Genomic DNA, 56,843 nt, shown 5'->3' with positions numbered 1-56,843 from the left:
AGTCGAGGCGCAGACACTGGCCAACGTGTACCAGGCCATCGATGCCAACCATGAAATCGTACCGGTCCTTAACAAGGTCGACCTGCCCGCCGCCGACTGCGCACGGGTGAAGGAACAGATTGAGGAAGTGGTCGGCATCCCGGCGGATGACGCGGTGGAGGTGTCGGCCAAGACCGGTCTGAACATCGAGGCCGTTCTGGAAGCGCTGGTCAAGCGCCTGCCGCCGCCCACCGGCGATGCCGAAGCCCCGCTGAAGGCACTGCTGGTCGATAGCTGGTACGACCCGTACCTGGGCGTCATCACGCTGGTGCGCGTGAAGGAAGGGCGCCTGAAACGCGGCATGCGCATCCGCATGATGTCTACCGGCGTGGTGCATCAGGTCGATCAGGTAGGCGTATTCGCCCCGCGCATGACCAACGTGGACGAACTGGGTCCGGGTGAAATCGGCTACATCAACGCCGCCATCAAGACCGTGGCCGATACCAACGTGGGCGACACCATTACCGATGACCGCCGCCCGGCCAGTGAACCGCTGGCGGGCTTCAAGCCCTCCATCCCCGTGGTGTGGTGCGGCCTGTACCCGGTCGTGGCCGATGATTTTGAAAAGCTGCGCGACAGCCTGTCCAAGCTGCGGCTGAACGATGCATCCTTCCACTACGAGGCCGAAACCTCCGCCGCCCTTGGCTTCGGTTTCCGGTGCGGGTTCCTTGGGCTGCTGCATCTTGAGATCATTCAGGAACGCCTGAGCCGCGAGTTCAACCTCGACCTGATCGCCACCGCTCCCTCCGTCGTCTACAAGATGCTGCTGACGAATGGCGAGACGGAGGAGCTGCACAACCCCGCCGACATGCCTGACCTGTCCCTGATCGAGAAGATCGAGGAGCCATGGATCAAGGCCACCATCATGGTGCCGGACGAATACCTTGGCGCGGTACTGACCCTGTGCAGTGAACGCCGTGGCATACAGGCGGACCTGACCTATGTCGGCAACCGGGCCATGGCGGTCTACCGCCTGCCGCTGAACGAGGTCGTGTTCGACTTCTACGATCGCCTGAAATCGGTCACGCGCGGCTACGCCAGCTTCGACTACCAGATGGACGGGTATGAAGAGAGCGATCTCGTGCGCATCTCCATCCTCGTCAATCAGGAACCGGTGGATGCGCTGTCGTTTATCGCCCACCGCTCCGCCGCGGAAACGCGCGGGCGGTCCATCTGCGCCAAGCTGAAGGAGCTGATCCCCCGCCAGTTGTTCAAGATTGCGGTGCAGGCGGCCATTGGCAGCCGGATCATCGCGCGTGAGACCATTGGCGCCATGTCCAAGGACGTGACGGCAAAATGTTATGGCGGTGACATTTCACGTAAGCGCAAACTTCTGGAAAAGCAGAAGGAAGGCAAGAAGCGTATGCGTCAGTTCGGCAAGGTCGAAATCCCGCAGAGCGCGTTCCTCGCCGCACTGAAGATGGACCAGTAACCTCCTGCCCGGCCTGCCCGCGCTACAATAGCGACAGGCCGGGCGGGCATGGCGTTTTCTACTTGCGCCAATGAAAATTGGTGATATGTTCCGCCGCATCGGACACCGCCACCAGACATGGGGGCATACAGTCCGGTACCGGCTGGAGAGATGGCCGAGCGGCTTAAGGCGCACGCTTGGAAAGCGTGTGTACGTTAATAGCGTACCGTGGGTTCGAATCCCACTCTCTCCGCCATGTTCCTTTTTTCCTATAAAATCAGTCAGTTAGATACTGCCGACGTTGCAGTTGTGCATGGTATCGTGACATGTGCATCGTTATATATCGTAAGATATGAACGATATGCACACCATCTTCCAACGCCCCGGTGCCCGGACATGGAGCATGCGCTTTCATGTGCCGCGTAAGTGCTGCCAGGACATAGGCAGGGCTTTCGGTGCCAGGAGCGGGCACAAGGCGGAAGCAATCAAAACTGCTGGGCACGACCGACTGCAAGGAAGCGATGGGCCGTCGCACATTGGTGCCTGAAAAGATACGCAATGAGATAGACACACCCCCTGTCCGGTCCGGGAATTGTTCGCATTATGAATTAATGTCATCGAGACCGTGGATCAGACGAGAGCGATCCGGTTCTCGACGTATCATTTTATGACAGATACCATGGACATGATCAGGCAGGGGGTAGACATTCCCCTTCATCGCAGGGAAAAGCCCTTGCGGAATGCCGGGTCGGACGCGTATCAGGCGCTACGACAGGGCATTGCGGTCAGGGAAGTAAGTAGTTCGTTGGAAAATAGTAATTTAAAGGACAGGACCGGTACGCCAGCAACAGGCAGGATCGCCGTCGTAACAGGGGCTACCGGCGGTATTGGACAGGCACTGGTGCGCCGCATGCTCGGGTGTGGCTACCGCGTTGTCATATTATCCCGACAGGTACAGGCGGACATGCCCGGCGTCACATCGATTGCCTGTGACCTGACCGATATGGACAGCATACGCACGGCTGCCGAAACAATCCTCACCCATGCCCCGCAGCTGGATGTGATCGTACATTGCGCGGGAATCATCACGCCCCGGGCAGTTGGCGAAATGGGCACGCAGGAAATTGCCGACCAAATCGCGGTTGACCTGGCCGCGCCGATTGAACTGACCAATACCCTGTTGCCCGCCATGCGGCGCGGGGGGCATATCGTATTCGTCAATTCCATGGCGGCAGTTTTCCCGCTGGCAGGCAGCAGTGTCTATACGGCCGCCAAATTCGGCCTGCGCGGTTTCGCCCGTGCGCTGGAACAGGAACTGCGGCCCCGGCGCATACAGGTGTCATCCATCTATCCCGCCAGCGTCAATACGCCGATGCTGCGCCGTGAAATGGATGCTGGCGGGTCGATATACAATTTCATCGACCAGCCGCAGGAACCCGATGTCACGGCGCAGCGGATACTGGAATGCTGCGAACGCAACAGCCGGGAAATTTTCAGTTCCGTCTTTGACAAACTGTTCACACATGCCTGCCTGGCGTCGCAGGGGCTGCTCAACCTCAGCCTGCCGGTCATGAAGATTCTGGGCCGGATGGGCTACCGCACCTATAAACGACGCACCTCACGCATGTGACGGATCAGGGATTGCTTCAACCTGCCGGTTCATGAAGCGTCGTACAGATTAAACAGACGTTTCGAATGAAGCTGTTTTCAAAAAGCTTCGAAGAACACCGCCTTTTTGAAAAAAGGCGGTATATGGAAACCTTTGTTCATTTCCGGTCAGCGACGTATCAGGATTTCTCCAGCAGTTCGCGGGCCAGCGCATTATGCTGGCGCGCCAGTGCGGCCGGGTCATGCGCCGTGAACTGGCCATCGCGGATCAGCACCCGGCCATTGACAATGCTGCATGACACCCTGCCCGGCGTACAGAACACCAGTGCCGCCACCGGGTCGGACTGCGCGCCCGCATGGTCGATTCCGCGCATGTCGAACGCCACGATATCGGCGGCCATGCCGGGGGCCAGATAGCCGACATCATGACGCCCCAGCACGGCGGCGCCACCACGGGTTGCCAGTTCCAGCACCTCACGCGCCTGCATCATGGGCCGGTTGTCAGCCGTGGGCAGCAGACGCCCCAGCAGCATGGCCTGACGGGCCTCCCCCAGCATATGGCTGCCATCGTTGGAGGCCGAACCATCCACCCCCAGCCCGACCCGCATGCCCGCCGCCACCATACGGCGCACGGGGGCGATGCCTGAGCCCAGCCGCATGTTGGAACACGGACAATGCGCCATGCCGGTATGGGTCGCGCCAAAACGGTGAATGCCCGCATCATCCAGCTGCACGCAATGCGCATGCCAGACATCGCTGCCGATCCAGCCGGTGTCCTCGGCATATTCGGCGGGGGTCATGTTGAATTTCTCGCGGCTGTAGGCAATGTCGCTGGCGTTTTCCGCCAGATGGGTATGCAGCATCGTCCCCGTTGCACGCGCAAGGGCGGCGGCATTGCGCATAAGGTCGCGACTGACGGAAAAAGGCGAACAGGGGGCCACCGCCACCCGCAGCATCGCAAGCGGTGCCGGGTCATGGTAGGTTTCGATCACGCGCTGCATGTCCGACAGGATGGCGTCCTCATCTTCCACAACCCGGTCTGGTGGCAGGCCGCCCTTGCTTTCCCCGACACTCATCGCGCCACGGGCGGCATGGAACCGTATGCCCATCTGCCCTGCCGCCTCAATTTCATCATCCAGGCGCGCGCCATTGGGAAACAGGTACAGGTGATCGCTGGTGGTGGTGCATCCCGACCACAGCAGTTCCGTCATGGCGGTACAGGCGGACACACGGATCATCTCCGGCGTCAGGCCCGCCCATATGGGATAGAGCGCCTGCAGCCACCCGAACAGGGACGCATCCTGTGCTGCAGGAATGACACGCGTCAGGGTCTGGTACATATGGTGGTGGGTATTGACCATGCCCGGCATCACCACATGCCCCGTCATGTCCATGACATCATCCGCGACGGGCAACGGGTCCGCTGGCGTGCCAATAGCTGCGACCTGCCGGTCCCGCACCAGTACCCATCCCCCTTCGATTTCGCGCCTTGCGGCATCCATCGTGACCAGACGCAGCGCATTCTTGAGCAAAAGGGTGCGGACCATGCAATACCACCATACGGGAAGGGAAAACGTTCCGTATATGCCGGTTTTTACGCATACTGACCATATGGAAGAACATGTCCACCTGGCGGAATCAGGCGCTGCCTGCATGATGGATGCATCCGGTCCACAGGGTAGAAAGACAGTGGATGAACCGGCAGGCTTCCCCCATGTTCCATTAATCGGGACAATCCTGTCGCCACCACAGCATGAAGGAACCAGCACCATGCCAGCAACCCCTGCTCCCCTGCATGTCGATCCACTTGTATGGGGACATGGCCCGCGTAATTTTGAAGCCTTCCTTGAACCGACCTGCCCGTTCTCGTGCCGGGCCTTCAGCAAACTGCCCGACCTGCTGGAAAAGGCTGGCGCGGACCGGATCACCATCAGGATCCGCCTGCAGTCCCAGCCATGGCACATGTTTTCGGGCGTCATCGTAAGGTGCATCCTTGCGGCCTCCACGCTGGAAGGGGGCAAGGAAGCCGCCCGCACCGTCATGGGGGCGGTGGCTGCGCACCGCGAGGAATTCGAATTTACCGATCACTGCGCCGGTCCCAACATGGATGCGACGCCAAACGACATCATCAAACGGATCGAGCGCTACAGCGGCCTGCAACTGGCGAAGGCCTTTGCCGTGCCGGAATTGCAGAAAGCCATCAAATGGCAGTGCAAATACAGCCGTCAGAACGGTATCCACGTCTCCCCGACCTTCATGGTGGACGGACTGATCGATCCCGCCATCAGCAGTGGTGATACGGTCGAGGCCTGGATGGACCGTATTTTCGCGTGAGGGACTGTCGCCAGCCTGAATATCAAAATTTCCGGTGAAGCCTTTTTCAGAGCACGCCAGCACCACCGCCTTTCCGGACAGAGGCGGCACCGCCAGGTCTGGCTGATCTGACAGCCTGGCCTATGCCGTCTTTTTTGCCGGGGTCGTGTGCGAAACATGCGTCGCATGCGCCCCGTACGCTTTTTCTAAATCACTGTTTTATATGGAAAGATGGTGCCGGGTGAGGGATTTGAACCCCCGGCCTTCGGTTTACAAAACCGCTGCACTACCACTGTGCTAACCCGGCATGGCAGCGGAACCCGTCAGGCATGCCGACGGTTCACTGCACCTGTTTCCCCTTTTTGCCGAAATGCCCCATATGGTCAAGCAGGGATTCCGCCCTTTAATGCGCGGCCATCCGGTGCGCCCACACGGCACGGATCCGCTCGCGCTCCGCACGGCTCAGCCCACCGGATGCCGCTGTGTCCGCCGGTCGTGCCGCCGCCGCAGCCCTGTGCGCGCGCGCAGCGCGACGCATGGGGCGGGAGGCATGAGGCGCGATGCCTGCTGCGGGGTTTTCGTTTACCTCCCTGATCGCCTCGGCGCAGGACGACTGCTTGCCCACGCCTGCCTCGATCGTGGGCAAAAGCCCCACGGGGGAGAAGACGAAGCCTGTCAGCACGGATGCCACGGCGCGGCCGATCACCTCCGCCCCGGGCATGATGCTGGGATGCTTCAGCGGACCGGTAATGTGCAGCGGACCGGGGAAGGACGCGATGGCGAAATGGCGCGAGCGTGTCAGCAGGGCATATTTGATGGTGTTGTCACTGAAGTTGATGTCCCCCTTGCCCACCGTGGACGTATCGCCAGTTTCCATCAGCATGGTCTTGGTATGGAACACCCCGTCACGCAGCGGCATGTCCGCGATCAGGCATTTCAGGTCGGTCTTCGCCGGCAGGCCAAGGGCGGACAGCAGCGCCTTGCCCAGTTCCAGCCCCAGCAGGTCAGGCAGGATGGCGGAAATATCCCCGCCTTCATCCAGCGCCATGGTCACGCCGCCATTGCCATCGCCCACGATCTGGGCCAGCGACTGCCCATGGCCATGGACCATGATATGGCCGCCGATCGTTCCCTGCCCCTGATAATTGCCCAATGCCTGCATGAGGCGGGAAAGGTCGATCTGCTCCATGTCGATACGGATGCGCGCGTCAACGCCATTACCCTGCGGCACGAAGGTGCCGCTGCTGGCAAGCCGGCCCTTGCCCACGCCAAAGCTCAGATGGTGGACATCGATCGTCCCGTCCTGGATATCGACCAGCGCATCAATGTTATCCAGCGGCACATGCCGGTTTTCGATATGGTCCCCATGATAGGCCAGATGCACGTTGGTGGCCTTCAGCTTGGGCATATTGATGGGCGTGGTGGGCAGGACGGCACCACTGGCCTCATGCGCCTTCTGTTCCGCCGCCTGCTGCGCGGTGGAGGGACGGTCCCCCGGCGTGGCCCCGAAAAAACCGCCAAGGTCCGCCAGGTCCACATGACGCGAATGCAGTTCGGCATCCACGAATGTCACGACCTGATGGGGATCGACGCTCAACGTGCCGCCAAGGTCGCTAGAACCGACCATGCCCTCGAAATCATGAAAACGCACGCGCCGGTCATGGTAATCAAGGCTGCCCGCCACATGGTAGGCAGGCGTCTGCGGGATCACCACGCCGGTCAGCGGATACAGCAGCGACATGTCCGGCCCCGCCAGTGTCAGCCGCAGGCGCGCGCCCCGGAACGACATCGGGTCATCCACCGATCCCACCAGCGTCAGGCGCGTGGGACCGTGATGCACCTCGACATCCACGGGATAGGGTTTCGTCCTGTCCGCCAGTGATACCAGCGCCCCACCGGAAAAACGCCCCGTAATGGCCTGCCCGGTATAGGTACCGCGCACATCCGCCACGATACGCGCCTGCGCATCCCCCTTCGCGGGAGTGGTGTGCACCTGCGCACGCATGTCGCTGCGCAGACCCGCATGCACGAAATGCAACTGCCCGTCGGCAATGTTCAGTTCGCCAATCCGCGGCATGGCGGTAGACCCGCCATCACCGCTGCCGGGAAAATGGTAATTGGCCGTGCCGTCACGCCTTTCATCCAGTTCCACAACCGGCCTGTCCAGCGCGATGACCGGCAGGTCGACCATTCCCCCCAGCAGGTGCCACAGGTTGATCCCCACCATCAGATGGTCCGCCGTGGCGAAGGGTGGCAGGGTGGCGAACCCGTCGGGTTCGTCGATACGCACGTCATCCGCGGTGATGCGGATCACGCGGCCCGGATGGACATGCAGATGCGCAATCGTGACCCTGCGGCCCAGCGCCGCCTCCGCCCGGCGTTCCACCAGCGGGATGAACCAGTCCCATGACCAGAAGATGACCAGCGCCAGGACAGCCACAGCCAGAACCCCCAGCACCGGAAAGCGTATCTGCGCCAGCACGCCACGCCGCTGCGTTCTGGATGATCCATCCTGACGGTCCGGTTCTGGCATGCCGCGTGCGCTCCTTGTGCAATGACGGGTACGATATCAGATGAACGACTGGCCGTATGTGGAGTTGCGGCCCCTGCCCGCACCCTTAACCACCCACGGTTAACGGCAGGTTTGGACTGGCGCACGGCGCGCGTGTCCTGTATGCGGTCAGGCAATATCGTTCCCCTATGCTAACCCGATTGTCGCGAGAGGTCACTGTCATGCCCGCCTATCGTTCCCGCACTACGACCCATGGCCGCAACATGGCCGGTGCGCGCAGCCTGTGGCGTGCAACCGGCATGAAGGACGGCGACTTCGGCAAGCCGATCATCGCCATCGCCAATTCGTTCACGCAGTTCGTGCCCGGTCATGTCCACCTCAAGGACCTGGGCCAGCTTGTGGCGGGCGCCGTGGCCGAAGCCGGCGGCATTGGCCGGGAGTTCAACACCATCGCCGTGGATGACGGCATCGCCATGGGCCATGGCGGCATGCTGTACAGCCTGCCGTCGCGCGAACTGATCGCGGATGCGGTGGAATACATGGTCAACGCCCACTGCGCCGACGCGCTGGTGTGCATAAGCAACTGCGACAAGATCACGCCGGGCATGCTGATGGCGGCGATGCGGCTGAACATCCCGACCATCTTCGTCTCTGGCGGGCCGATGGAAGCGGGCAAGATCATCAATAACGGCACCGAACAGCAGGTTGACCTCATCACGTCGATGGTGGCCGCGGCCAATTCCGATGTCAGCGATGAACAGTCGGCCACGATCGAACGCTCCGCCTGTCCCACCTGCGGGTCATGCTCGGGTATGTTCACCGCCAATTCCATGAACTGCCTGACCGAGGCGCTGGGCCTTGCACTGCCGGGCAATGGCAGTCTTGTCGCGACCCATGCCGACCGCCGCGAACTGTTCGAGCGCGCGGGCCGCGAGATCGTGGGCCTTGCCCGTCGCTGGTACGAACATGACGATGCCACCGCCCTGCCGCGCAGCATCGCCACCAAGGCCGCGTTTGAAAACGCCATGTCGGTCGATATCGCCATGGGCGGGTCCACCAATACCGTGCTGCACCTGCTGGCGGCGGCGCATGAGGGCAAGGTGCATTTCACTATGTCCGACATCGACCGCCTGTCCCACAAGGTGCCCAACCTGTGCAAGGTCTCGCCATCGCGCATGGATATCCATATGGAAGACGTGCACCGCGCTGGCGGCATTCCCGCCATCATGGGTGAACTGGCCCGCATGGGGCTGCTGAACATGGAAGCCCCCAGCGTGCATGCCCCCGATCTGGGTGCAGCCCTGGCCAGATGGGATATCAGCACCAGCACGGCCGATGAGGACGCACGTACCTTCTTCCGCGCGGCTCCCGGCGGCGTACGCACCACGGAAGCATTTTCGCAGGCCAGCCGATACAGGGCGCTGGATACCGACCGCGCGAATGGCGCGATCCGTGACGCGGAACATGCCTACAGTCAGGATGGCGGTCTTGCGGTCCTGTTCGGCAACCTTGCGGAAGATGGCGCCATCGTCAAAACGGCGGGCGTGGCCGACAACCTGCTGACCTTCACCGGGCCTGCCCGTATTTTTGAAAGTCAGGATGCCGCCGTGTCCGCCATCCTCGGCAACGAAATCGTGGCAGGCGATGTGGTGGTCATCCGCTACGAAGGGCCGAAGGGCGGACCGGGCATGCAGGAAATGCTGTATCCGACCAGCTACCTGAAGTCCAAGGGGCTGGCCGAAAAATGCGCCCTGATCACCGATGGCCGCTTCTCCGGCGGCAGTTCGGGGCTGTCGATCGGCCATATCTCGCCCGAGGCGGCGGAAGGCGGCATCATCGGCCTTCTGCATGAAGGCGACACCATCGAGATCGACATTCCCAACCGCATCCTGCGCACTACCGTCACGGATGCAGAACTGGCCGCCCGCCGCGACGAAATGGAAGAGCGCGGCGACCGGGCATGGCAGCCGGACCGCACGCGCGAGGTTTCGGTCGCCCTGCAGGCCTACAGCGCCCTGACCACCAGCGCCGCGCGCGGGGCGGTGCGTGATGTCAGCCAGCTTGGACGCCGCACCAGCCGCTGACGCCTCCGGCGCACTGCGACAGACAACGCCCCGGCGGGACAGACTCCCGCCGGGGCGTTGTGCGTTCTGCGGCTATGCCTCGCGGAAGGCGATGGCCTTGTGCCCCATGCGGCGGAAAGTCGCCGTCACCCGCTGCTTCAGCGCCACCAGATCGGGAAGGATGGCGTTATGCATTGAGCGGACGCTGTCATGAGTTGCGTAAAAACGCAGCGAGGAGGCAATGCCCGTTATGATGGCCGCCCCCACGAACACGCCATCCACTTCTATGATCTTTGACTCAAACATGGTTTCCTGACCCATACCATCGGTCTGCCAGCCCGCGTGGTTCCCCATGGGGCGAACCGTCCCGCATGCTGCCGCCGACAGTATTCTTCTGATTTCCGTTACCCGCCGCAAACGCGGCAGGCAAGTGGAAGTTCCCCCGTCGCAAACCCGCAAAAACCTGTTTCTACAGGGGGTTGCCGGATACGGCCTGCGGCATGCGACAGGACATCCCGACACCTTACGGTAGCGGGAATGCAGGCCTGAAAAAGACGATTATTATGGCATTTCCATGACTTCTGGAAATATGGCAGACAGATATCAAAGAAATACATGATGTACATGACGGAACTGAAATATTTATCTTTCAGTGATAAAGTATATGAACCTTCCGGTCTGTCTCCGGCCCCTTCATGCACATGATGGTATCTGGCTTCAGGTCTTGCACGACAGGCACTGGACTGCCCATATTGCGTAAGGCTGATATGCCGCCGCCACCCCGTGACAGTCGGGGAAGAAAGCGGTTCCCTGCCACCATGACAGTCAATCCAGACCCTACACAGACCGGTGCACTCTCTTGCCTAGCCTGACACGTCCGACCTTTCCCGCATTTCCCGCCCTGTTCCATGGCGCATTGTATGGCGCGGCCCTGTGCCTTGCCCTGTCGGGTGGGACAGGCGTGGCGCATGCCGCATCCACGACCTATCCCGCACCCATCATGGGCACGGAAACGACCGCGCATGCATGGGGCATCGACACGCGCTTTGCCCAGACAGTGCCTTGCCAGGTCGAGATGACCATAAACCAGTCGGTTTTCATGGCGCATATGCCCGAGATGATTCGGGCTGGCCTGTTCAATACACAGGTCACGCCCGCCCTGCAGAAGCAGGCGCCACGTTATCTTATGAACACATTGCAGATGGACGTGACGCCGGGGTTCGTCCACACGCTGTTTACCCAGCACGGCGCGCCCGCACGCTGCCATTTCGCATGGTTCTACACAGCCCCGGACGGGACGCGCCATCCCATGGTGAGCTTTGACATGACCCGTCAGGCGCATGATCGCATCGACTGGGCGCATCTGCGTTTTGGCGACATGTTGACGGCAGCGCAGAACCCGGTGGTGGACCGGGAATTTGACGTGCAGGTCAATCAGGAAACGATCGATGTGACGATTGCGCTGTCCAGGAATGGCGAGATACCGGATCTGCCCAGCCCCACCAGTGCGACAGGGTCACGCGCGCCCTAGGAACTGTCTGAAAAGTCCGGAAATGCCGCCTTTTTGAAAAAAGGCGACATCCCCAAGATTTTTCTGTTTTCTTATCAGTAGGTTATTTCAAAATACTCTTTTAGTGGCCATGCCCATTGACCATCTGGATGACACGATCGGCCACCGCCACGATCACCAGTAAGATCGTTACTATACGCAGGCCAAGGCGAAGCACGCGCTTGCGCCCCGTAAGCGGCAGGTCCCGACGATGCAGGATAAAAGGCCCCGACTGGTCAGGGTTTCCCGAATCAGGTTGGTCGGCCATTGCCCTGCCCCATCAGATGTTTCATGGATAGGCCCCGTTTTAACAGAACATATGGATAACGCCAGACCGTGTCCCGACGCTGCCCTGCCCTATGCATGACACGGTATGTCCTGCCTTTCCTGATCGGCCTCATGGCCCTGGTCCTGCCCCATGCCGCACGCGCCGAAGGGTGCGCGGAACTGGGCGCGGGACAGCAGCTGCCCACGCTGGACAATGCGAAGCTGTCGCCCCGGACGCAGCTTCTGTGCAATGCCCGGTACGCCGTGCTGTATTCCGGCCTTGCGCGCGAACCCCTGTGGTCGGCGGAACATCTGGATGCCGCCATGGTCCGCGCGGCCATGTCCACCCCACGACGGGGCGAATTCCATACCGACCCGCGCATTGCACCAGGTGAACAGTCGGAACTGGAGGATTATGTCCGGTCCGGCTTTGACCGGGGGCATATGACCCCGTCGGGCGATATGCCAGATGAACAGACACAGGAAGAAACGTTCCTGCTGTCCAACATCGTGCCACAACGCGCCGCGCTGAACCGGAGCCGATGGGCGGAAATCGAATCGGGGGTGCGCAGACTGACCCTGCGCGAAGGCGAACTGTATGTGGTGACCGGCCCCGCCTTCCATGCCCGCACCCTGTCTGCCATTGGAAGGGATCGCGTGCTGGTACCCACCTCGACATGGAAAGCCGTATATGATCCCCGCCGTGAACAGACGGGGGTATATGTCTGCCATAATGTGTCGCGCGCGCCCGGCTGCAGTCATGTCAGCGTGGCGGAACTGACCCATATCACCGGGATCGACCCCTTTCCCGCCCTGCCCGCACGTATGAAGCAGGTCTGCATGACGCTCCCCTTTGGTACGACGCGCGCACGGAGCACAACCCGTCACCGCCGTAGCACCCGCCATACCTATTACCGGTGGTGGTAGGTCCATTTTTCGCAGGAGACATGATCATGACCACCCATCGCCCGACACCACAACACGACACGCCCCTTGTCCCCTTCGCCAATAACAGCGACAGCCGCACCATTGGCGGCATGACGGTGGAAAACGGCACCGACAGCATCGCCTTTTACGGCCAGACGGATCTGAGCCGCGATAAGGCCGGGCTGGAACGCGCGCAGGCGCTGCTGGCCTTCATGCAGCAGGTCGTGAGTACACTCGAAGCCCAGAAGAACCTGCCTGACGCATTGCCGCCGCGCACACCGACCAGGGTCGCCAATCCCTTTGCCTGATCCGGCATGCTGACCGTATGGGCCTGATGCACAACGGGGCCGGTCCATTGCTGGACCGACCCCGTTGAAAAACCCGTATCCCGTGGCATGCCACGGGAAAAGCAGGATCAGCGCTTGCTGAACTGGAAGGAACGACGTGCCTTGGCGCGACCGTACTTCTTACGTTCAACAACACGCGAATCGCGCGTCAGGAAGCCGGCAGCCTTAAGGATGCTGCGCAGCGCGGGTTCGTAATGGGTCAGCGCGCGGCTGATGCCATGACGGACCGCACCGGCCTGACCGGACAGACCGCCACCAACGACCGTGCAGTACACGTCGAACTGGTTGTAGCGATCGGCAACCAGAAACGGCTGGGTGATCAGCATGCGCAGGACCGGGCGGGCGAAGTAGGTGCCGACCGGACGGCCATTGACGATGATGTCGCCCTTGCCCGGCTTGATCCACACGCGGGCGACGGCGTCCTTACGACGGCCCGTGGCATAGGAACGGCCCTGCGCGTCGCGCTTGGCTTCATAGACGGGTGCGGCTTCCTGCGAGGAGGTTACCTGACCGGAAGCAACGGCTTCCTTGAGGTCGGCCAGCGTGCCTGTACGTTCTTGGGTTTCAGACATGGAGTTTAGCCCCCGACCTTCTGGGTGTTGACGGCGTTCTTGCGGTTCATTGACGCAACATCGAGAACCTGCGGCTTCTGCCCTTCGTGCGGATGTTCGCTACCGGCATAGACATACAGGTGCTTCATCTGCGCGCGCTGCAGCGGGCCACGGGTGATCATGCGCTCGACCGCCTTGCGCACGACATCGCCGGGGTTCTTGCCGGTCAGGCGCTGGGTGATGGTGCGTTCCTTGATCCCGCCGGGGTAGCCGGTGTGGTAGTGGAACAGCTTCTGGTCCACCTTGTTGCCGGTCAGGCGGACCTTCTCGGCGTTGATGACGACAATGTTGTCGCCGCAATCAACATGCGGGGTGAACTGGGGCTTGTGCTTGCCGCGCAGGCGCTGGGCGATGATTGCCGCCAGGCGACCCAGGACGAGGCCTTCGGCATCGATCAGGGTCCAGCCACGCGTCACCTCTGCGGGTTTCAGCGAAAGTGTGGTCTTCATGGATTCAGTGTTCCGTCCAGTAATGTAGCGGTAACAGGTGGCGCGTTATCATCCGTACGCGACGCAAACGTCAAGCACATAATCCCGTACAGGCGGCATTTTTCCGGTAAAAAAACGTATGTGGTATCATGATACCGCACATCTTTCCGCAGTCCCTGCCCCACTGGCGATTGCCCAAGGGGGCTGGAATGCGATAGCACTCAGTTCAAGGTCATTACGGATATCAGGCTCGTGAAGAAACTCTATCCCGCCATTCCCCTGCTTATACTGGTGCTGCTGGTCGGCAGCTGGGGGGTGCATCACTTTGCCCAACGCAGGCTTGAGGCCGGCATTGCCGACTTCAGGGCCTCGATCGGGCCTGACGCCTCCTTCAGCTACGCCACGGCCCGGCCGCGCACGCTGGCGCGCGGCGCGCACTTCACCGCCGTGACCTACCACAACCCCGCCATGACGCTGATCGCAGCGGACGTGCGGCTGGGTGGCCTGACCGGCAACAACGTGCAGGGCGAAAAGATCGGCAGCCTGGTGCTACGCGATGTGAAGGTCATGACCGCCAGCAACACCATATCGCTGGACCAGGTGGAACTGGGCAACCTTGTCCTGCCCAATACCGCACGGGTGACGGGTGACATGGCCCGCCCGCTGGGGTTCGATTCCCTTGTGCTGGACCGGGGGGCGTTCACCAACCTGCATGTGGCGATTCCCGCCAGCCAGACGGATGTGACCATCGGGCGCATGGCCGTCAGCCAGTACGGGACGGGGCGGTCGTCGCACCTTGATCTTGACCGGCTGGCGACCCAGATCAACCTGACGCCGACGCGCCGCATCTCCGTCGAGCATATCGTGGTGGATGGCCCGGATTTCGCCAGCGAGGTCGCAAGCCTAATCCAGTCGGGGCACCTGGTTCATGAACGCCATCCGCAGACCATGGACCTGAAGAAGGTCGAAATCGACAGCACCCACCCCATGCTGCAGATCGACCATGTCACCACGTCGCGCTTCTCCACCGAAACCGAAGACAAGATGGATACGAAGCTGGACCACCTGACCCTGTGGGCCACCGGCACGGACAACCCCTCCATCCTCAACGCCTTCGGCTATGACCATTTCAGCGGCAACCTGCACGCCAACAGCACCAGCGACCGCAGCGCGGGCCGCGTGCATCTGGAACCGCTGACCATCGAATCCCCCGATATGGGCAACCTGACCATGGTGGCCGAACTGGACCAGATCCCGTTTGACGACATGGCCATCATTCCCGAAACCGCCCGCATCGTCTCCGCCGCGATGACGTGGGACGACCTGTCGCTGGCCAACCATGTGGTGGCGGGACTGGCCAAAAGCCGGAACATGGATGTGGATACCTACCGACAGAACCTGCTGGCCGCGCTGGCCACGTCCGATGATGCGTCGATGCGCGCAATGGGCCGCTTCCTGCAGTCGCCGCAGGACCATCCGCTGCAGATCGCCCTGCGCCCGATGAAGCCAGTCAACCTCATGATGCTGGGCGTTGCCCTGTCCATGGCGGGGGACCCCTCGGTCGCAGCACCCCTGGGCCTGACCATTTCCACACCCTGATGCCCGATGGCGGGCCGGTCCATGTCATTGGCGCGACCGGCCGTTCGGGACTGGCGCTGTGCCATGCGCTGAACGCGCGCGGACGGGCCATCATTCCCATCGTACGCAGCCTGCCCCGATGGCAGGCAACGGGCATGGCCTGTCCTGCCCGCATGGCCGACCTGCTGGCTGATCCCGCTGCGTTGCGGGCGGCACTGGCAGATGCCACATCCATCGTGCTGACCGCCCATGCCCGTCATCTGCCCGCCGTACTGGCGACGGCCCCTGACACGGCCCGGATCGTGGCACTGGGCAGTACGCGCATCTTCACCCGCTGGCCCGACGCGCATGCAAGTGGCGTGCTGCACGGCGCGCAGGCTCTTTCCCGGTCGGGGCGGAACGGCGTTCTTCTGCACCCCACCATGATCTATGGCGCGACAGGGGAAGACAATGTGCAGCGTCTGGCCGCCCTCATGCACCGGCTGCCCATCCTGCCGCTGCCCGGCGGCGGGACATCACGCATCCAGCCCATATGGCAGGACGACGTGACACGCGCCATCCTTGCGGCACTCGACCGCCAGTGGGACGGCCCCCACAGCCTGATCATTGCAGGTGGCGACCAGGTCACCTATCGCGATTTCACGCGCCACGTCGCCTGCGCTGCAGGCATGCGGCCCCGCCCCGTTATGCCCGTGCCCGGATGGCTGCTGATCGCGGCGGCCCGGCTCCATCCGCCCGGCCTGCCACGCATCATGCCCGCCGAGGTGCGGCGCCTGCTGGAAGACAAGATTTTCGACATTACCCCCATGCGCACGCAGCTGGGGCTTGTGCCCACACCGCTGGCAGTGGGGCTGGAACGCACGTTCAGACGACCCGGTTAACGCAACCTGCCGCCAGACGTCGTATTCATCATTTTATCAGGAAAAAGGGTTGGGGCGAACGACGGGGCTTCGCACCACTTCATCATAAGTCATTATAAATCAATAACTTAGCATCAAAAACTATGACGTTTTGGCCTGTAGCGTTACGTCAATGACGCTACACCCAGACACATACGCTGGTGCCATATGCAAGCGGTCATAGGCAAGAGACACGACAAAAAAGGGCAGCATTATACGAGAAGCTGCACACTGCCGCCTTCCATAAGATGCTGCCCAAAGAAGCCTGTATTTTAGCTTCTGGCGTTCCTGTCTGTTCAGGCCGGTGTTAGCGACTCAGGGAATACAAACGCAGCCTGTGCGGTATCCTGAGCAGCTGTAGTGGTCTGACGCCGCTGTAGGAACTTGCGGATACCGCTACGACTCCGGCCTTTGTCTTTGGCTATTTGCCGGATTGGCACGCCTTCACCATGTCGCCTGAGAATGTCGCACGCTTCCGCATGAGTAATGCGAGGCATGGCTTTTCCTGCCCTGCTTCTGCCCTTCGCGGCCATATCAGCCATATTTTCGGCCTGTGTTCCGACTCGAAGATTACTAAGGCGAACGTTGAGCGGGTTATCATCTCTGTGCATGACAACCTTCCCTTCAATCGACCACCCTGCAAGCTCGGCTTGAGCACGGTGGACAAGAATCATCTTTCCTTGATGCCGAATCTGCGGGTAGCCATCACTATCGCATGGACCGCGCCAAAGTCCGGTATCAGGGTCGGTATGGTATGTAATGGCTTCAGCCAAACCTAGTCCGCGGGGGCGCTGTTTCCTTTTCTGCTTTGTCTCTGATGGTTTACTGGTCTTGTCGTGGCTGTTTTTGTCAGCCGGGTATGCAGTGAAGCTGTTTCTGGTCAATGTCCTTTAGGCGGTTGGCACCACAGAAAGGCATCGGCAGAAGCCCGCTCAATGAAAGCAGGCCGTCAGCTATAAACAACGGTATCGTGGTCTCCTTATTCTGCGGCGTGTTGTTTTTCGTGGATCAATATGTGTCAATGTGCTGCGCTTTACATTCAGAGCGGTGACACAGTTAGGCTCATGTCAGACAGGCTCACCCATGCGGGTCTGTCTCACATAAACCTAACCTGATTACGCAGGGCGGGATGGTCAGGATTTCCCTGAGCCACTCCCTTTGGGCTGCTTATCTTCTAGGGCTGTTATTTCGGGTCTGTGCGGCCAAATAGGTCCGCATTCCCCATGTTTTCGGTCACATCCAACAAGGCAGTGCCCAGCGTTTCGACCAGTGCAGCCATGTAGGCGGCTCGTGCGGGCGTCCATGTGACGGAGGTCGTGGTATGCCTTGGCAGCGTCGTGCCCAGCACCTCCGCCAATTCAACGCAGCGTAGAATGTCCTCCCGGTGATCGGTGCCGGGGAAAAGTGCTGCACGTTACAGGGTAGAGCGGTGACACGACCGCGCTCTCATCGGCCACACATGATATGAGAATATGCGTGTGGTCGGTGACAGGCGGGCTTGCCCCTTATTCTTCACTTTCGAGGGGCGCTTCTCTTATACGAGTGCTATTTCGTATATATCTTGCTAACTAAATGATACCATTAAGCTTTTCGGCGATTTCAACCACTGGTTTTCTTGCTCTCTTTGTAGCCGTAGGCCGTCAGCGGGCTGAGCCTCACAAGGGTCTTTCCACATCGGTATCTGCCGGGTCAGTATTAACCCGATCAGCAATAGTGTTGACTGTTGGCTCAATAGCCAATGATCATCATCCTTATATCTATGCTCCTATGAATATGGTTAATCGTGGTAGGATGAATATTGAGGTATGATCCTCATGATTGTGACCTACCGACCACCCTCATACCTATACATACCTTAGGGGTGTGTCTCTAATACGAGTGCTATTTACCCAATATCGGCGTAACACTTTCTAACTATTAAGGAAATTAGACTTATCCACAGATAACCCATCTGGCGAGCCAAGGTATCCAAAAGCTCCGTAGGATTTCCGCTGGGTAACTTCTCTCGGCGTTACGCTGAACAACAACAACGGCTTAAGGGCCTGCTTTGGAAGTGAGTCCGGTCGGGCTTTCTGGCCGTCTAGTGGACCGTTTTGAGTCCCGAAAAGGTATCCAACCATATCCGCGTATTTCGCAGCCATGCATTTTCGGAATCGTCGTGATTCCAGATTATGCGTGGTCTGTCCGTCTGTTCTGCCTGTATCAAATCAGACAACGAACGATGACAGGAATGCAACGCCATGCAGAAAGCAGTCGCATACGTCCGGGTGAGCACGGCCAAACAGGGCAAGAGCGGTCTGGGCATGGATGCGCAGCTTGCGGCCATACAGCATTTTGCCCAGGCAGAAGGCTTCAGCGTGGTGGAAGTGTTCACGGAGGTCGAGACCGGCAAGGGCAGCGATGCGCTGTCAAAGCGGCCACAGCTCCGCAACGCGCTGGACAAGGCCCGGGTCATGCAGTGCCCGGTGATCGTGGCAAAACTCGACCGTCTCAGCCGTGACGTGGCGTTCATCGCTGGCCTGATGGTGGAGCGTGTCCCGTTCATCGTGGCCGAGCTTGGCAAGGATGCCGACCCGTTCATGCTGCATATCTGGGCTGCCATGGCTGAGAAGGAGCGCCGCATGATATCCGAACGGACCAAGGTGGCCCTCGCTGCTGCAAAGGCCCGTGGCGTCGTTCTGGGTGGAAATCGTGGCGGCCCGGCACCGGACCATGCGAAGGGCACAGCGGCCATTCAGGCGAAAGCTGCGGCGTTCAAGGGCCATGTAGGGCCGATCATAGCCGACCTTCACGCCAAAGGGCTTTCCCTGCGGGCCATTGCTACCGAGTTAATGGACATGGGCATCAAGACCAGCCGTGGCCGTGAGACATGGACCGCAGCGGCAGTAAAGCGGTGTCTTGATCCCGACCAGAATGCAGCCTGCGCATAAGCATCGTCATCATTTCATGCTTGTTATGAATAAGTGTATAGACATTAATTGAGATCGGGTTGGGTGTGGGCGTATGACGGCATGGAAATAGGATTAAGCAGGTAAATCCATACCATCATCACCTTACATCCAGAATGCAGCCCTGATACATTACATATGATGGTGGATCATCTTCACCCACACACCCAGCACATACGGTATGGATGTATGATGCGGGTTGGATGATGATGATAATGATGATTATCCATTTTCCCCCTTTCCTACGTCGATCTTCTAGAGGATACCCTTAGGAGGATAAGTGGAAAGGTTTCGGACCATAATGGATGCACCACAGGCCACATTCCAGAAGCGAACACCATCACATCCTCACGACACTGAGGAATTGCAGGAAGCCCGCACGCTGTCCCTTGGTCGCCGCCCGCACGGTGAAGCAGCGGAAAAGCTCGTGGCCGAAGTAGCCGAGGTTATCCGTCCGCTGATTGCACGGGCAGGAATGCCGACGACAGCAGCTCCCAAAAGAGACCGTGACAAGGGCCAGGAGCGCCGCATAACGGAGACCGGCATCATTCTTGCAGGGCTGATGCGCAGCGGATTCCGTGGAGATTGGCAGGCTGTGCATGAAGGCTCCGCCCGCTGGTTCTGGGATAAAGGCCGCGCTCTACCGATGGGCCATAATGCCTTCTGGAAGAAAGCTCACGCCATGATTGAGCTTGGCTTATTGGATTATGTGCAGGGTAAAGGCTGGAAGAACGCTTGGGGGGACATGCAAGGCGAGGAAGCCCGTATAAGGCCCTCAGCAGCCCTCTTGCAGCTTGCGGAGTCGCGCGGGTGCAATCGGACCACAGCCGTTACAGACTGGCCTTTACGGCATCCTGCGCCCGTCTTATCGGACTGTCAGCCTGTTAGCATCAAGCCGTTTCCCGGCGCAGCGCAACCACATGACATGGTGCCTCAATCGCTTACGGATTTCATGGCGCGTCTATCCGCTGCCGTGGGTTGCCATAGCATAGCAGGATGCGCCGCCCCGGTATTCCAGATGCGATTTACCGGCTCTCTAGATTTCGGAGGGCGGATATATGCCAAGGGCGCAGATAACTACCAAAACAGTCTACATAAGGCGGACAGGCAGTTCATCACGATAGACGGTGAACCTGTGGCCGAGGTCGATATCTCCGCCTCTTTCCTGTCCATTGCCTTGATCCTGTCAGGCGGGACAGTGCCGGATGGTGATCTGTATGACCTACCTTGGGTGGCACCGTCACACCGCACCGCCGTTAAACAATGGTTTGTGGGCACGTTCGGAATTGGCAAACCGTGCGCCCGTTGGCCCAAGAGCACACCGCCCGATATTCGGGATAGCATCGCCGCATCCGCTATAAACAAGGCCGCTATACGGCGGTATCCGTTCCTGTCTGACCTGAGCAGGCTTGTGCCAGCCGAGATAATGGCAACCGTGCCAGAGGACTACCGCCCGAGAGCTGTAGGGCAATTCCTAACGTGCGTAGAAGCCCAGATCATGCGTAGGGCGATGGGCTGGATTATGGACCAAGGCGGCATTGCCCTGCCCATGCATGACGCATTGATCGTGCCCCGGTCATGGGCTGACAGGGCGCGTGAGGCAATCGTGCGGGCCAGTAAGGAACGGCTGGGGCAGAGAATGGCTGTCACGCAAAAGCAGTCATAGAAATACGTTTCGATTGCTTTAATCTGCGAATGAACTGTGGAGTTATGCGCTATGTCTTTTTCTCTCAATGCCCCATGGACCAATGTGGACGTTAGCACGCTTCTGGCATCTGTCCCTGACACCTACAATTCACGTCTTGTGGTCTACAAAACGGGTTTAGTGGACATCATAAATACGGAGATCGCGTCTACCCCTTATGATTTACTGCACGCATATTTTGAGACCTATCAAGCCGGAAACGGCTATGCAGGACCGGCGGGCGCGGCGGATGATGAGCATGTGTCAGACATAGCGGACAAACTGAGAAAAAACTGGCCCAACCTACAAGGCGACGCTTACCTAGATCACTGACGAAGCGCCCACCTCCAAATCCCCCGAAGTGACCATTGAGACCTTCACGAAGCTGGACGGCACCTTGCAGAAAGTCCGTGTGGTGGAGATTGAAGGCAAGCCTTGGTTCGGATTACGCGATGTGTGTAAGTGCCTTGGCATTTCGCACCATAGATCGGCCCAGGGCCTTTCAGAAGGTGAAATGGTTGTATCGGATACAACCTTTGGCCGAGGGTCGGCTCCCCGCGTCATTTCCGAAGGTGGCCTCTATCGCCTTATCATGCGCTCAGACAAGAAAGCTGCAAAGCCGTTCCAAACTTGGGTGACACAGACCGTCCTCCCTACGCTCCGCAGGGAAGGTGTTTATGTCCGTGATGAGGAAAAGGTGGCGGATGCATCGAGTGTGGAGGACCTGGACAGCCTGAACGATATGATCGTGGGGCTTATGAAGCGCAAGACGGAGCTGCTTGAGGTCCGTTTGGCCGAGAAAGAGGCCATTATTTTTCGCAGGAATAACGGAAGCTAAGGGCATCCAGCATTTCCAGCATCGGGTTGGAATACTGTTTAGCTAGGTCTGGGTGTGCATCACCCCACAGAGCGACGGCTTTGGCCATATCAACAGGAGTAATTTTTGGAAAACCAGACAATATGCACAATGAAATTGTAATGCTCTTGGAGATAAATATAGAATTTGTGTTGTCGAAATCTTTTTTTGTAGATGATCCAATTCCATATTTACCCATAGAATCACTATGATCATCATACCATTTTGCTAAGTCTATTTGTAATTTCATGTATTCTTGTATGGACATAGCTGTCCCCAAGCACATCCCCAAAAAGAGCGCATCCTCTTGCGTTTTCGGGGCAAAAGTTGGGAGAACGCGGCAGCCTATGACCAGTTCCTCTCCTACGCTCCGTGCATAAGCCGTGGGCGGCATAAACACAGCGGCAGATAGTGCGAGGGCAAGACAGCTATATATCAGCGCAACCGATCTAGTTTTCATAATCGTTCAATGTCTCTTAAATCGCCGGAGCTACGTCCGCATCGCCTGCAACACCACATCGGCAATGCCTCTATCGCCCATTTCCATGATTGCCCGGTTATACACGGACCAGTCAAACCGCTTGGCCGCATACGTGTTGGTCGCCAACGTCACGGGCTTATGCCCAAGCAGGTGATCCAGCACCAGGTCGGAACAGCTATCCGCCCCGTTGGCCTCCGCCTGCTTGATGAACGTGGCGAAGCACCGGCGGAAGCTGTGGAAGTCCACCGCGTTATTCTCACCCAGCACGGACTTTAGGAAAGTGGCGTAGCGTTTGGACAGGTAGTGTCCCGGCTTATTGTCACGTCCGCCCGGTTTGCACTCTGGGAAGATCATAGCATCCGCTGCGGGCTGCGCTGGAAGGTCCGCAAGCCGCTGCTCAATGACTGCCTGGGCAATCGGATGTAAGGGCACTTCCCGAACGGATGAGCGTGTCTTGCTCACGTTCTCAGTGACGGATATGCGCCAAAGCTGCCCCGGATGCTGCGGACGGATAACGCGGCCCACGGTGAGACTCGCAAGCTCATTCTGGCGGCAACCTGTGAGTGGTGCCAGCCGGAGCATGTCGTAAATCACCCGTGCCCACGGTCCACGATTGGGCTGCGTCATGCGCTCCCTTGCCTGCGTGAGCAACCGGACAAGCTCATCATCTGTGTATGGCCGTTTCTCGCCACGGGCACGGGTCGAAAGGCTAATCTTCCGCTTGAGGCCCCGCGTTGAGCCTGTCCACGGATTGACCTCCGCGTATCCTACGTCTTGCGCCCATTTCCAGAACGTATTCATGGTGGACAGGTGAAAGCCGACCACACGCGGGCCGAGTCCGGGCAGCTTTTCCAGCCACTCCCGAAAATGCCCCGCTGTTTTCCTGTTTATGCGCTCTATCGGAATGCTCCGAGCGTATCCCTCCGGGTCGCCCGTCTCGATCCCTGCGGCTTGCGCGAGGTGCTGTCCTAAGCGCGAGAGTGCCAGATGATGGCGGTCTATCAATTGCTTAGTTACTACGCCGTCAATCTGAGGAAACCAGCGGTCTAGCAGAATACCCAGCGGTGTAGCGGTCCCGGAAGCAATAGCCTGCGCCTGCTGACAGGCTTCACGGGCCGCTTTATCTCCTGCTGGCCCGCCTATGCGCTGTGCAATCCGCTGGGCAGATTCGTGCAGCGACTCCCGGACCACATCGGCCCCGAAGTCACGATCTGATATGCTTTCGCTGACAATGACACCTGTGGCCGGGTCGTCATTCCGGTAGTAGGGCGCTCTGTAGTCGTCCGCTTCCTCAAGTGCTTGCCGTGCCTGTAGGGCTTGGTCCGTTAGCTGCTGCTGTAAATCACCACAGGCGGGCGACCAATCACCATGCAGCGGAGGGAGACCATGGGCGACAAGGGCCGCGTCAACATCCGTGCGGATAGTCGCCAGCTTCGCATCACGCCTCAACAGGGCTTGCCGGTAATCCTTGGTGTAGAGGGATTTGACTATATCCCTGCGTATCCCGGCGCGGGCCGCTGTCGCCCTGCCCACATCCTGCCAGCGATCCTGCGGAACAATGAAGCGCACATAGTAAGTGCTGCCCCGCTTGGTCATGTTGTGCATGTCCTGCTCACCCTTCACGTTGCGTGTGGGTGTGACGCTAGACATATGACGCACAGCTACAGACCAATGACACAGAATTGTCTAAGCTACTGATTTTTAAGGGAAAATGAGAGTTGGGGCGAACGACGGGGATTGAACCCGCGACAACCGGTACCACAAACCGGCGCTCTACCAACTGAGCTACGTCCGCCACAACTGCGCAGTCATTTAGAGAAACTGAGCGCGTGCGTCAACTACCGTTTTTGAATTTCTGCAAGATTTCCCGCACACAGCCGTTCCCGCACGGATTGCAGGCGCGCAACGGCCCCTGCGATCACCTCCGCCTTCTTACAGAATGCAAAACGGACATAACGGGCGGGAATATCCGTCCCCCGGCTGTCATAGAAGGCCGAAACCGGAATCGCGGCCACCCCCACATCACGGATCATCTGCTCACAGAACGCGACATCATCACCCGCAAAGCCAAGCGGCGCGATGTCGGCAATCAGGAAATAGCTGCCATCCGACGGCAGCACCGACAGGCCCGCGCGCACAAGCCCGTCCGCCAGCGTGTCGCGCGCGCCCCGCATGCCGTCCGCCAGCTGGTGGAAATAGGCCGTATCCTTGTCCAGCCCCATCGCCACCGCGCGCTGCAGGTTGGGTGCCACGGTAAAGGTCAGCAGCTGGTGCGCCTTCGTCACCAGGTCCGCCAGTGGCGCGGGCGCCGTGACATACCCGACCTTCCACCCGGTCATGGAAAAGCTCTTGCCCGCGCTGCCAATGCGGATCGTCCGTTCCTGCATGCCCGGCAATGTCATGAGCGGCAGATGACGGGCGGCACCAAAGGTCAGGTGCTCATACACTTCGTCACACACTGCATAGGCATCATGCTGTACCAGCAGGCCCGCAATGAATTCCAGTTCGTCGCGCGTAAACACCTTGCCGGTCGGGTTCATGGGCGTGTTCAGCAGGATCGCCTTGGTGCGCGGGCCGAACGCCGCCGCCAGTTCCGCGCGCGGCAGGTCCCAGTGCGGCGGGGCCAGCCGCACCTTGCGCACGACGGCACCCAGCATTTCCAGCACCGGCACGTAGGTGTCGTATAACGGTTCGAACACCACCACTTCGTCGCCACGGTTGACCAGCGCCATGAGGGAGGCGGTAATCGCCTCGGTCGCGCCGCAGGTCACCACCACCTCACGCGCGGGATCGACCGTAATTCCATAAAACCGGGCATTGGACCGCGCCACCGCGCCCCGCAGTTCCGGCAGCCCCGCCAGGGGGGGATACTGGTTGCGGCCGTCACGCAGGGCATCGGCCGCGGCGTCCACCATGTCCGCCGGGCCTTCGGTATCGGGAAAACCCTGACCCAGGTTGATGGCGCGATGTTCCACCGCCAGCGCCGAAATGACGGAAAAAATGGTGGTCGGCAGCCCCGAAAGCAGCGAATTGGCGGGTTTCATCGTATCATCCTGTCCCTGCGGGCGTATGGCGGCCCGCATGCGCACATGTATTTTTGCCTTCGCATCCGATTGCCTGAAATCCAAAGCCATGCAACCCTGCCTGCGCCAGACAGACGGCACGAGACGGAAGACAGACGAAGCAGCATGAAAAAGATCGAGGCCATCATCAAGCCCTTCAAGCTCGACGAGGTGAAGGAGGCCCTGCATGAAATCGGTCTGATGGGCATTACCGTCACGGAAGCCAAGGGCTTCGGCCGGCAGAAGGGCCATACGGAACTGTATCGTGGCGCGGAATACATCATCGACTTCCTGCCCAAGGTAAAGCTGGAAATCGTGTGCCCGGACGACATGGTCGAGCGCGCGATAGAGGCCATCATGGCCGCCGCCCGCACGGGACGCATCGGGGATGGCAAGATATTCGTCACCCCCGTCAGCGAGGTCATCCGCATCCGCACGGGCGAACGCGGCGACGATGCGGTCTGAGGCCCGGACTGCAAACATGGGTCCCATGGCAGCAGCCCTATCGACAGCCGCCTTCCGTTTCCGTAACCATAGCCGCCGCGCCGCATGGAACGGCACACCCAAGTCAGGACAGGTAAATTAACATGGCAAAAAAAGCACAGGCCCCGGCCGCGGCCTCCACGCCGTCACATTCAGCCAAAGCCATTGCGAAGGTCTTTGAGATCATCAAGGAAAACGCGGTCGAGATGGTTGACCTGCGTTTCACCGATCCGCGTGGCAAGTGGCACCACACCACCCAGTACGTCACCACGATCGAGGAAGACACCTTCCGCGAAGGCTTCATGTTTGACGGTTCCTCCATCGCCGGATGGAAAGCCATCAACGAAAGCGACATGATCCTGCTGCCTGACCCGACCACCGCGGTTATGGACCCGTTCTCCGCCAAGCCGCAGCTGATCCTGATCTGTGATATTGTCGAGCCGTCCACCGGGCAGTTCTACAACCGCGACCCGCGCGCGACCGCCAAGCTGGCCGAGCAGTACCTGCAGTCCACCGGCCTGGGCGACACCGCGTTCTTCGGCCCCGAAGCCGAATTCTTCATCTTTGACAGCGTGCGTTTCGGCACCGGCCCGAACTTCGGCATCTACGAGCTGGAAAGCATCGAAGGCCCCGGCGCGTCGCTGAAAGACTATCCCGAAGGCAACATGGGCCATCGCCCGGGTGTCAAGGGCGGCTACTTCCCCGTGGCCCCGGTTGACAGCGAAGGCGACCTGCGCGCCGAAATGCTGACCACCATGGGCGAGATGGGCCTGCCCATCGAAAAGCACCACCACGAAGTCGCGCAGTCGCAGCATGAGCTGGGCACGAAGTTCGACACCCTGGTCCGCTCCGCCGACTTCATGCAGATCTACAAGTACTGCGTGCACAACGTCGCCCATTCCTATGGCAAGACGGCAACCTTCATGCCGAAGCCGATCTATGGCGATAACGGTTCGGGCATGCACGTGCACCAGTCCATCTGGCGCGATGGCAAGCCCACCTTTGGCGGCAACGGCTATGCCGACCTGTCGGATGAGGCGCTGTACTACATTGGCGGCATCATCAAGCACGCCAAGGCGCTGAACGCCTTCACCAACCCGTCCACCAATTCCTACAAGCGCCTGATCCCCGGGTTCGAAGCGCCCGTGCTGCTGGCCTATTCCGCCCGCAACCGTTCCGCTTCGTGCCGTATCCCGTATGCGACCAGCCCCAAGGCGAAGCGCGTCGAGGTGCGTTTCCCCGATCCGACCGCGAACCCCTACCTCGCCTTCGCCGCCATGCTGATGGCGGGCCTGGACGGGATCAAGAACAAGATCCACCCGGGCGATGCAATGGACAAGGATCTGTACGACCTGCCGCCGGAAGAGCTGAAGCAGATCCCGACGGTTGCGGGTTCCCTGCGTGAAGCCCTGACGGCGCTGGAAGCCGACCACGAATTCCTGCTGGCCGGTGGCGTGTTCACCAAGGACCAGATCGACAGCTACTGTGAAGTGAAGTGGCAGGAAGTCTACAAGTTCGAACACACGCCGCACCCGGCTGAATTCGAAATGTACTACTCCGTCTGATCCCGGTTTTCCCACGGGGAACCTGACAGACAGAAGCGCCGGGACCGACAGGGTTCCGGCGCTTTTTTCATATCCATCCCCCTCCGCCGAGGTGGGCAACCGGGATGGGGGTGCACACGTTTGCTCGATTCCCGACCATGCACACTGGTCCTGCCCACCATATCGCCTACACCTGAGTCCTGCATGCCGCACGTACACGCCTTACGAGGACAGACATGACCCAGCACATACCCGATACCATGCAGGCCATTACCTTCAGCCAGCCCGGCGGCCCTGATTCCCTGTGCATTTCCACCCTGCCGGTGCCCCGGCCCACCGGGGGGAACGTGCTGGTTCGCGTCATGGCGGCGGGGGTCAACCGGCCCGACATCATGCAGCGCCAGGGACTGTATCCCCCACCGCCGGGGGCCAGTCCCCTGCTGGGACTGGAAGTGGCGGGCGAAGTCGTGGCCACTGGGCCGGATGTCCCCACCGACAGCTTTCCCACCGTCGGCGCGCGGGTGTGCGCGCTGGTCAATGGCGGGGGCTATGCCCAGTACTGCACCGTACCCGCGGGCCAGTGCCTGCCGTGGCCCACGGGCTTTGACGCCATCCATGCCGCGGCCCTGCCCGAAACCTTTTTCACCGTCTGGTCCAACCTGTTCATGACGGCCGGCGTGAAAGCGGGAGAAAGCGTACTGGTGCATGGCGGCACCAGCGGCATCGGCACCACGGCCATTCAGCTGGTACGCGCCATGGGGGGCACGGTCTATGCCACGGCAGGGACGCAGGACAAATGCACGCTGTGTACCGCCCTTGGCGCCACCGCCGCCATCAACTACCGGACCGAGGATTTTCCCCAGCGCATAAAGGACCTGACGGACAGCAGGGGCGTGGACGCCATACTGGACATGATCGGCGGCGCGTATCTGGATGGCAACCTGCGTTCACTGGCGACGGCGGGACGGCTGGTCATAATTGCCCTGCAGGGCGGGGCGAAAGCCGACGGCGTCAGCCTGGCGCGCATCATGACCCGCAGGCTGGTGGTCACCGGCAGTACGCTGCGCCCGCGTGACGCCGCGTACAAGGCAGCCATCGCCCGCCAGCTGGAAGAACGGGTGTGGCCGCTGCTCGCCCGGCGCAGCATCCGTCCGATCATCCATGCCACCTTCCCCTTTGCGCGGGTTGCCGATGCCCATAAACTCATGGAAAACGGAACGCATATGGGCAAGATCATGCTGGACCTGCAGCACCTACCCACGGATACGACACGACGATAGGGACATAGCCGGTGCTACTGAACGTCATTGAGCGCGGACCTGAAGACGTTACCCCCGATACGGCCGGACGCCCGCCCATTGTCCTGCTGCACGGTCTGTTCGGGCGGGCACGCAACCTTGGCTTTTTCCAGCGCCGCCTTGCCACCACCCGCCGCACGCTGGCCATCGACCTGCGCAACCATGGCGACAGCCCGCACGGGCTGATGGACTATTACACCATGGCCGCCGACCTGCTGGAAACGCTGGCCCACCACAACGCGCTGCCCGCGACCCTGGTGGGCCATTCCATGGGGGGCAAGGTGGCCATGACGCTGGCGCTGACCCGGCCGGGTATGGTGCACAGCCTGCTGGTGGCCGACATCCCGCCCGCACGCACGGGGCACGGTCAGTTCGCGCTGGGTGAACAGATGCTGCGCGTGCCGTTCCCGCCCTTCCTCAACCGTGCGGGCGCGGACAGGCTGCTGCAGCACTACATTCCCAATACCGATGTCCGGGCGCTGATGCTGCAGAACATCCGGGTGGGGGAAAGTCCCGGCTGGAGCATCGGCCTGCGCGAAATCGTGGAATCGCTGCCCAATGTGGAAAACTGGCCTTACATACCCGAAGGCTACACCTATCCCGGGCCCACGCTATTTCTGGCGGGCGGCAATTCCCCCTATATCCGCCCGGAGCATTATGCCATCATGCGGCGGCTGTTTCCGTGCTACCGTCTGGAACTGATAGAACAGGCAGGGCACTGGCTGCATGTCGAAAACCCGGAAAGATTTGCGGAACTGCTGGAAAATTTCACAGAAAAGTACTGAACCGCCTTCCGTTACACATCCGGTCCTTGACAGACCCCCCGCCTGCGTCAGTTATGCTGACGATATAACAGGGCAGGCAGGCGCGCGGCCCCGACAACAGACCAACATGGCGGAGACCCGTAGCCTTTCATGACGGTGACACTCAGTCCCTCCTCCCGGCGGCGCAATGCCGTGGAGCCCGTACTGATCCCGCGCCGCACACAGTCCGGCGCCAGCCTGCCACCCGATACGGCAGGGGAGCAGTACCAGCCGCCCGAGCGTGAACGCCTGCTGACTGGCGCTGTCGTGCCGCAGCCACCGGGTTACCGCAAGTTACGCCCCACCATGTCGGGCCTGATCCGCCCCGATACGGAAGAAACGCCCGGTCCCGGCCGGGCCATCGCCATATCGGGGCTGCTGCACGCGGCCCTTCTGGCGGCCATCCTGATTGAATCCAGCCACCACAGCCAGCATGGTTCTCCCGACGCCACGCAGTCGGAACCACAGGTGGAAATGGTCTTCTCTCCCCCGACCTCCAGCGGGTTGCAGGGGCAGTCCTCGCCCGACATGGCGGGCGGGCAGAACGCGCCGCGCCAGCAGCAGGACCAGCAGCAGCCCACGGCACAGGAAAAGACCCCCAATCCGCAGCAGAGCGAGGAGGATTCCTCCCCCTCCCCCAATATGCCGACGCCCGAAGTCCCCTCTGCTCCGCCGCTGAGCGACGCACCATCCGACCTGTCGGTGCCGCAGTCCGAACGGCACGACACGTTCAATCCGTCCATGCAGAGTTCGGGCCATGGCAACCATCCGGCCCAGCAGGCGCATAACCAGTCCTCGGCCACGGATTACCGGGCGCTGGAACATCCCCGCAACTGGTCATTGTCGTCATCGCCGCTGCCACGGCGCAACCAGCGCGGGCGCGCGGGCGGCACGGGCGGACCGATCGACCTGTCGCTCGGCCCGCTGGTCAAGAATGGCAAGATCAACGCCCCCTATTCCTCCAGCACGCAGATCAAGGGGGTCAGTGATGATTACGGCAGCGAACTCGACCGCTGGATCCGCAGCCATATGTACTACCCCGAGGAAGCAGCCCGCGCGGGTGAGGAAGGCCCCTCCTCGGTGCATGTGGAACTGGACCGTGACGGGCATGTAACCAAGGTGCGCCTGACGGGACAGTCAGGGTCGTACTACCTTGATGCCGCGACGGTGGGCATGTTCCGCAATGCGCAGCTGCCGCCGGTGCCACCGGACATGCAGGGGGACACGTTCCCCATCGACCTGACCATCAACTACATCCTGATCCGCCGCTAGGCGCGTCAGGCAGACAGAGGACCGCCGCCATGGATACAGCACACCTCCTGCAGCAGGTCGGACGTGATTTCCAGCCGTTCGACACGGCAGATGCCGCCGTGGCCCGCATTACCGAATTGTATGATCATGCGGCAGAGCTGATCCGCCACGCTTTCTCCACCCGTGACACAACGGGGCTTGCGGACGCGGTCTATCCCTACCTGGCCTTCATGCCGCAGAGCGCCCTGCCATCCGATGGACCACGACCGCCCTTTGATGTCGTTCTGGAGCCGGGATTTTATGGCACCACGCTGACCCGGCCCGCACTGTTCGCCGATTACTGGCGTGAACAGATCGAAAGCCTGCTGCGCCATTACAGGACGCCAGTCATGGTCGGACTGTCGAAACAGCCGATCCCGCTGTCATATGTAATGGAAGAAGCGGTCACGTCCCTGACCGAATCGGACCTTGCATGGATCCAGTCGCATTTCGCGCTGCCGGACCTGCATGTTACCGATGATTCGATCGCCAACTGCGACTATATCCCCCGCCCCGGTGTGCCGCGGCCACTGGCGCTGTTCACGGCGGCGCGCACCGATTATTCGCTGGCCCGGCTGCACCATTACACCGGCACGGCGCCGCGTCATTTCCAGCGTTTCATCCTGCTGACCAACTACCAGCGTTACGTGGATGCGTTCCGCGACTACGGTCATGCGCAGGTGGATACGGGATCCGAATACACGACCTTTGTCGAACCAGGCGAGATCATCCACACCCGCGACACCCCGCACGTCCCCACCCATGCGGGTCAGAGCCTGCCGCAGATGCCCGCCTATCACCTGTGTCGCCCCGATGGTGACGGCATCACGCTGATCAACATTGGTGTCGGCCCTGCCAATGCCAAGACGATCACCGACCATCTGGCGGTGCTTCGCCCGCACTGCTGGCTGATGGTGGGTCACTGCGCGGGACTGCGCCGCAGCCAGAAGCTGGGGGATTACGTGCTGGCCCATGGTTACCTGCGCGATGACCATGTGCTGGATGATGACCTGCCGCCATGGGTGCCCGTTCCCCCCATTGCGGAAGTGCAGATGGCGTTGCAGGACGTGACCGCACGCGTCACCGGCCTGCATGATGCCGAAGTGAAGACACGGCTGCGCACCGGCACCGTCATGACAACAGACAACCGCAACTGGGAACTGCGGCTTGGCGCGCTGTTCACCCGCATCAATACCTCCCGCGCCATTGCGGTGGATATGGAATCGGCCACCATCGCGGCCAACGGGTTCCGCTTCCGCGTGCCCTATGGCACGCTGTTATGCGTATCGGACAAACCGCTACATGGGGAACTGAAGCTGCGCGGCATGGCCAACGCCTTTTACCGCGAACGCGTGCGCCAGCACCTGGTGGTGGGGATCGAGACCATGCAGCAGTTGCGTGCCCAGGGTGTGGACCGCCTGCATTCACGCAAGCTGCGCGGGTTTGATGAGCCGGCTTTCCGCTAGATGCCTGCCTGAAAGGTCTGCTTTTGAAAGTTTCTGGCGAAGCTTTGTGCAAAAAGCTTCGGGAAATATCGTCTTTATAAAACAAGGCGACACCCAGAAACTTTCCTTATCAATGGGTGGTTTTCAAACAGCGTCTAAGGAGCATTCCTCTGGTTCGTTGATAAGGAATGACGCCTGTATGCAGGTTGCATTCCCTATCTGATCCTGCTGCAGGACAACGCCCTCAGACATCCAGGCACCATTCACTACGACCACATCTCGATGTGATTGCGTTCGCATACTTTCTGAGGAATGCATCTCAATCTGTTCAGGATGCATATCATCCCCAGAGACGAACTAGTGGATTGCTACTGTTTTCTACCTTCAATAAATATACGCCTAGTTTGTAATGAGTTTTGCCGCCCTGTTAACATAATTTATGTATCTGGATTCAAAACATGACATGATGTATGCAATATATATAGTTATCAATACACACATTATGGCTGACAGTATCAATGGATATTCATAAGGTCCGATTTCATTAACGGAATAAGAAAACAGAAATTTCAATGTCACATAATGTATTCCATACAAAGAAAAAGAAATTTTCCCAAGAAATATGAAAAATTTTCTTGAAATGAAATCCTGTATCATTTTTGACTGGCATATAATCAGCAAAATCAATGGGTAGGAAATAAACTTCAATATATTATAACCGGGATCGACTTTTTTCGTAATACTTGGAATGAAATTTGGAATATATATAAGAAGTATCAAAAATAATACCAGAAGAAGGTTCTTGGTAATATCGCCTTCTCCATCAAAAAATCCTTCTGCCCTCATCATTGATAGAAATAAACCAAACATGAATAGTCCTACATAGGATTGGAAAAGGATAAGACATATGGATGTTGCAAGTATATAGGCTTTCGGTTCTTTCATATATTTCGTAGAAATACATAAAAGCATCACCAAAAAAGATCCGAGTATTTCGTACTGCATCGTCCATAAAAATATATTGTATTTATTTTGGGCGTCTCCAAAAAATACTTTGCCAAATGAATACTGTAGAAAATCGTAAAATTTTGGACGAAAATCCAGACCTTCACCCACCCACGAATTGTTATCAAGAATGTATTGGGCTTTCCTGTATGGATCGATATGCAACTTCATCAATACATAAACAGAGAAAGACGAGACAAACACAACAAATAAAAGTCTGAAATACCTTTTTATAAAAGAGTAAACGATTGTTTTTTCTATTTTCTTTCTTAAATATGATATGCTCAGAGCATCCCCCGACAATATGAAGAATATCATGACGTCTTCATGCCCATCAAATATGGTGTAGAAAATCCTACTTCTAAAAACAGGTACAAAACTTCCAAGCGCTTCATGAAAGAAATGGAATATAACAACACTTAATGATGCAATGCCCCTAATTCCATCAAGATACTTTATATGCCCTTTCATAACTTCTCAATCCATATTCAAATTCCAATCGCATCGTCTATTAGAAACTGAAATAGATAATTGCAATACGTCAAAATTTAAAATGAAAAAACTCAATGTAAATCACATGGTCGTATCAGGTATAAGTATATTCACTATTGACATGACTTATGTTTTTCAATTCCATGATAACCTGCCTGTCAAAATTCATAACCTGATGAACTTCTGAAGTGTATTTCTACATGATAAAAATTATCAATGTGTTCGTATTTTATTCAAAATAATACATATATTTATTATATATTTTTATAGAAATTTCGTAAGGTATGGAATGAAAACAAATAAGAAATTTCAATCAATCCGCATTATTCAATGATTCCCAAATGCAGATTCATCCGGCTGTTTTTGAATTTCAAAGGGTAGTATATTAGTAGACATAACGATAAAGACCGAATGATAGGAGAAAACTGAGACATATCTGGATATATGCACAAATAAGAAAATCCAGATTTATCAATATTCCATATGAATTTCTTAAGAAAGGTAATCCGCGAACCAGGCAGGCACGGTCAGGCAAGCGTATGAAATTTATAAAAATGTTGTCTGGTTTTCAAAATCTTATTCAATCAGATATACATAACCATAATAAAATACAGATTAATATAAAAGATTGGCATTCTCGTGATCTATGCTGTTACAGGCGCACATGGCTTTATTGGTCATTATGTCTGCAGATACCTGACCGAAAACGGCTCTACAGTGCTTGCTCCTAATTCGACAGAATGGCGCCTGGGGCACCCCCTCCCCGCAGCCTGCGATCAGGCTGATGTGATCATCCATCTTGCCTGCAGCGTGCTGAAAGCCGGTTCTGACCGCGATGCAATGGCCGATCTCGATTACACCGGCACGGCATGCCTTCTGGAACAGCATCGTCAACTCAGGCAGCAGGGCAAACGCGGTCGCTTCATTTTCATCTCCAGCCAGTCCGCCGGACCGGGCGCCGTAAACGATTACGGGCGCAGCAAATGGGCGATCGAGGGGCTTGTGACGGGTAAGGATGAAATTATCGTCCGACCCGGCCTCGTTTATTCAGGTACTGGTGGAAGCGTGTTCGGGGTGCTGGAAAAACTAGCCCGCCAGCCTGTCATCCCGACACCGAATGCTCCACCCAACATTCAACCGATCGATGTCGAAGAACTGGCCGAGGCCCTGGCCCGGATCGCACGGCACACAACGCCGGACCACAAATACAATCTGGGACGGACCGAGCCACTGACATTCACGCAAACGGTACGCGCAATTGCCGCCAGATCGGCCCGGCGCGCACCTGTATGCATCCCCGTGCCAGAGCAGATCATTCGTCTGGCAGGAAAAGGTGTGGACATGCTCCTCCACCCGACCCCTTCCATACTGGAACGGATTGATGGCCTCCTTGCGCTCCGCGCGATGGAGACGGGTCCATCACTCGATCACCTTGGGATGACACTCAGGGATTTTACAGGGATGATGGCATGACAACGTGCTTTGATGTGATTGTCGTCGGCGCGGGTCCATGCGCTCTTGCGACATTATCGGCGCTGCCTGCCAACCTGTCGGTCGCCATCATTACCGGTTCGGAACCCGCCCTGCCGTCACCCAGCGATGTTCACCCCAAGATCCGCGTAGTCTCCCTTGAAAGCGGCCAGCATCCGGGCGTAGCAGATCGTATCGAACCGACAGAAGGCAAACACAGGACCCTGTATGCAACTGCAATAACAGGGGGGCTGGCAAATTACTGGGGGCAGCAGTTCGTTCGTTATGGGCGCGGTGACCCTTATGGTGCAGACCTGTTCACCAATTATCAGGCCTATATTGATGAATGTTCGACTATGGAAGCCCTGTTCTGTCTTACAGATGGAACCCCGTTTCCTGGCCCGACCCATCTGCCTGAAGGCTTCATTCTGCATGAGCCGCGACTTCTGAACGGAACCGCCGACAATGCTGCGGCAGGTCTTGATGCGATGCGGTTCGCCATTGACCAGGCCATGAAGAATTACACATGTGTCGCATGCCGCGCCACCCGACTCAGCCGGACGGAAACAGGGGAATGGTCCGTTCATCTTTCGGACGGGTCGCGCGTGACCGGCCGGAAAATCTGGCTGGCGGCCGGTGTTATCGGCACCGCGCAACTCGTACTGAATTCAATCGATACCCTGCGTGGTGCATCATTTAGGGACCATGCCCCTTACATGGCCTATGCCTCCGGTCTCAGGCACCTTCTGCGCGCACGACCGGGTCGCCATTTTAATGCCTATACCCTGGAACGGATCGAAAGCAGCCATTGCGACGTTTTCGCCTCGATTTACGATATGGGCAGCACGGAACTGAATCTGGTGCTGGGGTCTGCCATCAACCTGGTTTCTCCGTTTCTGCGTGGAGTCCGGTCCCCGTCTCTGGCCTCGAGGCTCCAGCCAGTGCAAATCTGGACAATGCGCAGTTTCAGCCGCATCGTGCTGGATGCAACAGGCACCCGCTATTCCAGTCATCTGGACGATGCATCGACAGACGATGGCCTGTGCCAAACGATAGCCGCAGTCTCATCCCTTGGTGGGAAGGTATGGCGTCATAATCGCACACCGGGTGGGCTTGGGTTTCATTACCACAACCTGCGCATGACATTGGATGACGGGCGGGATATCCCGGTCAACACCCTTCTGCGACGATGGTCGGACGGTCATGTCCTGTGTTCCGATGCGTCAATACTGCCGACAATCGGCCTGCGTCCACATACCCTGACAGCCATGGCAACAGCGCGCTACCTTGTAAAAAAACAATCGGAACAATAACGGAAGCCTGTTTTTATTTCCGGCAAGTCCTTCCGGGGACAGCACATATGCGGAAACCACGAATGGTGCACTCGCAGACCTATTTCCCATACGAGGCCACATAACCAGCACAGCCTAAGCGGCCGGACGATCGGAATGCATTGTCCGGGTAATAGAGGGCAATTTTGGAAAGCTTTGGCCTCTGGCACGACAAAACAGCTTATCGATCCTTGTATATTTGTTTATGTGAAAAAATCCATTCATAACAGAACGTATGAATCGAGATCTTTTCAGTTTTACAACCGCCATATATTTTAAAAAAAGAACCTGTTGCCGCTTGCCCGGATTAATTTATCTAATGTATTTTTATATTTTGGATTCAGAGAAACAGATTTCTTCCCGTTTTCAATCGCAGCAGAGATATTCCCTTCATATGCATGACATAGCGCCATCAAGTAGTAATACTCACCTTCCTGACCATTTATACGAATCATCGTTTTTACCAGTTCCCGGCATTCATCAAATCGTCCTTCGTCGATAAGGATCAGAGAAAGATATCTCTTGTAATGAAGGCTTGAACCTGAACACTCAATTGCTTTCTTTATGAAATATTCAGCATTTCTTAGATCTCCAGTCCTCCTGTAGAGTGTCGACAGATGATATAGATATGATGAATCATCCCGTGTCATCTCGAGTGCTTTCTGAGCAAACGAAAGGGCTGTGTACGGATCGACCTTCATAATGGAATGGGAAATTTCGCTATAATACCTGGCCGGTTTTTCTATAGAATGTATTTCTCTCATAAATTCGTTAATGTTGAATTTAAAATTTATAATATCAAGTAACGTTTTTGAAATAATTCCGATATAATATAAATAAGCCGCTACGAAATGACCAGAATATGGAATAGGAACACGACATATATCTATGTCTTTTGCGATCCTATCGACGTGCCGGGCATCAGAATATTGAAGCGGGTCATAGAATACTATAGTCTTGTGAGGATTTTTTATTACGCTTTCCTCTTCTGTAAAAAATATTCTGTGGGCTTCCCGCAACCATCTCGTCTCCCCAGGCATGACGGATGGATTGATAGAATATTGCGGGGACATGGCAATAACGATTGCGTCCAGGACATTCCCATATCGTATGGCTGCATAGGCTCCCATGCTGATCCCGTATGCAAATACATTCCTATAAGAAGATTTGTATTTTAATATTATATTTATAATATCTTTCATTTCTCCATATTGATACCATTCATTACTCTTGGATATGACGTGAATGGCATCAATGCCATTTTTTGCGAAAAAGAATTCCCCAAATCCTTCCGATTCAGGTAAAAACTGATCCATATATCCGGTAAATGTTATGACCAGACTGTCGTTTGAGAACCCGCAGGCCGTTTTCAGGAGAATTTTTTCAGAACTATATATGGTATCATGCACCACAATGCGACCTAGTCTATTTTTAATTAATTTTAAATTTCACTTATATAAGTAATTATTTTATTTAATATTTAAGTTATCACAACCTGTTTAAATGTATACACCACCAGATGGTACCGGGCCATCAAATCCCGATACCACCCCCGATTACCGGCTCACCCTGCATGCGTCCGGTCAACAGATCAGAAATCCGGCAGTGTTGGTGCCAGATGGCCGCCCTGCCGCACTGGGGCCATGCGGCGGGCAAGGCCGGTAGCATCATCAGTTTCGACCATCATGCCCGCGATGCTGGCATCGCCTTCAGCAGGTTGCAGGCGGTCACCAGGCATCTTACGCACGAAGCGCGCAATGGCCGCCTCCTTGCCCATGCCGATCACGCTGTCATAATCGCCACACATGCCTGCATCGGTCTGGAACGCGGTCCCTCCAGACAGGATACGATGGTCCGCCGTGGGCGTATGGGTATGGGTTCCGATCACCAGCGACACCCGTCCATCAAGGAAATGGCCCATGGCCCATTTCTCACTCGTGGCTTCGGCATGAACATCTACCACGGCTGCATGCATGGTCACACCCAGCCGGTGACGCGACAGGATATCTGTAACGGAGCGGAAAGGGTCATCCATCGCATCCATGAACTGTCGGCCCATGATGCTGACAACCAGCGCCTTGCGGCCATCCACCAGTTCCACGACCACACTGCCCTGCCCCGGCGTGCCGGGCGGATAGTTGGCGGGGCGGATGATGCGGGGTTCGCTGCCGATATGGCCGATCAGGTCGCGACGGTCCCAGCTATGGTTCCCCAGTGTAATGACATCAGCCCCCGCTTCCAGCAGGTCGCGTCCGATGGCGGGCGACAGGCCGAAACCATGGCTGGCATTTTCCCCGTTCACCACCACAAGATCGAGTGCAAGGTCGCGCCGCAGGGTCGGCAGGCGGGAAATAACGGCCTCGCGCCCCACGCGCCCGACAATGTCACCCAGAAACAGTATTCTCAAGAAAACAGCCTTTTTTACCGTGTACGCCCGTCGCCACGACACCGGATCCATTCACGTTCGGTCACGATCGCGGGCAATGCCACATCATACAGGCCGGTCGGAATACATGTCACTTCCTGAAAGGACAGGCCAAACCCTACCGCCCGCGCACGCGGCAGGCGCGCCAGCGTGCGGTCATAATATCCCCCGCCATAACCCAGCCGCATGCCGCGCCGGTCAAACGCCAGCAGCGGCACGCATACGATATCAGGCTGCATGGGCGGACCATCGGGATGAAAGGTGCCATAACGCCCCGACTGCAATGCGCAGTCGGGCTGCCAGCGACGAAAAACCAGCGGCTGGCCCCGCGGCGGCGTTTCCGGCAGGGCTATGCACAGCCCGTCCGCATGCAGGGCCTGCATGACCGGGCGCAGGTCACTTTCCCCCGGCAGTGGCCAGACAAGGGCGATACAGTCCCCCGCCCCGCTCATGCCACGCAGGCCGCGTACCATGCGGTGACACAGGGCGTCCTCCACGCTGGCGCGGATGGGACTGGTTGCAAAAGCCTGCCGGTTGCGCGCCATCTGGTGACGCAGGGCCTGTTTGGCGCGTGTGACAGGCCACGACTCGGGATCAAGAGATGTCATGAAAACATATACGGAGCCGCCATGGCCGTTGGTCGGATCAGCCCTCCCGGACCTGCTGACGCAGGTGGGCGCCAGATAACGTGACCACGATCACGACAGTGCCAGCTCCCTAGGAAGTGCTTATCGGCCCAGGGGTTGAATCATGCCTGACGCACCCGGCAGCCCCGCCCCTGTAATCTAGTCTTCTTCCATCGCGGCTGCAATGCTTTCCGCACGTTCGACCAGATGCGCAAGCTGCTCGCGGCGGCGTTCATTCTCGAGACACGCCTGACGGCCCTTCGCCAGCTGGTGGGCTGTGTCGGAAGACATTTTTTCTGCCGTCAGGTCATGGATCTCATCAGCCATAAGCAGGGCCGCAAGCGCCAGCAGGCGTCCCTCCCCGCTATGGCCGCCCAGTTCGCGGATACGGTCGATCCGCCGCTCCACTTCCTGCGCCATGGCCTGCAGGTGCTTTTCCTGCCCTTCCTTGCACCCCACGGCATAGGAAAAGCCGTTGATGCGCACGGTCACCTGGCTCATGGCCGTTATTCCTTCCCGCTGTCAGCGTCGTCTTCGCCCAGTACGTCACGCACGCGGGCAATCAGGGCATCAATATTGGCCGCCAGCGCCTGCACATCCACGGCCGGGGCGGCTGCTGGCGCGGCGATGGACGCCAGTTCCGCACGGCGATCAAGGGCAAACGCAATACGGTTGAGGGCCAGTTCAAGACGATCCGCCGGGTCCTTCCCATCAATCGGGGGAGCGGGGGCGGGGGCAACTTCCTGCCCCGGTGGCATGATAATATCCGACACGTTCATCCTTTCCCTCGTTCCTCCCCTTGAACTGATCGCGCGGTGCGGTTTCAACGTCAAGCATGATCGACAAACATGACCATTCTATGCTCCCCGGCCCTTTCGTCACCATTACCTGCGCACACGACCTGGGGCTGGTCATGACCGTGACGGCATCGTTACGCGCAAACTGTGCCGTGGTTTCCCCACCCGGTGCCGGATGCGTCATGGGGGTGGCATGGTGGACAGCACTGGTGGCCGGCTGCCCGCTGCCGAATGTGCTGGATTGCGGTCAGGCGGCAGGATATGCCGCCACCGCCCTGCGCGCGGGGCTGCGCAACGTCATTGCGCGCGTCGCCCCGGCACAGCACCACGCCCTTGCATCTCTGGCGCGGGCCACGGGCGGCCATGTGATGGACCAGCGCCCCGATGCGCTGGACCTGCCGCCCCGCGGGGCCATGGAAGCACTGGAGCGCTACCTGCGCGATGACAGGAGGATTATTCGGTAACAACCGATTGATAGAGAACGATAAAAGTTCTCGGGTGCGGCCGGTTCCCAAAAATGCGGTGCTCCTCCAAGCTTTTTGAAAAAAGCTTTATCAGGAACTTCCCTATGGTCTGCGGATCGATTTTTGTTAGACCTCCGCCAGGGACATACTGGCGGGCGCAGATGCATGCGGGGGCTGTTCCCCACCCCGATGGTGACATAGGATCAGTCCGACATGACCGATTGCCAGCTTTACCTCATCACCCCCGAATCCCTTGATCCGGCGGCCTTCGCCCCCCGTCTGGCCGAAGCGCTGGACGCCGGGCCGGTTGCCGCCGTGCAGCTGCGCCTGAAAAACGTGGATGACGACACGATCCGCCGCGCGGTGGACGTGCTGCAGCCCGTGGCCCATGCGCGTGACGTGGCCTTCATCATGAACGACCGGCCCGACCTTGCCGTCTCCTGCGGGTGCGACGGGGCGCATGTGGGCATGGAAGATGCGGATGTGGTCACGGCCCGGCGCATACTGGGCGATGAACTGCAACTGGGCGTCTCATGCTACGACAGCCGCGACATGGCCCTGCGCGCGGGGGAAGCCGGGGCTGATTACGTGGCGTTCGGCGCATTCTTTCCCTCCCCGTCCAAGGAAACCGAAGTCCGCGCCGACCCGGCCCTGCTGACATGGTGGAGCAGCATGATCGAACTGCCCGTGGTCGCCATTGGCGGCATCACCCCCGATAATTGCGGCACGCTGGTGCGCGCGGGGGCGGATTTCCTGTCGGTCATCAGTGCCGTGTGGGCCCATCCCGATGGGCCGGGGGCAGGCGTGCAGGCCATGAACGCGGCGATTGCAGCTGCTGAAACCGATTGAAAAATCGGTGAAAGTTTTGAGTGCCGCCTGTTTTCAAGAAAGGCGGCATCCGGTGAAGCATTTTGAAAAAAGCTTCGCCAGTTTCCCAATCTTCAGCCTTCGCCCATCCACTGCACATCGCTGATCCGGCCGGTACCAGCCGCCAGCATCACCAGCCGGTCAAAGCCAAGGGCAATGCCCGCGCATGGCGGCAGGGTATCGAGTGCAGACAGGAAGGCTTCATCCATCGGCCAGTCCAGTCCCGCTTCACCGGGGTAAAGCGCCCGACGCCGCGCGCGATCGGCCTCGAACCGCTGGCGCTGCTCGGTACTGTCGGTCAGTTCCTCGAATGCATTGGCCAGTTCGATCCCGCCCGCATACAGTTCAAAACGCAGCGCGACCCTGGGGTCCGCCGGGTCACGACGGGCCAGGGCCGCCTGACTGGCGGGCCAGTGCGTCAGGAAGGTGGGCCGTATCCGGCCGATATGCGGTTCGATCCGCGCCATCATCAGACGGAAGAACAGGTCTTCCCACGTCTCGCCTCGCCGCAGGTCACAATCCGCGGCCCGGGCCAGGGCCGCAGCATCCCCCTGTGTCGCCAGAATGTCCACGCCGGCATAGCGATGGAATGCATCAGCGACACGCAACCGTTCAAAGGGGGCGGCAATGCCAATTTCATCCCCGCCCGCCCGCACAACAGGCGGCAGGACACCACGCAGCAGGGTTTCCGTCTCGTCCATCAGCGCGTCCAGCGTGGCGGCGGGGCGATACCATTCCAGCATGGTGAATTCATGCGCGTGCAACCGGCTGCCCTCCGCATTCCGCCAGACGCGGGCCAGCTGATACACCGGCAGGCCGGTGGCCGCCACGATCCGCTTCATGGCGAATTCCGGGCTGGTGTGCAGCCATAGCGGCTGGCGCGTGCCATCCGCGCCTGCACGTTCGGTGCTGAAGACCTTCAGATGGACTTCCTCACCCGGAGTCGGCACGGCATAGGGCGTTTCAACCTCCACATATCCCCGCGCATCAAAAAATGCCCGAACACCCCGCAGCACGAGATTACGCCGCAGCAGAAACGGCAGCCGGTCGGCAATGCGGGCGGAATCGGGGTGCGGGACGACAGAATCGGGCATGGGCGGGATCTCCGGTTGCAGCGGGCGGGCGGGCGCAGTACAGCCCCGGCATGGCACCTCCGGTCAATCCCCCCATGCGCACGCTGCGCTCTGTCACGGACCTGCTGGATGCAGGACTGGTGACCCCGGCACAGGTGCCGGGGCTGGAACAGGTCGCCCGGCAGTACGCCACCGCCATCCCCCCCGCCTTTGCCGACCTGATCGAAACCCCCGATGACCCGATCGGGCGGCAGGTCATACCCGATCCGGCGGAATGCCGGACGGACCCGACCGAAGACCCCGACCCGATTGGTGATGACGCCCTGTCCCCCGTGCCGGGAATCGTGCACCGCTATGCCGACCGCGCGCTGCTCAAGCCGCTGCTGGTCTGCCCGCTGTACTGCCGGTTCTGCTTCCGGCGTGAACATGTCGGCCCCGGCGGCGGCGTGCTGGATGATGCGGCGCTGGCCCGCGCACTGGACTGGCTGCGGACACATACGGACATTCATGAAGTCGTGATGACCGGGGGCGACCCGCTCATGCTCTCGCCCCGCCGCATGCGCGCAATCATGACGGCGCTGGAGGGGATGGACCATATCCACACCATCCGCATCCATTCCCGCGTGCCGGTGGCCGATCCCGACCGCCTGAATGACGACATGGCGGCGGCACTTGAAACCACGCGGTCCATGTGGCTGGTGGCGCATGTCAACCACGCCCGCGAACTGACACCCGCCGCCCGCGCCGCCATCCGCCGCGTGCAGGTCCGCGCCATTCCCGTGCTGGGCCAGTCGGTACTGCTGCGCGGCGTGAATGACACGCCCGAAGCACTCGAGGCCCTGCTGCGCGCACAGGTGGCCACCCGCATCCGTCCCTATTACCTGCATCAGCTTGACCCCGCCCCCGGAACCGCGCGCTTTCACGTGCCCATCCGCGAGGGACAGCGCCTTCTGGCCGCCCTGCGCGGGCGGGTGACGGGTATTGCATGGCCGACCTATGTGCTTGATATTCCCGGTGGCCATGGCAAGGTGCCGATCGCGCCCGACTACCTGCAGACGGGTCCGGACGGATACCTGCACGTGACGGCGCCCGATGGCACGATCTACCGCCTAGCGCGCGAACGCGGGTAAAACACGGGCGAAAAGACAGCCCGCAACCTTGCCCTTCCGCGCGCGGGGCGCTAGAAGCCGAACCGCCATACTTCCCACAACCAGACAGGGACCACCATGAAGCAGCAGGCAAACCTGATCCGCGCCGGACAGGTTATTGAGCACGACGGCCGTCGCTGGACGGTCCTGAAGCAGCAGATCATCACCCCGGGCAAGGGTGGCGCCTTCATCCAGGTGGAGATGCGCGACCTCAAGACCGGCAACAAAACCAACGAACGCTGGCGTACCGCCGATACCGTTGAGCGCCTGATGACCGAGGAGAAGGAATACACCTACTCCTACATGGACGGCGACAACATCGTGCTGATGGACCCCGAGACGTTCGAACAGCTGCTGCTGCCGCTGGACCTGCTTGGTGACCAGGCCCCGTTCCTGCAGGACAACATGACGCTGGTGCTGAACCTTGTCGAAGGTGACCCGGTTGGCGTCGTCCTGCCCGCGCAGGTCACGCTGGAAGTGGTCGAGGCCGATCCCGTGGTGAAGGGCCAGACCGCAAGCTCGTCCTACAAGCCCGCCCGCCTGTCCAACGGTGTAAAGACCATGGTACCCCCCTTCATCGAAGCGGGCGAGCGCATCGTGGTCCGCACCGAAGACAGCACCTACGTCGAGCGCGCCAAGTCCTGATCCCCCACCGGCCGCCGGGGTGTCCCCACCCCGGTCCGGGCCGGTCTTTTCACCCCCAACCCTCCGTTCCACCGCACGAACCAGACAGGACCGATCACCGTGGCAATGCGACTCTCTCCCCATATGACGGTGATGCAGAACGCTGCCCAGAAGGCTGCACGCCGTCTTCTGCGTGACTTCAATGAAGTCGAGCAGCTTCAGGTCAGCATCAAGGGCCCTGGCGATTTCGTTTCGCAGGCCGACCTGCGGGCCGAAACCGCCATCCGCGAAGAACTGGCCCGTGCGCGTCCCGGCTATGCCTTCCTGATGGAAGAAAGCGGCGCTTCGGGAAACGAGGGATGGACGTGGCGGTGGGTGGTCGACCCGCTGGACGGCACGACCAACTTCCTGCATGGCATCCCGCACTGGGCCATTTCCATCGGCCTGCAGCGCCGCCTGCCCGATGGCACGATCGAAATCGTGGCCGGACTAGTGTACAACCCCGCCGCCAATGAAATGTTCTGGGCGGAAAAGGGTGTTGGCGCGTTCCTCAATGACCGCCGCCTGCGTGTTTCCGCCCGCCGTTCAATGAACGAGGCGCTGTTCGCCACCGGCATCCCGTTCGCCAAAGTATCGGCCCGCAACCGCCTGTCCTTTGCGCGCACGCTGGGCGCGCTCATGCCGCAGGTAGCCGGTATCCGCCGATTCGGCGCGGCGGCCCTCGACCTCGCATGGGTCGCGGCGGGACGTTATGACGGGTACTGGGAAATGGGCATCAAGCCGTGGGACTGCGCCGCCGGCATCCTGCTGGTGCGCGAAGCAGGCGGCTACGCCACCGATCCCCATGGCATTGACCTGAACGACCTTGGCGCATCCATTGATGCGGTAGCGGGCAACCCGCAGCTTCATGGTCCGCTGCGCGAACTGGTGGCCAGCAGCATCGACTGATGCCAGCCGGACGGGCGGCGGATCGGTTTGCCGATTGCACCCCCGCCCGTCGCCCGGTAGCCTGCCGGGCACGATGCGATACATATCCCCCCTTTTCCACCCCCGGTCCCTGCATGGGCTGATCATGCTGGGTGCTGCCGCAGCCGGCCTGTCCTTATCCGGCACGGCTGCAAACGCACAGGTCACGACCAGCCGGAATGCGCTTGACGCGCTGGGCACGCCACGACGCCCGGCCATTCTGCCCGATGGCGGCAGCATGTCCGCCTCCCCTTCCGGCACCACGACAGCCGGTCCGGACAACAGCGCAGGCAGCGGCACCGCCAGCAGGGGGGGCGGTGATATTCCCGGCAGCCACGCACCCGCCACGGCCATTGCGTCACCCGCCGCCATTGCATCCCTGCCGCCGGTTGCCACAAAGCCACCCGACAATCCCGTGCTGCGGCCGCCGGAACTGCATGTGCCGACCCATCCCTTCCCCATGCCGCCCGAAGTCAAGGCCGACCCGCAGGCCCGTGGGCGGGCGGAACGGATTACCGGCGGCACGCGCCTGCACTTCACCACGCAGGCGGCGGACATGAATTCCCGCATGATCGCGGCGCTGCAAACATTTGCCACAGTCATGCAGAAGCTGCCTGACCAGCACATCAGCATCACCGCCTACGGCGAAGGCCGCGCCGATGATCCGTCCACGCCCCGCCGTGTTGCGCTGTCGCGCGGGCTTGCGGCGCGTTCGGTGCTGCTGCATGCGGGGATCGCCCCCACGCGCATCTATGTCCGGGCAGTGGGCCTGCCGGATGAAAATGCCCATGGCGCGGGCGCGGATTGTATTGACGTCACCCGTTCGGGTGTGGTGGCCTCAAATTCTACAGGCTCACCTTCACGTTAAGGAAACCACTGCGTGACACGACCGACGACCTATCTTGTACGGGTTCTGCTGTTCCTTCTGGCTGTCGGGGTTGTCGCAGCCCTGCTTTCCTCCACCCTGTATCAGGCCTTCTGTAACAATCCCTACCTTGACGGCCTGATCATCGGCATCCTGCTGCTGGGCATCGGGTGGAACATTTCCATGATCCTGCGGCTGATACCGGAAGTACGCTGGGTCAATATCCTGCGTCACCCGCGTGAAGGGCTGACCGCGCCGCCGCCGCCACGCCTGCTGGCCCCCATGGCATCCATGCTGGCCACCCATGACAAGGGGCGCAGGCTGACCCTGTCGGCCCCGGTCATGCAGTCGCTGCTGGACAGCCTGTCCGCGCGCCTGGATGAAGGCCGCGAACTGTCGCGTTACCTGACGGGGCTTCTGATCTTCCTTGGCCTGCTGGGCACGTTCTATGGCCTGCTGCTGACGGTTGGCTCCATTGCCGACGTGATCGGCAACATGTCGGTAGGCAGCGGGGACACCACCGTCATGTTCGACCAGCTCAAGACCGGGCTGGCGGGGCCGCTGCACGGCATGGGCACGGCGTTTTCGGGTTCCATGTTCGGACTGGCGGGCGCGCTGGTGCTGGGGTTTTTGGACCTGACGGCGGGACAGGCGCAGACGCGCTTTTTCAATGAACTGGAAGAATGGCTGGCCACCATCACCCGCCTGTCGGCGGGCGGCCTGCAGGTCGGCGGCAACGACGCCAGCATTCCGGCCTATGTGCAGGCGCTGCTGGAGCACACGGCCGAAAACATGGAAAAACTCCAGATGCTGCTGGCCCGCAGCGAGGAAACCCGCACGCAGGAACAGCGCCTGCTGACCGCGCTGAATGACCGTCTGGCGCAACTGGCGGACAGCCGGGGGGAAGAACACCTGCAGGGCATCGAATCCCTGCTGGCCCGGCTGGTGCAGGAATCCGCGGCGGGACGGGAGCAGATCGCAACCGATATACGCAACGACCTGCGCCTGCTTGCGCGCACCATTGCCGCAAGCGCCCCCGGAACGAACCACTCCGCTTCCTGACCGTATTCCAAGGCCGAGGTTCATCCCATGGCGCGTCGTTCCCGTCGCTCGATCCGTTCCGAACTGAATGCATGGCCCGGCTATGTTGATGCACTGTCAACACTGCTTATGGTCATCATATTCGTACTGCTTGTGTTCGTGCTGGGGCAGGCCTTCCTGTCCGTCACGCTGAACAAGCGCCAGCAGGCTCTTGACCAGCTTGAGCGTGAGGTGGCGAAGCTGGGGCAGATGCTGTCCCTTGAACGCAGCCATACCACCGCCCTACAGGGCGAGGTCGCCAGCCTGCACAAGGCGCATGACGCTGACGTGGCCACCGCAACATCACTGACCGCACAGCTGAATCAGCAGACCAGCGAACGCGACAGTGCGCAGGCCCATGCCACCGCGCTGGATGACCAGGTGGCGCAGCTTCGTACGCAGCTTGGCGCCATTAGCGAGGCGCTGGAAGTCACCGAAAACGAAGTGCATGACCGCGACCAGAAAATCAGCAACCTGGGCATGCAACTGAATGTGGCGCTGGCGAAAAAGGTCGAGCAACTGCAGCAGTACCGTTCCGAATTCTTTGGTCGCCTGCGCAGCGTGATGCAGGACCATAAGGGCGTGCAGATTGTCGGGGACCGCTTCGTATTCCAAAGCGAGGTGCTGTTCCCCGTCGGCAGCGCCGAACTGTCGCCGGAAGGGGTGCAGGAAATCAGGATTCTGGCCAAAACCCTGCGTCAGGTCGCAGCACAGATCCCGCCGGATGTGCCGTGGATCCTGCGTGTGGATGGCCATGCCGACCGCCAGCCCATCCACACTGCGTTCCCCAGTAACTGGGAACTGTCATCCGCCCGCGCCATTACGGTGGTCAAGCTGCTGATTGCCGAAGGGATCGACCCGCACCATCTGGCCGCAACCGGCTTTTCCGATTACCAGCCACTGGACCATGGCACGACCCCCGATGCGCTGGCACGTAACCGGCGCATCGAATTCCGCCTGACAGATCGCTAGATATCCATCTGTCCCCGCTGACGTGCATCTTTCCACCGAAGTGGAAGGATGCATTCCAGCCAGGACCAACGATGGACGCGCCATAACGGTAACATTGTCCGGAAGCATGAAGATCATGGCAAAGCGTGACGGGATCAACCGCACCTGCCATGACAGGATCGCACCGATGCAGCGAATCGGTGTATTGATCCAACGGCTCCTTCTCTGACAGGCTGGCCGATCAGGCCCGCATCATATGCCGCGCTCTGCTGTCCATGAGAACACGTAGCCCACATGATCAGGAACCGCGATCGTCAGGCGCGTTGACGACAGCACGCACATCCTGATGGCCGGCAAGCTGGTAATGGAGCGTTGCCTCCACTCCATCACCGGCCACGGCTTTGTGGAAAACGATATTTTCAGAAAAGACCAGAATTTCAGGCAGTTTTTTCGCTGGATACCTGTGTCCCCGGGCCGTTCACCTAGCTATCCGGGGCCGGCCATTCCGATTTCAGCCAGGCATCGACCGGCTCCGTGCTCCCGTTGATGACAGTGCCGGTCGGGATTACCTGAACCCGACACCATCATGGCTATCATCCGTCGGGCCATAGGCATGGATCGTGCCTGCATTCATCATCGTGGCGCTCGCGCCCGGACAGATGCCATCGGTATCATCCACCCTGATCCCTTGATCAGGTCGGCTGTCCGAAGGCTTTCAGGCGCAAACGCTGTGTTTCATGATCGGCATCGGGTGTTGTCGGATCAAGCTGCAGCACGTGCTGCCACGCCTTCCACGCAGCCTGCCAGTCGCCACGCTGTTCTTCGGTCTCTTCAAGGATTTTCCACGCCGTCACGTCGCGCCCGTCATGGTGCAGCGCCACGCCAAGGTCGGCAACCGCGCCATCGGGGTTCGCCGCGGCAAGACGGGCCTGTGCGCGGTTACGCCACAGCACCTCCTCATCCGGTTGCAACAGCAGGGCATCATCCATGTCCTGTACCGCATCCAGCGGGCGCTGGGCGTCAAGGTCATCCTGTGCGCGCTTGAGCAGCAGATTGGTGGTGGGGGCAAGATCCTTCTGCCGTATCCGTTCGATCCGGACCAGCAGGTCACGCGCACCACGGACGTTGGCCGCATGCGCCAGTTCAGTTTCCAGATCCACCAGCGAAGGTTCAGCGTCCGCCTTGTCCCTGTCATGGGCATGGATGCCTGCGGCAGCGGGGCCTGCGTGCTGGTCCACCCCGTGTGACGGCAGGGCGGCACGGGCCTCTGGGCCATGGCCCAGCAGGGTTGCCAAAAAAATCAGGGGTACGCACGAAAAGCCGCGAAAACAGGTCTTTAAAAACCTGCCTGCGCAGCTTTGCGGCTGTTCAAAGAAGAACCTGACGGTCAAGGCCGTCCGGCAATCAGCCCTGACGGGCCTTCATGCGGGGGTTCTTCTTGTTGATGACATAGACCTTGCCACGGCGACGGACCACACGGCAGTCCTTGTCCCGAACCTTGGCCGACTTCAGGCTGTTTCTGATTTTCATGATCCGACCCTCGATTAGCGGCGGAAGACCGCCAAAGAGGCGCCCGAATACCCTTGCCTGCGCCAAGAGTCAACTCTTGGGCCGGATTCTGGGGTCATTTCCCGGCCAAATTCGTATCCGTGATCGAATCCGGCACGAAAAACGGGGCGATGGTCTGGAAATCGGCAGTGCGGGGCGAACGTGGCCGCCAGGCCAGCCCGATGGTGCGCCATGCCTGCGCTCCGGTCACGGGCCGCACCACCAGGTCCTGCCCCGCCAGCAGCGGGGAATCGACCGCAAGCCGGGGCAGCAGCGCAAGGCCCATGCCCGCCGCGACCATTTCCACCATGGTGTACAGGGAACTGACGGTGCATTCGGCCTCGTCTTCGGGCTGCCCCCAGCTTCGGGCCTGCCGGCACAGCGCCAGCGTCTGCTCACGCAGGCAGTGCCCGTCCTCCAGCAGGATCATGCGTTCATGCGCGATGCTGCGCACCGGCACCTCCGGCAGGCGCGCCAGCGCATGCCCGCGCGGCATGACCAGCAGGAAGGGATCGCGCCACAGGGGCAATGTCTCGCTATCGGCGCAGTCACACGGCATGGCCAGCAGCACGAGGTCCAGCCGTCCTGCCGCCAGCTTTTCCATCACGTTATGGGTCATGTCCTCGTTCAGGGACAGGCGCAGCTGCGGATAGGCTTCGGGCAGCCTGCGGACCAGCGCGGGCATGACAAAGGGGCCGATGGTGGGAATGACACCAAGACGCAGCAGGCCGCTCATCGGTTCACGCGACGCCACGGCCACGTCCAGCACGCCCTGCAACGCCTCCAGCGCCGCGCGGGCGCGCACGACCACCTTATCCCCCAACGGGGTGAAGACGACCTTCTTGCCCACGTCACGGTCAAGCAGCCTGACATCCATCTGGCGTTCAAGGGCCAGTATCCCGGCGGAAAGCGTGGACTGCGTCACCGCGCATGCCCTGGCGGCCCGACCGAAATGACGCAGTTCGGCAAGGGTGACAAGATAGCGCAGCTGCTGCGCGGAAGGCATTGGAAGCATCGATCATTCCGATCATGCATATGTAAATTATTCAATAGCGTGATAGCATCCGCCCCGGCATAGATACAGCCCGCGGGGCGGCGTGTCCGTCCCGGCCATATACAACCCCAACAGGAGATCACCCTGATGCTGACAGTCGGTGACAAGTTTCCCGCCTTTAACCTGAGCGCCGTTCCCGGCGGTCCCGAAGGACTGAAGGGCGATTTCGTCCAGATCACGGACGAATCCAACGAAGGCAAGTGGAAGGTCGTCTTCTTCTGGCCGCTGGACTTCACCTTCGTCTGCCCCACCGAAATCGTGGCTTTCGGCAAGCTGGCCGGTGAGTTCAAGGACCGTGACGCGGTGGTTTATGGCGTGTCGATCGACAGCGCGTTCGTGCACCTGAACTGGCGCCTGAACCATGCCGAGCTGAAGAACCTCGAAATCCCCATGCTGTCGGACATCAAGCGCGAGCTGATCGAAAGCTGCGGCGTGATGGCCCAGCAGGCAGGTGCCGCGCTACGCGCCACCTTCATCGTGGACCCGCAGGGCATCATCCGCCATGTCAGCGTCAATGACCTGTCGGTTGGCCGCAACCCGCAGGAAATCCTGCGTATCCTTGACGGCCTGCAGAGCGACGAGCTGTGCCCGTGCAACTGGAAAAAGGGCGACGCCTTCATCAAGGCCTGATCCCGCATGACCGGACGCCCTGCCACCATGCGGGGCGTCCACGCCGCCTGTCCCGGTCCCTGCCCCACATGCAGGGACCGGGACAGGTGGTGATCACCCTTTTCCCCACGACATTATACGGAACCCGTCCATGTCCATCGACTCCCTCAAGGCCGCCCTGCCCGATTACGCCAAGGACCTGAAGCTGAATCTCGGCTCCCTTGCCAATGACTTCGTGCTGACACCCCAGCAGCTTGGCGGCACGTTCATTGCCTCCGCCATCGCATCACGCAATCCGGCGGTCACACACGCGCTGGTGGCGGAATATGGCCCCAAGCTGTCACCGGAGGCCCTGCAGGCCGCGCGGGCGGCAGCCGCCATCATGGGCATGAACAATGTCTATTACCGCTTCGTGCACCTGGTCGGTGGGGATTATGAGAAGATGCCCGCACGCCTGCGCATGAACGTCATTGCCAATCCCGGCGTGGACAAGGCGGACTTTGAACTATGGGCCATGGCGGTCTCCGCCATCAACGGGTGTGGCCTGTGCATGGAAAGCCACGAGCGCCAGCTGCGCGAAGCGGGCATCACGTCCGAACAGATCCAGGCCGCCGTGCGCGTTGCCGCAACCGTGCATGGCGTGGCCGTGACGCTTGATGGCGTGGAAATCCCCGCCTGATCTGCCTTCACCCCCCACAAAACGCCATGAACATGAATGTCATGGCGTTTTTTTTCGCCTGCCCTGTTGCCATGACCGGGCCAGCCTGTTATTTGCCCTTTCACCGAACGGTTGCAGCCCCACGGGGCAGTAACGGATGCGGGTGTAGCTCAGTTGGTTAGAGCGCCGGCCTGTCACGCCGGAGGTCGCGGGTTCGAGCCCCGTCACTCGCGCCATTCTTCGGTGCCTCCATTTTCCATATAAATCTGTTACATGGGGCAGTTCCTGCTGAAACCTGTCCTGTCGTTTCAGCATGCCCGTGCGCATTGCGTCATGCCCCCGACATGCCCAGTCTGTGACCGGATTCCCGTCTGACGGAGTAACGGCCATGACTGATCTCTTTACCCCCTATACGCTCAGGGGCGTGACCCTGCGCAACCGAATCGCCGTATCCCCCATGTGCCAGTACATGGCTCACGATGGCGTGGTGAATGACTGGCACACCGTGCATTATCCCGCCCTTGCCCGTGGCGGCAGCGGACTGGTTGTGGTGGAAGCTACCGCCGTCTCGCCCGAAGGGCGGATAACCCCCGGCTGCCTTGGTCTGTGGAATGACACGCAGGCCGCAGCCTTCCGCCCGCTTGTGCACGCCATACGCGACGCCGGGGCCGTGCCCGGCATCCAGATCGCCCATGCGGGCCGCAAGGCCAGCGCCAACCGCCCGTGGGAAGGCGACGACCACATCGCCGCCGATGACCCACGTGGATGGGACACCATATCCCCTTCCGCCATTGCCTTTGGCGCGAACCTGCCCAAGGTTCCGCGCGCCATGACGATGGCGGACATCATTCGCGTGCGGCAGGATTTCGTAGCCGCGGCCGTGCGTGCGCGTGACGTAGGGTTTGGCTGGCTCATGCTGCATTTCGCCCATGGCTATCTGGGGCAGAGCTTCCTGTCCCCCCATTCCAACCAGCGTGACGACAGTTACGGCGGCAGCCTTGAAAACCGCGCGCGCTTCCTGGTGGAAACCCTGCGTGATGTCCGCACCGTCTGGCCCGAAGACCGCCCCCTGAGCGCCCGTCTTGGCGTAATCGAATTTGATGGCCATGACGAACAGACAGTGCAGGAGGCCATTGCCGTTGCGAAGGTCTTTCGCGAATCGGGTCTGGACTTCCTTGATGTCAGCATCGGCTTTTCCACGCCCACGGCGAAGATCCCATGGGGGCCGTCCTTCATGGCCCCGGTCGCGCAGCGCGTGCGGCGCGAAACCGGCCTGCCGGTGGCGACAAGCTGGTATCTGGGCACCGCCCCTGCCATTGACGGACTGGTGCGCGGGGAAAAGATCGACGTGGCGATGATCGGTCGCCCGTTCCTTGAAAACCCGCACTGGCCATACGCGGCGGCACGCGCGCTGGGCCGCGAGGATGCGGCATGGGTGCTACCTGCCCCCTATGCCCACTGGCTGGCGCGCTATCGCTCCGCCTGATTGATGAATGAGAAAAGTTCTCGGGTGCCGTCTTTTTAAATAAAGGCGGCGTTCCCTGAAGCTTTTTGAAAAAAGCTTCACCAAAAACGTCTTTAATTAAAATCCGGCATCATTCAAATACTGCGCCACCATGGGCCGATAGGTCACACCAAACAGACGCAGGTGCACCAGCGCGATCCACAGACGGTAGATGGCAAAACGGACCTCATGCCCGCGCTCAGGCACGCCGTAACGGGTGTAAAATCCCGCAGGCGGCTGGTTGAACACACCCAGCGTGGCAAGATCCACCTCGGCATGGCCATAATAGCAGCACGGATCAATCAGCCCTGTCACATGCTGGCCTGACACCAGCACGTTGCCACCCCATAGATCTCCATGCAGCAGGCAGGGCTCAGGCGTCGCAGGCAGCAGGTCCGGCAGGCAGCGCAGCAGGGTTTCAAGCTGGCGGGCAAGGTCGATGGGCACATGGTCCAGATGCACACCGATCCGGCGCTGCGCCCAGAAATCAGGCCATGTTTCCGTCCAGTCATTGCACACCTTCACCGCGCCAACGGCATACCCGCCTGACCAGCCGTAACGCATCATGCCACCCTCGGGACGCCCCGTGTGCGCAAGGGCGATCACACGCGCCAGATCACTCCAGCAGCGCGACAACCGGCCATCGGCAGGCAGATACTGCAGCACCAGCGCGTCCTCATCCACGGCCAGCACGTCAGGCACCGGCGCACCCGTCAGCCCAAGGGCACGCAGCATGTCGGCTTCCGCCACCGGGTCAGGCCCATTCTTGACGACAACCTTGCGCCCGTCATTGAGATAGACCAGCAGCACCTGCGCCACGTCGCCGCCGGGCAGGGGGTGCCAGTTCCATAACCCCGCGCCCAGAAGGGCCGCGCCATGCCGGGCAAGGCGCGTCACGACCCGTCGCGCCGCAGCCTGTCCACCAGTGCTGCCGCCCCTGCCGCAACATCACGCCATGTGGTGTCGAACCCGCTGGCATCGCCATAATACGGGTCGGCCACGGCATGGCCCGTCCGCCCCGGCACATGGTCAAGCAGCAGCGAGACCCGCGCCCGGCTGCCTGCCGGCTGCATGTCCAGCAGGTGCCTGAGGTTCGCATGATCCAAGGCAATGATGTGGGTAAAACGGTCGAAATCGTCTGCCGTGACCACGCGGGCACGGTAATGGGTGATGTCGATGCCATGCCTGCGGGCAACGGCGCAGGCACGACGGTCGGGTGGCGCGCCTGCATGCCAGTCGCCCGTCCCCGCCGAATCGACCGTAACCTGCAGCCCGGCCTGACGGGCGGCCGCGCGGAACGCGGCCTCCGCCAGGGGCGAGCGACAGATATTCCCCATGCAGACAAACAGGACCGCAGGTGCCGTATCGGTCATTCAGCCCCTTTCGTGGGTACGTTCGGGAAATCTCTGCCGCAGCAGACCGATGGTCTCGGCAATCAGGTCGGCAGGAGTTTCTTCCAGATGCACGACAACCGGATGTTCGTCAGCCGTGGGCGGTTCCAGCGTGGAAAGCTGACTGGGCAGCAGACTGGGCGGCATGTAGTGCCCGCGTCGACGCTGCAGGCGTTCGGCCAGCACATCCTCGGGAATCTGCAGATAGACGAACACCACGTCCGCCGCCCCGTCCGCGCGCAGCAGGTCACGGTATGAACGCTTCAGCGCCGAACAGGTCAGGATCCCCCCCTGCCCCGACGCAATACGGTCCAGCAGCCATTTATGACATTCCTGCAGCCACGGCAGGCGGTCCGCATCGGTCAGGGGAATGCCCGCCGCCATCTTTTCCACATTGGCGCGGGGATGCAGCAGGTCACCTTCCTGATAGGGCCAGCCAAGCAGGTTGTGCAGCCCTTCCGCCAGCGTGGTCTTGCCGCAGCCCGACACCCCCATGATGACCAGAACCAGCGGCCGGATGCCCTGATCCTGCAGGCCCGGCCCGGTCATGCCGCAACCAGCCTCTGCAGGCCACCGGCGGTCGCTACGATCACTTCGGACGTGCGGCCAATGAACAGCCCTGTCTCGATCACGCCCACGATCGGCGCAAGCTGGGCCTGCAACTTCGCGGAATCGGCAATTTCGCCGAAATGACAGTCCAGGATCATGTTCCCCCCATCGGTCACGAATACGTTGCCACTGCGATCCAGCCGCTGGGTGATGCGCGCGCCCAGTGCCTCGATCTGCCGGGCGGTGGAGGTCCAGCCGAATGTCGAGACCTCGACCGGCACGGGCACGCGCGCGCCCAGCCGGTCAACCAGCTTGCTGTCATCCACCACGACCACGAATTTGCGTGACGCCGCCGCCACGATCTTTTCACGGAACAGCGCACCGCCCAGCCCCTTGATCAGGTTGAGCGACCCGCGCTCGACCTCATCCGCGCCATCGATATCGATGTCGATCTGTGGGTGGGTTGCGAACGTCACCAGCCTGATGCCATGCGAACGCGCCTGCTCGGCCGAGCGTTCGGACGTGGGAATGGCGGAAAAACGCAGCCCCTCCGCCCAGCGGCGGCCAAGTTCCTCGATCATGAAGGCCGACGTACTGCCGGAGCCAAGCCCGACCACCATGCCTTCCCTGACCATGTCGGCAGCTTCGATCGCCGCCTTGCGCTTCAGTTCTGCCCTGGGGTCCGTATTATGGGTGGACATGCGCTGTTTCCTCTCCTGCGGGGCATCCCGCTGCCGGGTGTCCCGTCGTTTTTATTGAACCGTCATCCGTATCATACAGACACGACACTCAGGCACTTATTGTCCCGCCGCCGCCTTGTCCATAAGCCAGATGAGTTCGCCTTCGGTCGTGATGTGGCTGGCGGGTTCCGCCGGGTCACCGGCGCGTACCTTCGCAAAG

Annotated in this window: 56 protein-coding genes, 4 tRNA genes, 1 other RNA gene and 1 pseudogene (1 of these 62 running past the window's edge); 34 read left to right on the top strand and 28 right to left on the bottom strand. The window is 59.9% G+C overall.

Going from position 1 to position 56,843, the window contains the following annotated elements:
* The 3 genes from lepA to HNO79_RS12335 form a co-directional block, all read left to right on the top strand.
* Window positions 1-1,471 carry the 3' portion of a translation elongation factor 4 gene (gene lepA / locus HNO79_RS12345; protein WP_010514632.1) on the top strand. The gene continues 335 nt to the left of window position 1, outside the view, so the window shows 1,471 of its 1,806 coding nt (coding positions 336-1,806); the start codon falls outside the window, past its left edge; it ends in the stop codon at window positions 1,469-1,471.
* 144 nt (window positions 1,472-1,615) lie between these two features.
* Window positions 1,616-1,706, top strand: a tRNA-Ser gene (locus HNO79_RS12340).
* Window positions 1,707-2,129: 423 nt separating this feature from the next.
* Window positions 2,130-3,080, top strand: coding sequence for an SDR family NAD(P)-dependent oxidoreductase (locus HNO79_RS12335; RefSeq protein WP_244987535.1), 951 nt, complete (start codon window positions 2,130-2,132; stop codon window positions 3,078-3,080).
* 157 nt (window positions 3,081-3,237) lie between these two features.
* Here the strand turns inward: HNO79_RS12335 and HNO79_RS12330 are convergent, their stop codons facing one another.
* Complete coding sequence (locus tag HNO79_RS12330) at window positions 3,238-4,605, bottom strand: 8-oxoguanine deaminase (protein ID WP_214165331.1); 1,368 nt, start codon at window positions 4,603-4,605, stop codon at window positions 3,238-3,240.
* Between the two features lie 223 nt (window positions 4,606-4,828).
* Here HNO79_RS12330 and HNO79_RS12325 point away from each other — a divergent pair, with 223 nt between their 5' ends.
* Window positions 4,829-5,392, top strand: coding sequence for a DsbA family protein (locus HNO79_RS12325; RefSeq protein ID WP_214165330.1), 564 nt, complete (start codon window positions 4,829-4,831; stop codon window positions 5,390-5,392).
* A 211-nt stretch (window positions 5,393-5,603) separates the two neighbouring features.
* On the opposite strand, the gene HNO79_RS12320 is transcribed toward HNO79_RS12325, so the two are convergent.
* Both HNO79_RS12320 and HNO79_RS12315 read right to left on the bottom strand, forming a co-directional pair.
* Window positions 5,604-5,678, bottom strand: a tRNA-Thr gene (locus HNO79_RS12320).
* Window positions 5,679-5,774: 96 nt separating this feature from the next.
* Window positions 5,775-7,904, bottom strand: a complete 2,130-nt coding sequence (locus HNO79_RS12315) for an AsmA family protein (RefSeq protein WP_214165329.1) — start codon at window positions 7,902-7,904, stop codon at window positions 5,775-5,777.
* 200 nt (window positions 7,905-8,104) lie between these two features.
* Between HNO79_RS12315 and ilvD the strand changes: the two genes are divergently transcribed.
* Window positions 8,105-9,967, top strand: a complete 1,863-nt coding sequence (gene ilvD / locus HNO79_RS12310) for a dihydroxy-acid dehydratase (protein ID WP_214165328.1) — start codon at window positions 8,105-8,107, stop codon at window positions 9,965-9,967.
* A gap of 72 nt (window positions 9,968-10,039) precedes the next feature.
* On the opposite strand, the gene HNO79_RS12305 is transcribed toward ilvD, so the two are convergent.
* Window positions 10,040-10,252, bottom strand: coding sequence for a hypothetical protein (locus tag HNO79_RS12305; RefSeq protein WP_042658869.1), 213 nt, complete (start codon window positions 10,250-10,252; stop codon window positions 10,040-10,042).
* A gap of 553 nt (window positions 10,253-10,805) precedes the next feature.
* On the opposite strand from HNO79_RS12305, the gene HNO79_RS12300 reads away from it, so the two are divergent.
* Entirely contained in the window at window positions 10,806-11,477 is a 672-nt protein-coding gene (locus HNO79_RS12300) for a hypothetical protein (protein WP_244987534.1), read from the top strand.
* 100 nt (window positions 11,478-11,577) lie between these two features.
* On the opposite strand, the gene HNO79_RS12295 is transcribed toward HNO79_RS12300, so the two are convergent.
* The gene (locus HNO79_RS12295) at window positions 11,578-11,763 is read right to left on the bottom strand and encodes a hypothetical protein (RefSeq protein ID WP_214165327.1); all 186 of its coding nucleotides are present in this window, start codon (window positions 11,761-11,763) and stop codon (window positions 11,578-11,580) included.
* 95 nt (window positions 11,764-11,858) lie between these two features.
* Between HNO79_RS12295 and HNO79_RS12290 the strand changes: the two genes are divergently transcribed.
* Together HNO79_RS12290 and HNO79_RS12285 are read left to right on the top strand one after the other, a co-directional pair.
* Window positions 11,859-12,689 carry a DNA/RNA non-specific endonuclease gene (locus HNO79_RS12290; RefSeq protein WP_010514618.1) on the top strand — a complete coding sequence of 277 codons (831 nt, stop codon included), beginning with the start codon at window positions 11,859-11,861 and terminating at the stop codon, window positions 12,687-12,689.
* A 26-nt stretch (window positions 12,690-12,715) separates the two neighbouring features.
* Entirely contained in the window at window positions 12,716-12,997 is a 282-nt protein-coding gene (locus HNO79_RS12285) for a hypothetical protein (RefSeq protein ID WP_234448367.1), read from the top strand.
* 107 nt (window positions 12,998-13,104) lie between these two features.
* On the opposite strand, the gene rpsI is transcribed toward HNO79_RS12285, so the two are convergent.
* Together rpsI and rplM are read right to left on the bottom strand one after the other, a co-directional pair.
* The gene (rpsI, locus tag HNO79_RS12280; protein ID WP_025439615.1) at window positions 13,105-13,608 is read right to left on the bottom strand and encodes a 30S ribosomal protein S9; all 504 of its coding nucleotides are present in this window, start codon (window positions 13,606-13,608) and stop codon (window positions 13,105-13,107) included.
* Window positions 13,609-13,613: 5 nt separating this feature from the next.
* Window positions 13,614-14,096 (bottom strand): 50S ribosomal protein L13, encoded by a 483-nt coding sequence (rplM, locus tag HNO79_RS12275; RefSeq protein WP_010514614.1) that lies wholly within the window; start codon window positions 14,094-14,096, stop codon window positions 13,614-13,616.
* 231 nt (window positions 14,097-14,327) lie between these two features.
* Here rplM and HNO79_RS12270 point away from each other — a divergent pair, with 231 nt between their 5' ends.
* Window positions 14,328-15,674, top strand: coding sequence for a hypothetical protein (locus HNO79_RS12270; RefSeq protein ID WP_010514613.1), 1,347 nt, complete (start codon window positions 14,328-14,330; stop codon window positions 15,672-15,674).
* Window positions 15,674-16,534: an SDR family oxidoreductase gene (locus tag HNO79_RS12265; protein WP_214165326.1), complete on the top strand. Its 861-nt coding sequence runs from the start codon at window positions 15,674-15,676 to the stop codon at window positions 16,532-16,534. The genes HNO79_RS12270 and HNO79_RS12265 overlap by 1 nt, the downstream gene beginning before the upstream one ends.
* Before the next feature lie 314 nt (window positions 16,535-16,848).
* On the opposite strand, the gene HNO79_RS17515 is transcribed toward HNO79_RS12265, so the two are convergent.
* Window positions 16,849-17,226 carry an HNH endonuclease signature motif containing protein gene (locus tag HNO79_RS17515; RefSeq protein ID WP_408885670.1) on the bottom strand — a complete coding sequence of 126 codons (378 nt, stop codon included), beginning with the start codon at window positions 17,224-17,226 and terminating at the stop codon, window positions 16,849-16,851.
* Window positions 17,227-18,792: 1,566 nt separating this feature from the next.
* Here HNO79_RS17515 and HNO79_RS12255 point away from each other — a divergent pair.
* The 4 genes from HNO79_RS12255 to HNO79_RS12240 all read left to right on the top strand — a co-directional run bounded on the left by HNO79_RS12255 (window position 18,793) and on the right by HNO79_RS12240 (window position 22,022).
* On the top strand, window positions 18,793-19,482 hold the full coding sequence (locus HNO79_RS12255; RefSeq protein ID WP_214165324.1) for a recombinase family protein: 690 nt from the start codon (window positions 18,793-18,795) through the stop codon (window positions 19,480-19,482).
* Window positions 19,483-19,801: 319 nt separating this feature from the next.
* A complete protein-coding gene (locus HNO79_RS12250) occupies window positions 19,802-21,166 on the top strand; it encodes a hypothetical protein (RefSeq protein WP_214165323.1) in 1,365 nt (454 codons plus the stop codon).
* 51 nt (window positions 21,167-21,217) lie between these two features.
* Window positions 21,218-21,517: a hypothetical protein gene (locus HNO79_RS12245; protein WP_214165322.1), complete on the top strand. Its 300-nt coding sequence runs from the start codon at window positions 21,218-21,220 to the stop codon at window positions 21,515-21,517.
* Between the two features lie 28 nt (window positions 21,518-21,545).
* Window positions 21,546-22,022 carry a BRO-N domain-containing protein gene (locus HNO79_RS12240; protein WP_214165321.1) on the top strand — a complete coding sequence of 159 codons (477 nt, stop codon included), beginning with the start codon at window positions 21,546-21,548 and terminating at the stop codon, window positions 22,020-22,022.
* Here HNO79_RS12240 and HNO79_RS12235 read toward each other — a convergent pair.
* The 4 genes from HNO79_RS12235 to HNO79_RS12220 form a co-directional block, all read right to left on the bottom strand.
* A complete protein-coding gene (locus tag HNO79_RS12235) occupies window positions 21,994-22,500 on the bottom strand; it encodes a hypothetical protein (protein ID WP_214165320.1) in 507 nt (168 codons plus the stop codon). The genes HNO79_RS12240 and HNO79_RS12235 overlap by 29 nt on opposite strands.
* Before the next feature lie 30 nt (window positions 22,501-22,530).
* Window positions 22,531-24,117, bottom strand: a complete 1,587-nt coding sequence (locus tag HNO79_RS12230) for a tyrosine-type recombinase/integrase (protein ID WP_214165319.1) — start codon at window positions 24,115-24,117, stop codon at window positions 22,531-22,533.
* A gap of 123 nt (window positions 24,118-24,240) precedes the next feature.
* A tRNA-His gene (locus HNO79_RS12225) sits at window positions 24,241-24,316 on the bottom strand.
* A gap of 43 nt (window positions 24,317-24,359) precedes the next feature.
* Window positions 24,360-25,565, bottom strand: a complete 1,206-nt coding sequence (locus tag HNO79_RS12220) for an aminotransferase (RefSeq protein WP_214165318.1) — start codon at window positions 25,563-25,565, stop codon at window positions 24,360-24,362.
* A 144-nt stretch (window positions 25,566-25,709) separates the two neighbouring features.
* Here HNO79_RS12220 and HNO79_RS12215 point away from each other — a divergent pair, with 144 nt between their 5' ends.
* From HNO79_RS12215 to HNO79_RS12190, 6 genes are all read left to right on the top strand, one after another.
* Entirely contained in the window at window positions 25,710-26,048 is a 339-nt protein-coding gene (locus tag HNO79_RS12215; protein ID WP_214165317.1) for a P-II family nitrogen regulator, read from the top strand.
* Window positions 26,049-26,170: 122 nt separating this feature from the next.
* The gene (glnA, locus tag HNO79_RS12210; RefSeq protein ID WP_039736534.1) at window positions 26,171-27,631 is read left to right on the top strand and encodes a type I glutamate--ammonia ligase; all 1,461 of its coding nucleotides are present in this window, start codon (window positions 26,171-26,173) and stop codon (window positions 27,629-27,631) included.
* Between the two features lie 215 nt (window positions 27,632-27,846).
* Window positions 27,847-28,890, top strand: coding sequence for an NAD(P)H-quinone oxidoreductase (locus HNO79_RS12205; protein ID WP_214165316.1), 1,044 nt, complete (start codon window positions 27,847-27,849; stop codon window positions 28,888-28,890).
* Between the two features lie 11 nt (window positions 28,891-28,901).
* Window positions 28,902-29,693, top strand: coding sequence for an alpha/beta fold hydrolase (locus HNO79_RS12200; RefSeq protein ID WP_214165315.1), 792 nt, complete (start codon window positions 28,902-28,904; stop codon window positions 29,691-29,693).
* Between the two features lie 129 nt (window positions 29,694-29,822).
* The gene (locus HNO79_RS12195) at window positions 29,823-30,983 is read left to right on the top strand and encodes an energy transducer TonB (protein ID WP_010514603.1); all 1,161 of its coding nucleotides are present in this window, start codon (window positions 29,823-29,825) and stop codon (window positions 30,981-30,983) included.
* 29 nt (window positions 30,984-31,012) lie between these two features.
* The gene (locus tag HNO79_RS12190; protein ID WP_214165314.1) at window positions 31,013-32,467 is read left to right on the top strand and encodes an AMP nucleosidase; all 1,455 of its coding nucleotides are present in this window, start codon (window positions 31,013-31,015) and stop codon (window positions 32,465-32,467) included.
* A 378-nt stretch (window positions 32,468-32,845) separates the two neighbouring features.
* Here the strand turns inward: HNO79_RS12190 and HNO79_RS12185 are convergent, their stop codons facing one another.
* Window positions 32,846-33,922: an acyltransferase family protein gene (locus HNO79_RS12185; protein ID WP_214165313.1), complete on the bottom strand. Its 1,077-nt coding sequence runs from the start codon at window positions 33,920-33,922 to the stop codon at window positions 32,846-32,848.
* A gap of 660 nt (window positions 33,923-34,582) precedes the next feature.
* Between HNO79_RS12185 and HNO79_RS12180 the strand changes: the two genes are divergently transcribed.
* A complete protein-coding gene (locus HNO79_RS12180) occupies window positions 34,583-35,416 on the top strand; it encodes an NAD-dependent epimerase/dehydratase family protein (RefSeq protein ID WP_200410325.1) in 834 nt (277 codons plus the stop codon).
* Window positions 35,413-36,726 (top strand): hypothetical protein, encoded by a 1,314-nt coding sequence (locus tag HNO79_RS12175; protein WP_214165312.1) that lies wholly within the window; start codon window positions 35,413-35,415, stop codon window positions 36,724-36,726. Before HNO79_RS12180 ends, HNO79_RS12175 begins: the two co-directional genes overlap by 4 nt.
* Window positions 36,727-37,019: 293 nt before the next feature.
* Here HNO79_RS12175 and HNO79_RS12170 read toward each other — a convergent pair whose 3' ends face one another.
* The 6 genes from HNO79_RS12170 to HNO79_RS12145 all read right to left on the bottom strand — a co-directional run bounded on the left by HNO79_RS12170 (window position 37,020) and on the right by HNO79_RS12145 (window position 40,574).
* A complete protein-coding gene (locus HNO79_RS12170; protein ID WP_214165311.1) occupies window positions 37,020-38,153 on the bottom strand; it encodes a tetratricopeptide repeat protein in 1,134 nt (377 codons plus the stop codon).
* A gap of 182 nt (window positions 38,154-38,335) precedes the next feature.
* On the bottom strand, window positions 38,336-39,151 hold the full coding sequence (locus HNO79_RS12165) for a TIGR00282 family metallophosphoesterase (RefSeq protein ID WP_010516084.1): 816 nt from the start codon (window positions 39,149-39,151) through the stop codon (window positions 38,336-38,338).
* A 14-nt stretch (window positions 39,152-39,165) separates the two neighbouring features.
* Window positions 39,166-39,777 carry a 5-formyltetrahydrofolate cyclo-ligase gene (locus tag HNO79_RS12160; protein WP_214165310.1) on the bottom strand — a complete coding sequence of 204 codons (612 nt, stop codon included), beginning with the start codon at window positions 39,775-39,777 and terminating at the stop codon, window positions 39,166-39,168.
* A gap of 9 nt (window positions 39,778-39,786) precedes the next feature.
* A non-coding RNA gene (gene ssrS / locus HNO79_RS12155) (6S RNA) lies at window positions 39,787-39,945 on the bottom strand.
* Between the two features lie 9 nt (window positions 39,946-39,954).
* The gene (locus HNO79_RS12150) at window positions 39,955-40,296 is read right to left on the bottom strand and encodes a cell division protein ZapA (protein ID WP_010516086.1); all 342 of its coding nucleotides are present in this window, start codon (window positions 40,294-40,296) and stop codon (window positions 39,955-39,957) included.
* Between the two features lie 5 nt (window positions 40,297-40,301).
* A complete protein-coding gene (locus HNO79_RS12145; RefSeq protein ID WP_214165309.1) occupies window positions 40,302-40,574 on the bottom strand; it encodes a hypothetical protein in 273 nt (90 codons plus the stop codon).
* A gap of 56 nt (window positions 40,575-40,630) precedes the next feature.
* On the opposite strand from HNO79_RS12145, the gene HNO79_RS12140 reads away from it, so the two are divergent.
* Together HNO79_RS12140 and thiE are read left to right on the top strand one after the other, a co-directional pair.
* Entirely contained in the window at window positions 40,631-41,056 is a 426-nt protein-coding gene (locus tag HNO79_RS12140; RefSeq protein WP_244987533.1) for a hypothetical protein, read from the top strand.
* A gap of 213 nt (window positions 41,057-41,269) precedes the next feature.
* On the top strand, window positions 41,270-41,905 hold the full coding sequence (gene thiE, locus HNO79_RS12135) for a thiamine phosphate synthase (protein WP_048856986.1): 636 nt from the start codon (window positions 41,270-41,272) through the stop codon (window positions 41,903-41,905).
* A gap of 92 nt (window positions 41,906-41,997) precedes the next feature.
* Here the strand turns inward: thiE and epmA are convergent, their stop codons facing one another.
* Window positions 41,998-43,017 (bottom strand): EF-P lysine aminoacylase EpmA, encoded by a 1,020-nt coding sequence (gene epmA / locus HNO79_RS12130; RefSeq protein WP_048856987.1) that lies wholly within the window; start codon window positions 43,015-43,017, stop codon window positions 41,998-42,000.
* A gap of 50 nt (window positions 43,018-43,067) precedes the next feature.
* On the opposite strand from epmA, the gene HNO79_RS12125 reads away from it, so the two are divergent.
* From HNO79_RS12125 to HNO79_RS12100, 6 genes are all read left to right on the top strand, one after another.
* The gene (locus tag HNO79_RS12125) at window positions 43,068-44,126 is read left to right on the top strand and encodes a lysine-2,3-aminomutase-like protein (RefSeq protein ID WP_214165307.1); all 1,059 of its coding nucleotides are present in this window, start codon (window positions 43,068-43,070) and stop codon (window positions 44,124-44,126) included.
* A gap of 96 nt (window positions 44,127-44,222) precedes the next feature.
* Window positions 44,223-44,789 carry an elongation factor P gene (gene efp / locus HNO79_RS12120; protein ID WP_010516092.1) on the top strand — a complete coding sequence of 189 codons (567 nt, stop codon included), beginning with the start codon at window positions 44,223-44,225 and terminating at the stop codon, window positions 44,787-44,789.
* Between the two features lie 105 nt (window positions 44,790-44,894).
* Complete coding sequence (locus tag HNO79_RS12115) at window positions 44,895-45,716, top strand: inositol monophosphatase family protein (RefSeq protein WP_029329708.1); 822 nt, start codon at window positions 44,895-44,897, stop codon at window positions 45,714-45,716.
* 73 nt (window positions 45,717-45,789) lie between these two features.
* Window positions 45,790-46,602 (top strand): OmpA family protein, encoded by an 813-nt coding sequence (locus HNO79_RS12110; protein WP_214165306.1) that lies wholly within the window; start codon window positions 45,790-45,792, stop codon window positions 46,600-46,602.
* Window positions 46,603-46,614: 12 nt separating this feature from the next.
* Entirely contained in the window at window positions 46,615-47,661 is a 1,047-nt protein-coding gene (locus HNO79_RS12105) for a flagellar motor protein MotA (RefSeq protein ID WP_200410314.1), read from the top strand.
* A 27-nt stretch (window positions 47,662-47,688) separates the two neighbouring features.
* On the top strand, window positions 47,689-48,651 hold the full coding sequence (locus HNO79_RS12100) for a peptidoglycan -binding protein (protein WP_010516096.1): 963 nt from the start codon (window positions 47,689-47,691) through the stop codon (window positions 48,649-48,651).
* A 671-nt stretch (window positions 48,652-49,322) separates the two neighbouring features.
* On the opposite strand, the gene HNO79_RS12095 is transcribed toward HNO79_RS12100, so the two are convergent.
* The 3 genes from HNO79_RS12095 to HNO79_RS12085 all read right to left on the bottom strand — a co-directional run bounded on the left by HNO79_RS12095 (window position 49,323) and on the right by HNO79_RS12085 (window position 51,193).
* On the bottom strand, window positions 49,323-49,925 hold the full coding sequence (locus HNO79_RS12095; RefSeq protein WP_244987532.1) for a tetratricopeptide repeat protein: 603 nt from the start codon (window positions 49,923-49,925) through the stop codon (window positions 49,323-49,325).
* Window positions 49,926-50,034: 109 nt separating this feature from the next.
* Window positions 50,035-50,160, bottom strand: a complete 126-nt coding sequence (ykgO, locus tag HNO79_RS12090) for a type B 50S ribosomal protein L36 (protein ID WP_003617324.1) — start codon at window positions 50,158-50,160, stop codon at window positions 50,035-50,037.
* Between the two features lie 94 nt (window positions 50,161-50,254).
* On the bottom strand, window positions 50,255-51,193 hold the full coding sequence (locus HNO79_RS12085) for a hydrogen peroxide-inducible genes activator (RefSeq protein ID WP_029329710.1): 939 nt from the start codon (window positions 51,191-51,193) through the stop codon (window positions 50,255-50,257).
* Window positions 51,194-51,319: 126 nt separating this feature from the next.
* Here HNO79_RS12085 and HNO79_RS12080 point away from each other — a divergent pair, with 126 nt between their 5' ends.
* The 4 genes from HNO79_RS12080 (at window position 51,320) to HNO79_RS12065 (ending at window position 53,985) form a co-directional block, all read left to right on the top strand.
* Window positions 51,320-51,862, top strand: coding sequence for a peroxiredoxin (locus tag HNO79_RS12080; protein WP_010516099.1), 543 nt, complete (start codon window positions 51,320-51,322; stop codon window positions 51,860-51,862).
* A gap of 130 nt (window positions 51,863-51,992) precedes the next feature.
* Complete coding sequence (locus tag HNO79_RS12075; RefSeq protein WP_110507489.1) at window positions 51,993-52,520, top strand: carboxymuconolactone decarboxylase family protein; 528 nt, start codon at window positions 51,993-51,995, stop codon at window positions 52,518-52,520.
* A 138-nt stretch (window positions 52,521-52,658) separates the two neighbouring features.
* Window positions 52,659-52,735 (top strand) — tRNA-Asp (locus HNO79_RS12070).
* A gap of 152 nt (window positions 52,736-52,887) precedes the next feature.
* A complete protein-coding gene (locus HNO79_RS12065; protein ID WP_214165305.1) occupies window positions 52,888-53,985 on the top strand; it encodes an NADH:flavin oxidoreductase/NADH oxidase in 1,098 nt (365 codons plus the stop codon).
* A gap of 96 nt (window positions 53,986-54,081) precedes the next feature.
* On the opposite strand, the gene HNO79_RS12060 is transcribed toward HNO79_RS12065, so the two are convergent.
* The 5 genes and pseudogenes from HNO79_RS12060 to HNO79_RS17285 all read right to left on the bottom strand — a co-directional run.
* On the bottom strand, window positions 54,082-54,900 hold the full coding sequence (locus HNO79_RS12060) for a fructosamine kinase family protein (protein ID WP_214165304.1): 819 nt from the start codon (window positions 54,898-54,900) through the stop codon (window positions 54,082-54,084).
* The gene (locus HNO79_RS12055) at window positions 54,897-55,376 is read right to left on the bottom strand and encodes a low molecular weight protein-tyrosine-phosphatase (protein WP_200410309.1); all 480 of its coding nucleotides are present in this window, start codon (window positions 55,374-55,376) and stop codon (window positions 54,897-54,899) included. The genes HNO79_RS12060 and HNO79_RS12055 overlap by 4 nt, the downstream gene beginning before the upstream one ends.
* On the bottom strand, window positions 55,377-55,943 hold the full coding sequence (locus tag HNO79_RS12050) for a gluconokinase (protein ID WP_010516104.1): 567 nt from the start codon (window positions 55,941-55,943) through the stop codon (window positions 55,377-55,379).
* The gene (gene rpiA, locus HNO79_RS12045) at window positions 55,940-56,644 is read right to left on the bottom strand and encodes a ribose-5-phosphate isomerase RpiA (protein WP_200410308.1); all 705 of its coding nucleotides are present in this window, start codon (window positions 56,642-56,644) and stop codon (window positions 55,940-55,942) included. Before rpiA ends, HNO79_RS12050 begins: the two co-directional genes overlap by 4 nt.
* Before the next feature lie 96 nt (window positions 56,645-56,740).
* Window positions 56,741-56,843: pseudogene (locus HNO79_RS17285) on the bottom strand (6-phosphogluconolactonase); the annotation flags it as partial.

The organism is Komagataeibacter oboediens (genome assembly GCF_018491655.1).
Classification (GTDB): domain Bacteria; phylum Pseudomonadota; class Alphaproteobacteria; order Acetobacterales; family Acetobacteraceae; genus Komagataeibacter; species Komagataeibacter oboediens.
This window is presented reverse-complemented; position numbering and strand designations above follow the sequence as displayed.

Bases quoted from the DNA above. Each gene is read 5' to 3' on its own strand.
- thiE (WP_048856986.1), top strand. From the start codon at position 41,270: ATGACCGATTGCCAGCTTTACCTCATCACCCCCGAATCCCTTGATCCG.
- HNO79_RS12330 (WP_214165331.1), bottom strand. From the start codon at position 4,605: ATGGTCCGCACCCTTTTGCTCAAGAATGCGCTGCGTCTGGTCACGATG.
- HNO79_RS12250 (WP_214165323.1), top strand. From the start codon at position 19,802: ATGGATGCACCACAGGCCACATTCCAGAAGCGAACACCATCACATCCT.
- rpiA (WP_200410308.1), bottom strand. From the start codon at position 56,644: ATGTCCACCCATAATACGGACCCCAGGGCAGAACTGAAGCGCAAGGCG.
- HNO79_RS12150 (WP_010516086.1), bottom strand. From the start codon at position 40,296: ATGAGCCAGGTGACCGTGCGCATCAACGGCTTTTCCTATGCCGTGGGG.
- HNO79_RS12265 (WP_214165326.1), top strand. From the start codon at position 15,674: ATGCCCGATGGCGGGCCGGTCCATGTCATTGGCGCGACCGGCCGTTCG.
- HNO79_RS12220 (WP_214165318.1), bottom strand. From the start codon at position 25,565: ATGAAACCCGCCAATTCGCTGCTTTCGGGGCTGCCGACCACCATTTTT.
- rplM (WP_010514614.1), bottom strand. From the start codon at position 14,096: ATGAAGACCACACTTTCGCTGAAACCCGCAGAGGTGACGCGTGGCTGG.
- HNO79_RS12050 (WP_010516104.1), bottom strand. From the start codon at position 55,943: ATGACCGGGCCGGGCCTGCAGGATCAGGGCATCCGGCCGCTGGTTCTG.
- efp (WP_010516092.1), top strand. From the start codon at position 44,223: ATGAAGCAGCAGGCAAACCTGATCCGCGCCGGACAGGTTATTGAGCAC.
- HNO79_RS12110 (WP_214165306.1), top strand. From the start codon at position 45,790: ATGCGATACATATCCCCCCTTTTCCACCCCCGGTCCCTGCATGGGCTG.
- rpsI (WP_025439615.1), bottom strand. From the start codon at position 13,608: ATGTCTGAAACCCAAGAACGTACAGGCACGCTGGCCGACCTCAAGGAA.
- HNO79_RS12255 (WP_214165324.1), top strand. From the start codon at position 18,793: ATGCAGAAAGCAGTCGCATACGTCCGGGTGAGCACGGCCAAACAGGGC.
- HNO79_RS12335 (WP_244987535.1), top strand. From the start codon at position 2,130: ATGGACATGATCAGGCAGGGGGTAGACATTCCCCTTCATCGCAGGGAA.
- HNO79_RS12235 (WP_214165320.1), bottom strand. From the start codon at position 22,500: ATGAAAACTAGATCGGTTGCGCTGATATATAGCTGTCTTGCCCTCGCA.
- epmA (WP_048856987.1), bottom strand. From the start codon at position 43,017: ATGCCCGATTCTGTCGTCCCGCACCCCGATTCCGCCCGCATTGCCGAC.
- HNO79_RS12065 (WP_214165305.1), top strand. From the start codon at position 52,888: ATGACTGATCTCTTTACCCCCTATACGCTCAGGGGCGTGACCCTGCGC.
- HNO79_RS12230 (WP_214165319.1), bottom strand. From the start codon at position 24,117: ATGACCAAGCGGGGCAGCACTTACTATGTGCGCTTCATTGTTCCGCAG.
- ilvD (WP_214165328.1), top strand. From the start codon at position 8,105: ATGCCCGCCTATCGTTCCCGCACTACGACCCATGGCCGCAACATGGCC.
- HNO79_RS12175 (WP_214165312.1), top strand. From the start codon at position 35,413: ATGACAACGTGCTTTGATGTGATTGTCGTCGGCGCGGGTCCATGCGCT.
- HNO79_RS12295 (WP_214165327.1), bottom strand. From the start codon at position 11,763: ATGGCCGACCAACCTGATTCGGGAAACCCTGACCAGTCGGGGCCTTTT.
- HNO79_RS12185 (WP_214165313.1), bottom strand. From the start codon at position 33,922: ATGAAAGGGCATATAAAGTATCTTGATGGAATTAGGGGCATTGCATCA.
- HNO79_RS12215 (WP_214165317.1), top strand. From the start codon at position 25,710: ATGAAAAAGATCGAGGCCATCATCAAGCCCTTCAAGCTCGACGAGGTG.
- HNO79_RS12315 (WP_214165329.1), bottom strand. From the start codon at position 7,904: ATGCCAGAACCGGACCGTCAGGATGGATCATCCAGAACGCAGCGGCGT.
- HNO79_RS12160 (WP_214165310.1), bottom strand. From the start codon at position 39,777: ATGACATCTCTTGATCCCGAGTCGTGGCCTGTCACACGCGCCAAACAG.
- HNO79_RS12190 (WP_214165314.1), top strand. From the start codon at position 31,013: ATGGATACAGCACACCTCCTGCAGCAGGTCGGACGTGATTTCCAGCCG.
- HNO79_RS12115 (WP_029329708.1), top strand. From the start codon at position 44,895: ATGCGACTCTCTCCCCATATGACGGTGATGCAGAACGCTGCCCAGAAG.
- HNO79_RS12285 (WP_234448367.1), top strand. From the start codon at position 12,716: ATGACCACCCATCGCCCGACACCACAACACGACACGCCCCTTGTCCCC.
- HNO79_RS12085 (WP_029329710.1), bottom strand. From the start codon at position 51,193: ATGCTTCCAATGCCTTCCGCGCAGCAGCTGCGCTATCTTGTCACCCTT.
- HNO79_RS12305 (WP_042658869.1), bottom strand. From the start codon at position 10,252: ATGTTTGAGTCAAAGATCATAGAAGTGGATGGCGTGTTCGTGGGGGCG.
- HNO79_RS12325 (WP_214165330.1), top strand. From the start codon at position 4,829: ATGCCAGCAACCCCTGCTCCCCTGCATGTCGATCCACTTGTATGGGGA.
- HNO79_RS17515 (WP_408885670.1), bottom strand. From the start codon at position 17,226: ATGATTCTTGTCCACCGTGCTCAAGCCGAGCTTGCAGGGTGGTCGATT.
- HNO79_RS12205 (WP_214165316.1), top strand. From the start codon at position 27,847: ATGACCCAGCACATACCCGATACCATGCAGGCCATTACCTTCAGCCAG.
- HNO79_RS12245 (WP_214165322.1), top strand. From the start codon at position 21,218: ATGTCTTTTTCTCTCAATGCCCCATGGACCAATGTGGACGTTAGCACG.
- HNO79_RS12195 (WP_010514603.1), top strand. From the start codon at position 29,823: ATGACGGTGACACTCAGTCCCTCCTCCCGGCGGCGCAATGCCGTGGAG.
- HNO79_RS12145 (WP_214165309.1), bottom strand. From the start codon at position 40,574: ATGAACGTGTCGGATATTATCATGCCACCGGGGCAGGAAGTTGCCCCC.
- ykgO (WP_003617324.1), bottom strand. From the start codon at position 50,160: ATGAAAATCAGAAACAGCCTGAAGTCGGCCAAGGTTCGGGACAAGGAC.
- HNO79_RS12100 (WP_010516096.1), top strand. From the start codon at position 47,689: ATGGCGCGTCGTTCCCGTCGCTCGATCCGTTCCGAACTGAATGCATGG.
- HNO79_RS12125 (WP_214165307.1), top strand. From the start codon at position 43,068: ATGGCACCTCCGGTCAATCCCCCCATGCGCACGCTGCGCTCTGTCACG.
- HNO79_RS12055 (WP_200410309.1), bottom strand. From the start codon at position 55,376: ATGACCGATACGGCACCTGCGGTCCTGTTTGTCTGCATGGGGAATATC.
- HNO79_RS12290 (WP_010514618.1), top strand. From the start codon at position 11,859: ATGACACGGTATGTCCTGCCTTTCCTGATCGGCCTCATGGCCCTGGTC.
- HNO79_RS12075 (WP_110507489.1), top strand. From the start codon at position 51,993: ATGTCCATCGACTCCCTCAAGGCCGCCCTGCCCGATTACGCCAAGGAC.
- HNO79_RS12080 (WP_010516099.1), top strand. From the start codon at position 51,320: ATGCTGACAGTCGGTGACAAGTTTCCCGCCTTTAACCTGAGCGCCGTT.
- HNO79_RS12140 (WP_244987533.1), top strand. From the start codon at position 40,631: ATGATCGACAAACATGACCATTCTATGCTCCCCGGCCCTTTCGTCACC.
- glnA (WP_039736534.1), top strand. From the start codon at position 26,171: ATGGCAAAAAAAGCACAGGCCCCGGCCGCGGCCTCCACGCCGTCACAT.